Source organism: Gilliamella apicola (assembly GCF_003202655.1).
GTDB lineage: Bacteria > Pseudomonadota > Gammaproteobacteria > Enterobacterales > Orbaceae > Gilliamella > Gilliamella apicola_R.
In genome coordinates this window covers 115343-173013 of the sequence record NZ_QGLR01000013.1, presented here as the reverse complement: position 1 = coordinate 173013, position 57671 = coordinate 115343, and the positions used below count along the sequence as shown (strand labels likewise).

The following is a 57671-nucleotide window of genomic DNA, read 5'->3' as shown; positions in this document are numbered from 1 at the left end:
GCCTTTCAATTTGCATGCTTGTAGTGTCATCAGACCAATACAGCCAGCACCTAAAATTACAACGGATTTACCTAATAAATCACCGGCCATTTTAGCTGCATGAATACCTACTGCCGCAGGTTCAACAAGTGCACCTTCTATTAGTGACATGTTTTCAGGAAGATGGAAGGTCATTGCTTCAGGATGGGTTAAATAGTTAGTAAGTGCGCCGCGATAATTGGGCTGAGTAGCCATAAAGTCAACATTAGGACAGATATTGTAATGACCAGATAAACAAAACTCACAGGTATAACAAGGTACTCCAGGTTCTATACATACTCGTTGTCCGACCTTGAATTTTCTAACATTTTTACCGATTTTTTTTATAATTCCGGAACATTCATGACCCAAACCAATAACTTGATTTGGGTCTTTAGGTGGAATATAGGGGCCGTGTTCGAATCCATGAACATCTGAACCGCAGATACCAACATATTTTACTTCAATTAAAACTTCATCATCTTTAGGGGTAGGCATTTGCGTCTCTTTGATAACCATTTTTCCCGGTTTTTCCAATATTGCGACAGTATTTTTCATAAGATATCTCCAGATGTATAAATAGTTTTTTGTAGTGCTTAATGTCTATAACAGACAATAAATTAATGCTAAAAAGATTAAAACACAGATTTTATCTTTATAATAAAGACATAAATTTGGTATTTCAAACTTTTTTTCTGTGAATTGCTAGCTATATCACAAAATTCTATTAACCAATTCCATCTCGATTACTCTTGGTTTAACCAAAAAAGCCGTCATTTCTTTTTAAAAAATAAAAAAGTAAAATTAACGCATTCGTTTTTCTGTTTTAATATTGGTATATAATATGTTGTTATTTTTATTTCTTAATTTGTCTATTGCAAAGCATAGGTTTATGTGAAATCAACTTGGCAATAGCTTTTAAGACAAATTTTAGGCGACATTCCGTTGTCCTCGGGTACATTTATAAACGCTAATAGGAAACGTAAAATGAAGGTCTTACTGCTTTACACCACTCACGAAAAGCAAACCCTTAAAATTATGCAGCGAATAAAAACGCATCTTGTGGGTAAATGTGATTGTGATTTGCTTGAGCTCTTACCCGGAAGTAAGATTGATCTTGACAGCTATCAAGCGGTATTAATAGGTTGTTCAATTCGATATGGTTTTTACAGTAAAACCATGAAAAAATTTATTGATGCTAATTTTGCGCAATTAAATACGCTTAAATCGGGATTCTTCGGTGTGAATGTAGTGGCGAGGAAACCGCATAAAAATACACCTGAAACCAATTTATACACCAAAAAGTTTCTCGCTAAAATTGCCTGGCAACCAACTATCAAAGCGGTATTCGCTGGTGCGCTTTATTATCCTAAGTATAACTGGTTTGATCGTAATATGATTCGATTTATTATGTGGTTAGGTAAGGGCGATACTGATGTTACTAAAGAGGTGATTGAGTATACAAATTGGGCTAAAGTAGATGAATTCGCCGAGCAATTTGTTTCACTTATTGATCCACAGTCTTAGCATTTTGCAAAAATAAGGCACTATTTTCGTTAAATATCAAGTCTTAAACTTCTTTTGCAGAAACTTTGTGATATAGATCAACTTTTTTACTAAAAAGGTGTACAATATTGCGCCTAAAGAATCTGTCTCCTAATTGGGATTTTAATTGTGATTGAAAATTTAAGAAATATAGCCATTATTGCTCACGTTGACCATGGTAAAACAACCTTGGTTGATAAACTTTTAAAACAGTCTGGTACGCTTGATAATTTGCGTGGCGATGACAACGAGAGAATAATGGATTCTAATGCGCTTGAAAAAGAGCGTGGTATTACTATTTTAGCTAAAAATACCGCTATTGATTGGAATGGTTATCGAATTAATATCGTAGATACCCCAGGCCATGCCGATTTTGGTGGTGAAGTTGAACGTGTAATGTCGATGGTTGACTCAGTATTATTGCTTGTTGATGCAATGGATGGACCAATGCCACAAACACGTTTCGTGACGCAAAAAGCGTTTGCTTATGGTTTAAAACCAATTGTGGTTATCAACAAAGTTGACCGTCCGGGGGCTCGTCCTGATTGGGTTGTCGATCAAGTATTCGACCTATTCGTTAATCTTGGCGCAACTGATGAACAACTTGATTTCCCAATTGTTTATGCATCAGCTTTAATGGGGATTGCAGGTCTTGATCATGAAGACATGGCGCAAGATATGACACCACTATTTGAAGCAATTGTTGAACATGTAGAACCACCAAAAGTGGATTTAGATGGTCCATTCCAAATGCAAATTTCGCAACTTGATTATAACAATTATGTTGGTGTTATTGGGATTGGGCGTATCAAACGTGGTCGCGTTAAACCAAATCAACAAGTCACTATTGTTGATAGCGAAGGTAACAAACGCACCGGTAAAGTTGGGCAAGTATTAGGTCACTTAGGCTTACAACGTTATGAAGCGGAAGTTGCCGAAGCTGGCGATATTATTGCTATCACTGGTTTAGGTGAACTTGGTATCTCAGATACGATTTGTGATAACAGCTGTGTTGAAGCATTACCAGCATTAAGTGTCGATGAACCAACGGTAACCATGTTCTTTAATGTTAATAGCTCACCATTTGCCGGTAAAGAAGGTAAATATGTCACTTCTCGGCAAATCCTTGAACGCTTAAATAAAGAACTGGTGCATAACGTGGCATTACGCGTTGAAGAAACCCCAGATCCAGATGCATTTAAAGTTTCAGGTCGTGGTGAGTTGCACTTATCGGTGCTTATCGAAAATATGCGTCGTGAAGGTTATGAGCTTGGTGTATCTCGTCCTAAAGTTATCTATAGAGAAGTCGATGGTAAAAAACAAGAACCTTTCGAACAAGTGACTTTAGATATCGAAGAACAGCACCAAGGTTCAGTGATGGAAGCCTTAGGTTTACGTAAAGGTGATTTAACCAATATGTTACCTGATGGTAAAGGTCGGGTGCGTTTAGATTATGTGATCCCAAGCCGTGGTCTTATCGGTTTTAGAACTGAATTTATGACTATGACATCTGGTACAGGTTTACTTTACTCAACATTTAGCCATTACGATGATGTTCGCCCAGGTGAAATCGGTCAACGTATTAATGGCGTAATGATTTCAAACGGTACGGGTAAAGCGTTAGCTTATGCACTTTATAGCTTACAAGATCGTGGTAAATTATTCCTAGGTCATGGTGCTGAAGTATATGAAGGACAAATTATTGGTATCCATACTCGCTCAAATGATTTAACCGTAAACTGCTTAACTGGTAAGAAATTAACTAACATGCGAGCATCCGGTACGGATGAAGCAACTACCTTATCACCACCAGTAAAAATGTCATTAGAACAAGCATTAGAGTTTATTGATGATGATGAGTTAGTTGAAGTTACGCCATTATCTGTTCGTCTACGTAAACGTCATTTAACGGAAAACGACCGTAAACGTGCATTTAGAAGTAATAAAGAGTAATACTTTAATACTTTTAATGGTCTAAAATTAAGAAAATAGAACCTCGCTAATTATGAAGTGACCCCATAAAGTTGGACACTTTTATTAAGCGGCTTGTAAGGCCTGATTTCGATATTCAACCGGAATCAGGCCTTTTAATTTGGCTTTAACTCGGGCGATGGCGTCGGCAATCGATTGTTTGCGATCATTGATCGGGTAGTGATGAAGCAACTAGATAATCACCACCAGTGACAATGTCGTTAGCACAAGCATTAGCGTTTATTGATGATGATGAGTTAGTTGAAGTTACGCCATTATCTGTTCGTCTATGTCGTCTATGTAAACGTCATTTAACCGAAAACGACCGTAAACGTGCATTTAGAAGTAATAAAGAGTAATACTTTAATACTTTTAATGGTCTAAAATTAAGAAAATAGAACCTCGCTAATTAGCGAGGTTTTTTCTGGCTTTAACTCGGGCGATGGCGTCGGCAATCGATTGTTTGCGATCTTTCTGTGTAGTCGCACTACTTGTCGACATCGACCTAGGAAATAAAATAGTAGGTGGAACTAACTGATTACGGCTTAAGCGTTGTTGTTTCTTCTCGGTTAACAGCAACTCTTCTTGCTCACTTAGGGCAACGCCAAGGGTAGTTAAGGTAATACAGTCAGTTGGACAGGTATTAATACAATTACTACAAGAGGTGCAGAACTGCGGTAATATCGTATGTAGCACCTGTTTGCTACCAACAATAGCATCAGTAGGGCAAACGCGAATACATTTGCCACAACCAATACAATTTTCTTCATCAATAAAGGCTTTATATTGCATAATCAATTTTGAATTAACTTAAACCAACAATATTACCATCTTTGTCAATATCAATATGACGATAAGCTGGATTGGTACCGAGCCCAGGCATTGTCATTACATTGCCTGCATAAACACGAATAAAACTAGCGCCTGCCGAAATTGCTAAATGGCTGATGTCGACATCAAAGTCTGTCGGTACATTTTTTAAATTTGCATCGGCACTTATCGACATCGGTGTTTTCGCAATACAAAGTGGTAGATGATCGAGCTTTAACGCCTCAATTTCCTTGATGTTTTTAAGGGCAGTTTCCGATAAATTAGCTTTATTGGCTCCATATTTTTTTACCATAGTTTGAATCTTATCCATTAATGACATACTGTCGGGATAAGGTAACTTGATTTCACTTGGCATATCACACGCTTTAATCACATGTTTAGCCAGTTTTTCTGCGCCTTTACCGCCTTGAGTAAATACTTCACTCACTTCACAGGCAAATGCACCATGTTCAATCGCGTATTTTTGTAAAAATGCTAATTCTTCTTCACTATCATGTGGGAATCGATTGATTGCAACAATCACTTGTAAACCATAACTTTTAGCATTATTGATATGCCACGCTAAATTAGCTGCACCAATTTCTAGTAATTCCACATTAGACTCTGAGATCTCTTTCGGTATGGCTTGTCCAGGTTTAATATTATATTTACCGCTATTGGATTTTAAGCTACGTACAGTTGCGACTAAAACCACACAGGATGCTTTAACGCCAGCTTGTCGATATTTAATGTTAAAGAATTTTTCCATTCCCATGTCTGAGCCGAATCCGGCTTCGGTTATTACATAGTCAGCTAATTGCAAAGCAATGCGGTCAGCGATAACCGATGAGTTACCATGGGCAATATTAGCAAATGGTCCGGCATGAATTAACACAGGAGTGTTCTCAACGGTTTGCATCAAGTTTGGATTGATGGCATTTTTAAGCAACACCGTCATGGCTCCAGCCACTTCAAGTTGTTCGGCGGTGATAGGTTCACCGTGGGTATTATAGGCTAAAATAATACGACCAATACGTGTCCGCATATCATGTAAATCGGATGCCAATGCCAATATTGCCATCAGTTCAGAGGCAGCGGTGATCTCAAATCCGTCACGGCGTTCAATACCATTGACGCCACCGCCAACACCGACAGTAATATTACGCAGAGCGCGATCATTGTGATCGATAACGCGTTTCCAAACAATACGATTAACATCGATGTTTAAACGTGGTAAACCAGTTTGTGTTGTAAATTCATCACCAAGGCGCTCTTCATGATAAAGACGAGAATCTAATGCCGCAGACGCTAAATCGTGGGCGGCGGTGATCGCATGAATATCACCAGTAAGATGAAGATTTAATGTTTCCATCGGCAAAACTTCGGCTTGCCCGCCACCGGCAGCACCACCTTTAACCCCAAAAACAGGTCCTAAACTAGGTTGACGAATACAGGCGATAGCAGATTTACCTAAATAGTTAAGGCCTTCACTCAGGCCAATGGTATTAACTGTTTTACCTTCACCTAACGGAGTTGGCGTAATAGCGGTAACTAAAACTAATTTACCATCCGCTCTATTTTGCTTGTCGTTAAGAATTGATAAGTCGATTTTGGCGACATGTTTGCCGTAAGGGAGTACGTATTGTTCAGGAATATTACATTTTTCAGCGATTTCAGTTATTGGGCGTAAGGGCATTTTCATTCTCGTATTGCAATAAATTAGGCTGTCAGTATAAAGAATTTAAAATGCCGAATAAAGCAACAATTTAATCTTTATTGATTTTCGGCACAATCGTTAATTATCTTGTTATAATAGCAAAAATTTTCAACTTAAGGATATTAGTTAAATGAACTGGTTTTCACAGTATTCTCTCTTCTTGGCTGAAACAGCAACTGTTGTTATTGCTATTTTAGTGGTATTAATTTTTATTTTAAGTCAACGGCGAAAATCATCAACGATTGCTGGACGTTTATCTGTAAAAGATATTAGTCAAGAGTATGAACAAGTCAAAGATGACATGCTAATGTCAAGCATGGATGAAGTTGAAGCCAAACAGTTTAATAAAGAACTTAAAAAACAAAAAAAACTCGAAAAAAAACAAGCTAAACAAGCTGCTAAAAAGAAAGACAGCTCTGATGAAAATGCTAAATCATCAGATGCTAAACCTAAGTTATTTGTTCTATCATTTAACGGTAGTATGGATGCCCACGAAGTCGAAGAACTACGTCAAGAAATCACGGCGGTGCTCGCTATCATCAAACCAGAAGATCAAGTGGTAGTAAAACTTGAAAGCCCAGGTGGGGTAGTGCATGGTTATGGACTTGCAGCTTCACAATTATTACGTTTTAGAACACGCAATATTCCATTTACAGCAGTGGTTGACAAAGTTGCTGCCAGCGGTGGCTATATGATGGCCTGTACCGCTAGCAAAATTGTTGCAGCGCCGTTTGCAATTGTCGGTTCAATTGGTGTAGTTGCGCAAATCCCTAACTTTAACCGATTACTAAAAAAACACGATGTTGATATTGAATTACAAACAGCGGGAGAATATAAACGAACCCTAACTATGTTTGGTGAAAACACTGACCAAGGTCGTCAAAAATTCAAACAAGAACTCGAAGAGACGCATCTATTATTTAAAGACTTTGTAAAAGAGTATCGACCTAATATTGATATTGAACAGGTTGCTACAGGAGAACATTGGTTTGCAACACAAGCTAAAGAAAAGGGTTTAGTTGACGAAATTAGTACCAGTGATGATTTTATCTTATCGCATTTAGACACGCATAAAATCATTGCAGTTAACTATCAACGAAAACAAAAGCTATCAGAAAAACTCTCGAAAAATGTTGTAAAAGGCATGGAAAGATTATTCTTTAGACAAGGAAACGGACTATAACAGTCCGTTTTTTTAATCAAGATAACATCAAACTGTTCGCAAGCGAAAAGTATTAATATACCCTCGGTAACATTGTAAAAAATTAAAAAAGCACTTTAAAACGATAATATCTGTTACCTTCAACCTAAATCAATTGTTAACAAGTATTTTTAATACTTAAAATTTGCTTGTCAGCATTGTTAGATGATTGCTTTTAAATGTTATTTTATGGGAATTTTACAAAAGTTAACAATTTAAACGCTAAAATATATTGCGTCGATCTTTTGAGCTATTATAATTTTACCCGCTGAAGGAAAATCAGTTAGAAAGCAACAAAATAAAAAATAAATCCAAATAAAACATAAATTTAATTGACGGGAATGTCAAAATGCATTATAATTTTCAACACGCAACACGCAACACGCAACCTGCCCAACCAATAATCTAAAGCCGTCTAATTTTTGCCATCGATATTTACTATTTCACCTTAGTCTATTTTTTCAACAAATTTTAAGCGCTTCGCTAAAATCATTCCTTAGCTCTTGGTTATTCCGGCAGATCTTTTTAGTGGTATGGCTTATTTCACTGTTATTGACTACCTGTCGTAGTCAAGCGTTAACCGCTAAAACGTCAAATATTATTCATGGTAATGCCCCCTATTTAAGCTTTGATGGCGGTCTGACTTCAGTAACTAGCTCGGAAGGTTTTCTTTGGATAACTTTGTCCAATGGGATTAAATTTACTCCAGCAAATAATAATTCTTCAATCAAACCCATTGAGCTGCCAAATAGTGGTCAAAGTTTTGCTGATATCGGTATGTTAGTGCCAACCGACAGTAATTCTATAGCATTAAATTCGCTTATCGGTTCACCTAATAATTTTTGGGGTGATGATGATGGCGATGGTCAGGGTGTTGATGGGATAACGGCTACCGGTAGTTTAAATCTATCTATTGTTGATAAAAATGGCAATGCGGTGGCACGTAATGAAGTATTAAAGATATGTGATGCGCCTTATAAAGTAACTTTAATGAGTACAGACGGTACATTACGCACCCGTTATGGTGTTCCTGATAGTAGTAGTTTTAGTGCTAGTAGTGCAACTTACTATGTTAATCCTAATGAACATCCAAAGGTCTGCTTTGCTAAACCTAACCTAATATACGGTTCAAATACTGAAATTAATGGTATAGATTTTCGCGGTCCAGTTTCAATTTGGAATTCTAATAAAGGGTTTATTCCCCAGTCTATTAATCCATCCTCTTATCATCTAAATTTCCCAACTACAGGCGCCAATAATTTATATTTTGATTTAGATATAGGTGGTGCGCAATCTTTGATATGGCCAGAGCAGATTGAACATGGGGGAATTACCGCTACGCTTGAACCGAATTCTACAGGTACTAGTGTGAGAGTAACCCTAACTGGTCCGGTTGCAACGCCTTCACAATGGGGTTTTACTGGATCCAATAACATCGTTAAACCTGAATTACCTCAACTCTTTGAGTTAGTCGGTAAAGATGGGAATGGTAACGCTGTTGTCAAATATGGATTTACATTAAAACAATGGTTTGTCAATCGTGGTAGCAAAAAAGATACAGCTATAAATCAGGCATTGTGGTGTCGTGATATTGGATATCGCATGCCTGAGGTAAAAGATTTAACTAATGCTGCTTGTACGGGGGCATGGAGTGGGCCTCGTTGTCAAGGAGCGGTTGGAGCTACACCATCATCAGTTGGTAATTATTACCAGCGTCGCATCGGTGCTGGTTTTTTTACTGAATGGGGTCACATGATATTTTATCCTAACGCAGGTATTGGAAATGACTATTTTTATTGGACTAGTGATTCAGTTGGTAGTGAGCAATTCATTGTGTATCCGTATGGTGGGGACTTTTATAAGTATGATGCATCTAGCGATTTTTATGTTTTTTGTTCCTTACCTTAGGCTTAGTTTTCATTTTCATTTCTTGGTTATGAGGTTAAATAAAAAATGCAAGTAATTGGCTAGAGCAAAATAGCTATTCAATACTTTAATTTTGTTAATTTTTCTATATGAAATTTTGGGGTGAAATGCAGTGCAGAGTTCTTTTTTTTGAAGAAATTTTTTGAAAAAAACTATTTTAATGGCTAAAAAATTAACAAATAAGTTTTTTAAACAGTCGTCCAAACAAATAAATTTACAAAAATTAACAATTTAAATGCTATAAACCATTGCTTAGTTTTTTCTAATTATTATAATTTTTATTGTTCTAAAGGACGATTAGGTTATAAAAAACCTATCAGAACAAAAACCCAATAAATCGTGTGGTTAATCGACAAGGATGTCGAATTGTATTATAGTAAATCAATTAACTATCAATAACTGTTCAAGCGATGATTTAAATTCCTCTAATTTTAGTAATTAAAGTTTCTGCTTTCACCTTGCAGAATTTTCTTATCAAATTTAGTTCATGGTCGGGCATCATTATTGAATCTTTAATTATGGTATATACCCATGTGCATAATACTAAAAGTTTACTTTAGATAACTTTATTAGGTGGAACAACATTACCCAAAAAAACAATAATTCATCATTTATACCGATAGTTTGCCAAACATGCGTGAGATTTTTGCTAATAAACGATTAATGTTAATTAATAGTTTGATTTTAATAACAAAATTGGCTAAATCCAACCGAAAATCAAATTTTAGCAGGAAATTTGCAAGGGGATAATCGATCACTTTTATTTTTAATATCAGTAAGTTAAATATACCTAAAGAGCACTTTTACAAAAGTTAACAATTTAAACGCAAAAATATATTGCGTCGATCTTTTGAGCTATTATAATTTTACCCGCTGAAGGAAAATCAGTTAGAAAGCAATGAAATAAAAAATAAATTCATATAAAACATAAATTTAATTGACAGGAATGTCGAAATGCATTATAATTTTCAACACGCAACACGCAACACGCAACCTGCCCAACCAATAATCTAAAATCGTCAAATTTTTGCCATCGATATTTACTATTTCACCTTAGTCTATTTTTTCAACAAATTTTAAGCACTTTGCTAAAATCATTCCATAGCTCTTGGTTATTCCGGCAGATCTTTCTAATGATATGGCTTATTTCACTGTTATTGGCTTGTTGTTCTAGTCAAGCGTTAACCGCTAAAACATCGAATATCATTCATGGTAATGCACCCTATTTAACCTTTGATGGAGGTCTTACTTCAGAAACTAGCTCGGAAGGTTTTCTTTGGATAACTTTGTCTGATGGAACTAAATTTACCCCGTCAATGAATGATTCATCAAGCAGTCCAATAGAGTTACCAAATAGTGGTGAAAGTTTTGCCGATATCGGTATGTTAGTGCCAACCGACAGCAATTCAATAGCATTAAATTCGCTTATCAGCGCACCTAATCATTATTGGGGTGATGATGATGGCGATGGTCAGGGTAGTGATGGTATTATAGTTACAGGTAATTTAAATCTAACGATTACCGATAAATATAACCAACCAGTATCTCGAACTGCAGTTCTTGATATTTGTAAGGCTCCTTATAAAATCACATTAACCAGTTCGGATGGCACATTAACTACTGGTTATGGTGTTCCCAAAAGTAGTTATTTCAATGCGAGTAATGTAACTTACCATGTAAATCCTAAACTGATTCCAAAGGTGTGCTTTGCCAAACCTAGCATAGAGCATAGTTCAAATGATGAAACAATAATTGTCGCCGGTAATTATGTTACACCCGACTTCCGTGGGCCTTCTACGATATGGGCTGATAAGAAAGGTTTTATTACTCAGTCAACTAATCTATCATCTTATGGTTTGAATTTTCCTACAACAGGAGCTAATAATTTATATTTTGATTTAATTATAGTCGGTAGTGGTCCGTTGAATTGGGCTCCTGTTACTCGTAGTGGTATTACCGCTACTATGATGCCGGATTCTACAGGAACAAAGGTTAAAGTTACATTAACCGGTCCTTTCGCAGAACCTAGACAATGGTATTCTAATAATCCAAGCAACATCAAAACAATATCTAGACCTATATTACCTCAGACATTCGAGTTGGTTGGTAGAGATAATAGCGGTAAAGATATCGTCAAGTATGGATTTAAGTTAAAGCAGTGGTTTGTTAGCCGTGGTAATGGTGTGGCTACTCCTGGAGATCACGAATTGTGGTGTGAAAATATTGGTTACCGTATGCCTGGAGTAAAAGATTTAACTAACGCAAAACGTGACGAAATCGCGGGTGCGACACCTTGGTCAACGGGTATCAATTATCAACGTCAGATTGGCGCAGGATTATTCACTGAATGGGGTTCTATGAGCAATTACAATGATGCTGAATTTAAATACGTTTATTATTATTGGGTAAAAGAAGTTCACCCTGACAACGATAGCTATCAGTTTGATGTAGATCAAAAATCTGGCTTCATTGGTTGGTATCCTAAAAGTACAACAAGAACTTCAGCTGTTTGTGTAACTCCTTAGTTAGTAATATTTTTTAATATTTAAACCTCAATCTAGGAAAATTAAGTGTTAACAGCGAAGTGAATATCATCAGATTTAAAGAATTTAACGATGATATCAATCGCCATTGTTGCTCTAACTATAGAATAAGTCTTTATCAAATCTCGTTGATATAGACATTCTTAAACATCCTTTGAAATAAGTATTTTCAATATTTTTTTATAAATACAATTAATAAATTTATACCGCTATGAGATTTTATTAAATTAAAAATCAAATAGTTAATAAGTGAATTAGGAATATCGACATTTTTTAATACAACAATACTACTCTGTAGTGATTTATTAAATGCTACTTACATCAAATTACCTGATGAGGCTGGTAGCTATATGGATATAATAAATTGCATTCCTTGTAATAAATTTGATTTAGTTTGTCTGAAATTTTGCTAAAGTTATCTGTTTTTATAAAATCGCGTAAAACAATTATAAATATTATTAATCAATTATTACGCCTCTTCTGTTTAAGTTTTGATAAAAATAATCTGGTTTAAGTTTTTCTGATTTTGCGTCAAAATAATAGTCAGCCATTTTATCATCAGGACTAAATATATACATAAAGTACCTGTCGTTAGACTCACCTTCTTGATAGCCAACAGCAATAAAATGATCTTCATCTAGCCAAAAAATGGCTTCTAAAAATTGTGTCAGACCTAACCGAAGCAAGATTCTTTTAGTTTTATTTTTACGATCGATTAAATAAATTTCTTGGCAATCCGAGTTGCCATAAAAAATATATTTATCAGATTGCGTTTCAGGATAAATATCTAAAAAGCTGATATATTTTTGTTTACTTGGTGAATAGTCATATATTTGCGGTATGTAAACATCATCACTAGCAGACTCAAACCCTTTGGTATAAATGCCTCGATAATTTTTATCAAATGGCCAAGAGTTTTCATTCCCAGTATAAAAATTTGCTATATCTAAGTGATAATAATCGAGCCAATCTTTAATTAAAGGTTTAATCTTCTCAATTGTGGCATTAGATATTTTACTTTTATTGCTATACGGATCTGATGATTGATTTTTTTGTTCGAGATTAACCGATTTTGGATTATTGGCAGCGATAGCTGTTGATAAATAGCTATTTAACCAAATGAAAGTAATAAAAATAAGAATATACTTCATGTAATGAACCAATTGATTAGCTGAATTTACAATTACTAATTATTTAACCAAAATGTTAATTAGTTAATTTCCGAAAATCATAAATTTAAGATTGTAGTGTAATTAAAATAATATGTATATTGTTAATAATTGGAGGGATGTAGATTTTAAGTTAAACAACTCTATGTTATCCTAAACTCAACATTCGATCACAGGACGCTCCATATGATAAAAGATCCATTTTACGATCGTGAGGCACAAAAATATGACTCGCCGATCGCCAGCCGTGAACTGATTTTGGATTATCTTACCCAAGAAGCAAAACCAGCCAGCTTAGAGAAAATAGCTAATGCCGTATCAATCAAATCTGATGAGCAGAAAGAGGCTTTACATCGCAGATTGCGGGCAATGGAACGTGATGGTCAGGTAGTGTATACCCGGCGTAAATGCTATGCCTTGCCAGAAAAATTCGATATGGTTAAGGGTAGTGTGATTGCACATCGTGATGGCTATGGTTTTCTGCGAGTTGAAGGTAAGCCGGAAGACTATTTCTTGTCACATGAGCAGATGAAAAAGGTTTTACAAGGTGATGTTATATTGGCTCAGCCAATCCACAGTCAATACCGAGGTAAGACCGAAGCGCGCGTGGTGCGGATTTTAGAACCCCGCACTAATCAAATTGTTGGTCGTTATTTTATTGAGCAAGGCGTTGGCTTTGTGGTGCCGGATGACAGTCGTTTGAACTTTGATATTTTGATCGCTGGTAAGCCAAATCGAACTGTCAGAATGGGCTCAGTGGTAGTGGTTGAATTACAGCAACGACCTGAACGACGTCAAAAAGCGGTTGGCGTGATTAAGGAAGTACTTGGCGAAATTATGGGAACCAATTTAGCTATCGATATTTCATTACGTAATCATGAAATCCCTTATGAATTTCCTAAAATGGTTGAAAAAGAGGCCAGCAAATTTAGTGAACAAGTGCCAGAAAGCGCCAAAAAAGGCCGTAAAGATCTACGCGAGTTGCCGTTAGTAACCATTGATGGTGAAGATGCGCGTGACTTTGATGATGCGGTCTATTGCCAAAAGAATCGCGGTGGTGGTTACCGTTTATGGGTGGCGATAGCTGATGTGAGTTATTATGTGCGATCGGCTAAAGCGTTAGATAAAGAGGCTTGTTTGCGAGGGACTTCGGTCTATTTCCCATCGCGGGTGATCCCGATGTTGCCGGAAGTGTTATCCAATGGTCTTTGCTCACTCAATCCGCAAGTGGATCGCTTGTGTTTGGTGTGTGAAATGACCGTGTCGAATAAAGGACGTCTAACTGGTTATCAATTCTATGAAGCGGTGATGAATTCACATGCCCGATTAACTTATACCAAAGTAGCCAAAATTTTAGAGGGCGATAAAGAGCTGCGTGAACATTATCGTGAGTTGGTTCCTCATCTTGAAAATCTTTATGGGCTTTACAAAGTATTAGATAATGCCCGAGTAGCTCGTGGTGCCATCGGTTTTGAATCGGAAGAGCCAAAATTCATCTTTAATGCGGATAAACGTATTGAGAGCATCGAGTTAGTTCAACGAAACGATGCGCATAAGATTATTGAAGAGTGTATGATTTTAGCCAATGTTGCAGCAGCAAAATTGGTAATTAATGCTGAGATTCCTTCGCTATTTCGTGTACATGATAGACCGGATGAAGATCGCATGAACAATTTACGCAGTATTTTAAGTGAACTCGGTTTATCTCTCGGTGGCGGTAATAATCCCAAACCAAAAGATATTGCTAAGTTAATGGTTGAAGTTGAAGCCCGACCTGACCATGAGATGTTGCAGACGGTGATTTTACGATCGATGAAGCAAGCGATTTACGATCCTGAAAATCGTGGGCACTTTGGGTTAGCGCTTGAGGAGTATGCACATTTTACCTCGCCAATTCGTCGTTATCCGGATTTGTTATTACATCGCGCGATCAAATGGGTGTTGGCTGATCAGCAGCACAAAACCAGTAAAACCGGTGGGCACCGTTATTCCACTAGTGAGATGCTCTATTTTGGTGAGCACTGTTCGATGACTGAGCGCCGTGCGGATGAAGCCGTTCGTGATGTGGTTGACTGGTTAAAATGTGATTATATGCAAGATCATGTTGGCGAGGTGTTTAATGGAACTATTTCGAGTGTGGTTAACTTCGGCTTTTTTGTTCGATTAGATGATCTGTTTATTGATGGTCTGGTACATGTTTCGTCGCTAGAAAATGATTATTATATTTATGACGCATCGCGTAATCGTTTAATTGGTGAAAATACTCGCTTTACATATCGTTTAGGTGATAAAGTTCAAGTAAAGGTCGAAAATGTTAATCCTGAAGAACGTAAAATTGATTTTTCATTGGTAGACAGTGATAATAAGCCACAACGTCAAGGTAAGACAGCAAAAGATAAAGCGAAAAAAGTCGATATTGAAGCTGATTTACCAGTAAAACGCAAAAGTAAGAGTCGAGCTGAAAGCCAAAAGAAAAAAGCGAGCGAGGCGGTAGAGGCAAAAACAAAAAAACGCACTAAACCTAAAGCGGCTAAAGCTACGGCTAAAAAGACATCTAAATCAGCGTCGACCGCCAGCAATAAGAGAAAAAAGAGTAAAAAATAGATGAGTGAAACAGTTTACGGTATCCATGCGATTGAAGCTTTGTTAACGCGTGCGCCTGAAAGAATTATTGAAGTTTTTATCGCTAAAGGCCGAGAAGATAAGCGCCTAAATGCCCTTGTTCATGAGTTAGAACAGTTAGGTTTAGCGGTGAAAGTGACCAATAGACAGTACTTAGATGAAAAAACCAGAAATGGCGTGCATCAAGGTATTTTGGCAATGGTTAAACCAAACCGTGGTTATCAGGAAAATGATATCCCATTATTAATGGAACAACAGCCAAATCCGGTTATTTTAATTTTAGATGGCGTGACCGATCCGCATAATTTAGGTGCGTGTATTCGCACAGCTGACGCTGCTGGCGTGAGTTTTATTATTGTACCTAAAGATCGCTCAGCACCACTTAATTCAACTGCTCAGAAAGTCGCATGTGGTGCGGCTGAGAGTGTACCCGTTGTTAGAGTGACAAATCTTGCTCGGACTATGCGGATGTTACAAGATGAATATCAAGTTTGGATTGTGGGCACCGCTGGCGAAGCGACAAGTACACTTTATCAAACCGATTTTTATAAAAATTCAAAAGCCTTGCCACTGGCGTTAGTAATGGGCGCAGAAGGTGAGGGTATGCGTCGATTAACCAAAGAGCATTGCGATAAGTTGGTAAGTATACCAATGGCGGGGATTGTTTCTTCGCTTAATGTGTCGGTTGCCACAGGCGTTTGTTTATTTGAAATAGTTAGACAAAAAAATAGATAGTAAGAGTTATAACATGTTAGGATTATTGAAAAAACTTTCATCAGGCAAGAAAAAACAGAGTGAGCCAACGCTTTCAGAGCGAGATTTGAATGGACGTAATCATGTCGGTTATCCGACTATGCAATTATCTCGTGAAATTGATAAGTTAGTTAAAGCAAAATACGCGCCAATTAAACGGATCGTTAAATTCTACATAGCTATGCTATTTTTTAAATGGGGCCCAAGTGTTATCAATACTACGTTATCCGATGAACAGTTGGCTAACTTGTCAGGTCGCAACGTTCAAATGGTCTATTTGTTGTTGTTCCGAGACATGTTAAGACATATTTCAAGCTTAGCTAAATTAAAGCATTTTGCCGAAGATTGGCCAGAACAATTTGCTCAAGAGATATTAGAAAACTGCAACATGCTTAGCGACAGTGATGATGTCGATATTGCCAAAAAAGAGGCGTTATTCGCTAATACCCAGCTATTTGATATTGATAATACGATCGATCCTGATCACTTAGAAAACACCGTCATTCCTGATTGGACGATACCTTTGGCAGAGTTGATTATGTTAAAGCCGGCGACAATCTATCATTGTCACCGTCCTTTGATGGCGGTGATTTTGAAAAAGAAAAAATGATTTAGCCTATCATTTATTCAATTTTATTTAGTGGCAAATGCATAATTTTTTGATTCATTTGCCATAGATTTGCCTTCCGTATGGCATAGTTAGTATGCCGTTATTGATATATTCTCCTGCCTTTAAATCACCTTATTGTTAAAAAAAAACACCGCCATCTAAACTTTAACTACTTAATCCATAATTAATTTTTGCAATGATTATTTGCAAAAATACCAACTAGGTATGTCACTATCACTCACTTATACTAAATTTATGAAGTAAATAGGTGAATGGTTTTATGCGAACAAGAACAATTGCAGTATTTAGAAAATTCATATCTATTGATTATCCATTAACTATTGATACATTGTCGGAAGAGTTTCAGATAAGTACTCGCACAATGCGAAATGAGATACGAGAAATAAATGATTTTTTACATAAAAGAGCGTTGCCACTTATCTCCTCAATCCGTAATAAAGGTTTTATTATCAAGGGTACTAATGAACAAAAGCAATTAGTTAAGATTGCCTTACAACAATTACCCGTTTCCCCCATTTTAAGCAAAGAAGAACGTCAATTTGATCTATTGTTAGCTATTGCTTTTTCAGTTACACCAACCATTTTAAGCCAAAAAGAGAATAGTTATTATGTTTCTAAAAGTGTGTTAGACGAAGATATTCGTAAACTTAAATTGCGTTTAAAAAAATATGATATTGAGTTGGTGAGTCAACCTAAATTAGGAATGCAATTAGTTGGATTAGAACGTTCAATTCGTTTGATGATGTATGAGGTGATAAATCAATATGCCAGTAATCTCAATTATGAGCAGCCATTAAAAGAGTTAAATTTAATTCAACAGTTGTTATTTAGTTACATTCCGCAAATGTTGATTAATAAATTATTTGAGCTTGCTGAACAAACAATGAGCCAAGTCCATGATGAAATTTATAAACAGCAAATTGTTATTTTTACTGCAATTTGGGTTATTCGTAATCAACAACATCACCATCTCACTAAGATTCGATCTGATTTTATTCATAATGATTCCGGCAGTATTAATCAATTTATTCGGTTGGTTTGTCAGCACGCAGCTTTACAAGTTAGTCGTCAAGAACAGCAATATATCATTTATATGTTAGAGACCTTTAATACTAAGGATATCAATAATTCTATCGATTGGTTAAATGCGCAATTATTGGCGATTAAATTGGTCAATTATGTTGAAGAAAAGACACAAATTCCGTTTTCTATTAAACAAGAACAGTTATACGAAAATTTATGTAAGCATTTAGCCGGGTTAATCGCACGGGTAAGTAATAATATCCATATCATTAATCCATTATTAGATAATATTAAACAGAACTATGGTGTTATCTATTCGGCTATTGCACAATTTATCCTAAATCTTGAGACCACTTTAAGCAATAAAGTATCTGAAGACGAAGTTGCTTTTTTAACCATTCATTTTTCTGCTTTCGCCAGTGAGATCAACCAAGAGCGAAGTTACTATTTTAAAGCGGTGGTCATTTGTGATCATGGTATTGCGACCTCTAATCTTTTAGCCCAATCACTCAAAGAATTTTTCAATATCGAGATTTTGGCTATTTTGGCTCGTAATGATCAGCATTTATTGCAGCAACTTGATTTCGATTTGATTTTTTCGACTTTTCCATTACCACATTATGAACATCCTGTTTTGGTGTTAGAACCCATATTAAAAGAAAAAAATCACCCTATCATTACAGATTTTTTAGCTAAAAACCGTGATCACCAACGTATGGTTAATCACTGCACTGATGCCACTGATCTTTTTTATGCTTTAGTTAATTTAATTGAAGAGAGTGGCGGAGTGGTGTCTGCACCGATTTATAACCAATTGGAGAAGTGTTTAGCTATTAATAATCTTAAAATCAATAAAAGGAAAATCCAACCTATGTTGAAAGATATTCTTACCGATGATGACATTATATTGCAACAAACTTGCTCTAATTGGCAGCAAGCTATCACTTTTGTTGCTCAACCGCTTTTGCAGAAAAACTATATTTCAAAAAATTATGTCGATGCCATGATTAGCTCGCTTGAACAATATGGTCCGTATATCGTTATCGGCAAAAATTTGGCTTTAGCGCATGCTCGGCCTGAAGATGGTGTTAATCAATTAGGACTTAGTGTGATGACCATGCGTGATCCTGTCGATTTCGGTAATCAGGATATGGGGCCAGTTAAGATTATATTTTGTCTGGCGGCTATCGATTCTTTTTCTCACCTCAATATTATGCGCAGTTTGATCGAACTGATTAATGATGAAAGTAAGCTTGATCGCTTATTAATGTGTAATTGTGTCTCGCAATTTAAAGCGATTTTATTTAATGAACCAACCCCAGCTTTAACGTAATAAGCCATAGGAGGATCCTCGATGAGTCAGTTATCTATTTTATTTGTTTGTGGTGCCGGTCTTGGTAGTAGTTTTGCTGCCCAGATGGCAACTGAAGATGTACTAAAAGCTAAAGGTATTGATGCCAAATTAGATCATACGGATATTTCTTCTGCCGCGTCGATGAATGTCGATATTATTATTACCGCAGAAAATTTTCGTTCGCAATTTGCCAAATTTAATATTAGTGACCACACCTCGATTGTATACCTAAAAAATATCGTTTCGAAGTCGGAAATTGATGAAAAATTAAGTCCGGTCTTGCAAGAGAAAGGATTGCTTTAATTAGCAAAAAGGAGAGCATTATGAACGTAATTAACTTCATTATTGATAATATTCTAACTCAAGCATCTATCACAATTAGTTTAATTGCTATGCTTGGTCTTATTCTGCAAAAAAAATCGGTAGGGCAAACCATATCAGGAACGCTTAAAACCCTACTTGGTTTTCAGGTGCTCAATGCCGGTTCAAGTATTATTGTTGGTAGTTTGAGTTATTTTGGTCAAATTTTTACTGCTGGCTTTGAGATGCAAGGCATTATTCCTTCCATTGAGGCAATCAATGGTCAAGCTATGAATCAATTAGGTTTGGGTAGAGATATTGCCTTAACCTTTTTAATGATATTTATTTTTAATATTTTAATTGCCCGTTTTACCCGTTTTAAATATATCTTTTTAACTGGTCAGGCTATTCTTTGGATGGCAACCATGACAACCGTATTCGGTAGTTTTGCAGGTCTTTCAGGTGTGAGCTTGATTTTAGTCGGTGGTGTTATTGGTGCACTTTTTGCCGTCTTTATGCCAGCAATCGCCCAACCTATTATTCGTAAAGTTACCGGTTCGAATGATATCGCACTTGGACATTTTTGTACTATTGGTTATCTGTTCGAGGCGGGTGTTGCTTATGTTGTTGGTGAAAAAGGAGAAAATAAACGCTCAATCGAAGATATGAAATTACCAAAATCGTTTGAGTTTTTACAAGATACCTATTTATCAGTTATGGTGGTGATGCTGCCTTTATATATTATCACGGTGCTTTTTGCGGGTGAAGAATATGCTTCGACACTATCTGGCGGTCAAAACTATATCATTTATGCATTTACTCAAGCAATCATATTTGTGGTTGGTATTTATGTGTTGTTAGCCGGGGTTAGGTTATTACTGGGTGAAATCGTGCCAGCTTTTAGAGGGATCGCCATGAAGATTGTTCCTAATGCAATACCTGCGCTTGATTGTCCAGTGTTTTTCCCCTATAGCCCTAATGCCGTTATTCTTGGTTTTATTACTACCACTATTGGTACGGTAATTGCGATGTTAACTTTACCTTTCTTTGGCCTAGCGATGATTCTTCCAGGCATGCTAACTAACTTTTTTGCTGGTGGTACCGCGGGGATCTTTGGTAATGCAGTAGGTGGACGTCGTGGTGCTTTAATTGGTGGAATAGCCCATGGGATATTTATCACTTTATTACCCGCGCTGTTAGTCACTATTTTTAATCAAATGGGATTTGTTAATGCCACGGCGACTGATGTGGATACCGTTACGGTGGCCTTGCTTTATGCTTGGATTTTAAGTCCGTTATTGAAGAATTTTTAATTAAGAGGTGACCATGTTTAACTTTTTTAAAAAAAATAAACCACCTGTTCAAGTAGAACCATCAGCTCCAAGAGAGCTTGCAGCTGATGAGATTACGCAAATTGAATATCAGATTAATGAGCGCAAACAACAACTTACCCATACCGATGATGTTCAATTGTTGGCCAGTTGTAATGAACAGATAGGAATACTGTATAACCAGTTAGGGCGCGCTGATTTGGCTATAGAGTATTTAGAAACCAGCATGCAACAAAAGAGATCAATTGGTGAAGGATATAAAATCCTAATGAGTTTGTATAATTATAAACGTGCAGAGGCAGCAAAATCAGGATCTATTGCTGATATCGATTTTTGGATGAATAAAATGGATGAAATGCGCAATATTGCCAAACTAGCTACAATTCAACGAAATTAAAGGAAAAAGTTATGTACACTACACTCAAGGCAGTAACCGAATTAGCGACTAAACTTAATTTTACTGTTGGCGCATTTAACACGCATAATTTAGAAATGCTACCCGACATGCTTCGAGCTGCGAAAGAGGTTGGCGCACCGATTATTATCCAGACAAGTGTTGATACCGCTCGTTATATTGGTTTTAAAGTTTTGGTCAATACCATAAAAGCCATCGCTGATGAAGAAATTGTCGATGCGGTTTTGCACCTTGATCATGCTAAAAATTTTGATGATATCAAACAGGCGATTGATAGTGGATTTACCTCGGTTATGTTTGACGGCTCATCCTTACCGTTTAAAGAGAATATACTAAAAACTCGAGCTGTGGTTGAATATGCCCATGCTCGAGGTGTGTCGGTAGAAGGCGAGCTTGGTACTATTGGTGGCACAGAGGAGGGCATTCACGTTGAAGTTAACGATAAAGTTTACACTCGGCCTAGTGATGCTTTGGCCTTTGTACAGGCCACGGGGATTGATGCTTTAGCGGTAGCAATCGGGACTAATCATGGTCAGTTTAAATCGAAAACTGAAGTCAACATTCCGTTACTTAAAGAGATTCATGCAATGGTTGATATTCCATTGGTTATTCACGGTGGTACCGGTGTAAAGGAGGAAGATTACCCTGAGCTGATTAACAACGGCATTCGTAAATTCAATGTTGGTACAGAGTTATTAGTTAATTGGACACAAGTAGCTAAAGATCAGTTTGCTCAAACTGAAGTTAATAAGTCGCTAAGACATAATGTGATTCCTGCTAATCAAGCAGTTAAAGATATTGTCAAACATAAAATGAGTTTGTTTCTCAATGTAAATCAACGTATTAACTAAGGTAATCTTACATGCCAAAATATCTGATCTTACTTGCTGGAGGTCCTTGTACCGGAAAAACATATTTGATCCATCTATTGCAGCAACAATTTAACAACAGTTTGCTGTTGACGCCCGATGAAGCAAAGGAGTTGTATGCCGACTCGGTGGGGTTTAATTCGCTTGCTGAGAAAAATGCCTTAGAACAAAAAGTTTGGCATTTTTATTACGGGGTGTTGCAGTGGTATATGGATGCCGGCAAGAAGATCATTATTTCGGAATATCCATTTAGCGATAAGCAAAAAAATCAATTAAACGATTTTGCCAATCGCTACCATTATCAGGTAATAACCATTCGCTTGGTGGCTAATTTTGATATTCTTTGGCAACGCCGATATAAGCGTGATCGCTCTTTAGAACGTCATTTATCGCATATTATGACCCACTATCATTATGGTGACGAATTAGCTGATCGTAATCTTGCCGATGATTTGATAACCAAAGAAAAGTTTTATCAAATTTGCCATGATAGACAATATGATAAATTTGCATTAGGGACATTGTTTGAAATGAATGTAGATGATTTTAGCAAAGTAAATTATGCTGATTTATTGAATAAATTGAAAAAGATTATCACCTAATGCAATATAGAGGACGAATTACCTTTAGCCTTTAAGCATAAATAATTTCAGGTAGCTTAATGTCCCAAGGTTGATTATCGAGTTTTGCCACTTTTTGGCAGGCAAAAGCCAATCCAATCGGTAAGATTTGCTGCTTTTGGTAATTGGCTAATGCTCGGTCATAATAGCCGCCACCCATCCCCATGCGATAACCGCGTTCGTCAAAAGCCACCAGTGGGGTAAAGACAATATCAAGTTGCTCTATCGTTATGCTACTTGTTTCATCGATTGCCGGTTGTAAAATGCCGAATTTATTTTTTATCAATGGAGTCTTCGGCGAGTAATTTAAAAAGAGTAGTTGATGATCAGCAACAGGTACCGGTAAATAGACCGATTTGTTTTGTTGCCATAGATATTCAATAATCGGTTTGGTATCGACTTCACCATCAAATGATAAAAATATCGCAATATGTTGCGCTTGGCTTACGGCTGGATGGTTTTTGATTTTTTGATAGATAATGGTTTGCGCGTTATTGCGTTGTGCCAGTGATAATTCACGTCTTTTTTGACGGATTGATTGCCGAATATTCATGGTTTTTCTTTTGAAAGAAAGTGAGATGAAAGACTCCAAGATGTCGTTAGGGTCGTAACCCTTGAACCCGAAGTTCAAGGTGAACAGCATGTTTTAATTTTTAGGTTTCCTAAATCAATTAGGCATACACACCAATTAAAAAGCATACCATTCTAAATTAAAGATTATCGGCTCAGGGGACTAACCCATATCGCGAACATCTCAGAGATGTTTACTATAATACAAAATTTTAAAAATCATACAATAGCATTTGTTGATTATTTACATTAAATCAGACGAACTGTTGATATTTAAAGCAGAATCTAGTAACTGTTGTAGCATCTTTAATCGATTGGCAAATTCGTCGCTCTTTTCTTTTTCTTTAGTTAGTTCGTAAGACAAATTTAGTGCAGCAGTCATGATGAGTTGATCGCTACCAATTTGAGGTGATTTTTCACGTAATTTTATTAAGCGCGCATCTAAATCTTTTGCCGCATTTGTAAGTGCGTCAACTTCCTCGACTGGGCAATTAAACTTTAACGTTCGCCCAAAAATCTGAACAGTGACAGCTTGATTTTCCATATTTAACCTATAATTTTCTAAATTTGTTAATTTTGTCAATAATATGTTTAGCGTTTAACCCGAGTTCGTCGCGCATCTCTTGTTGCGAGCCTTGTGGGATAAAAACATCAGGCAATCCGATATTTAAAATATCACATTTTATTTTTTTCGATAACAAAAATTCATTGACGGCGCTTCCAGCTCCACCTTTGATACTATTTTCTTCGATGGTGACAAGTATATTATGGCTTTGGCTAATGTGCAAAAGGACTTTTTCGTCAAGCGGTTTAACAAAACGCATATCTATCACTGTAGCATTGATTTGTTCGGCCGCGTGTAAAACTTCTGGCAGTAATGTGCCAAAATTGAGTAAAGCGATGCTTTCACCGGTACGGCAAAGTTTGGCTTGTCCTAGCGGTATGGCTGTTAATGGCGCTAAGTGTGCACCAATGCCTTCCCCGCGTGGATAGCGTACTGCTGTTGGTCCATTGTGCAAATAACCGGTATAGAGCATTTGTCGGCATTCGTTTTCGTCACTTGGTGTCATGATGACCAAGTTTGGGATACAGCGTAAGAAGCTTAAATCGAATGCGCCTTGGTGGGTTTCGCCGTCTGCCCCGACAATACCTGCACGGTCGATAGCGATTAGAACAGGTAAGTTTTGGATGGCAATATCATGGATGACTTGATCATACGCCCGTTGCAAGAAAGTCGAATAGATAGCAACTACTGGCTTTAATCCACTAATGGCAAAACCAGCCGCTAACGTCACGGCATGTTGTTCGGCTATAGCGACATCAAAGAATTGTTTAGGGAAACATTTAGCAAATTCGGTCATGCCAGAACCTTCGCTCATTGCTGGAGTGATTGCCATTAAGCGGCTGTCGTGCTCAGCTATTTCACACAGCCAATCACCAAATATTTTGGAATAGGTTGGGGCAATTTTATTGGCCTTAGGTAATACCCCTTCATTCGGATTAAATTTTGGTACACCATGCCATAAGGTAGGGTTTTGTTCGGCAGGCGCATAACCTTTACCTTTTTGGGTGATAACATGTAGTAATTGTGGCCCCTTCAGTTGTCTAACTTTTTGTAGGGTGGCAACTAATGTTCCAACATCATGTCCATCAACTGGACCAATATAGTTAAAGCCTAATTCTTCAAATAAAATAGCGGGGGTAACCAGACCCTTAAGATGCTCTTCGGTTTTTTTGAATAACTCTTTTAACGGTGGAATATTCGAAAGTACTTTTTTACCGCTTTCTCGAAGTGAGGTGTAGGCCTTACTTGATAATATTTGTGCTAAATGTTGATTAAGAGCACCGGTGTTTTCCGAAATGGACATATCGTTGTCATTAACGATAACTAGCATGTCAGGTTTGATGTGCCCAGCATGGTTCATTGCCTCAAAGGCCATGCCAGCAGTTAATGCACCATCACCAATAATGGCGGCAACTTTTTGGCCTGATTGTTTTTTTTGTTCAGCAATAGCTATACCCAGTGCGGCACTGATTGAGGTTGAGGAGTGCCCAGTAGTTAAGACATCATATTCGCTTTCATTGCGGTGCGGAAAAGGGTGTAATCCCCCTTTTTGGCGAATAGTTAACATCTGATCGCGTCGACCAGTTAAAATTTTATGTGGGTAAGCTTGGTGACCTACGTCCCAGATAATTTTGTCAAATGGCGTTTGATAGACGTAATGTAACGCCACGGTTAATTCAACCACACCAAGACCTGATGCTAAATGACCGCTAGATTGACTGACACTGTCTAATAAAAATTGTCGTAATTCCTGACTAATTGCTGACAATTGTGACAGCGGATAGCGCCGAAGATCCGCTGGTGAATTGATTTGCTTTAATAGAGGAAATTTGTCTAAATTCATTTTTACCATCTAGTTATTAAGTTAACTATTCCGATTAATTATAAAACCAGCAAGGTCTTTTAATGGTTGGTTATTATAAGGTATTTGCGTTAGGCTATCGATAGCTTGTTGATATAACTTCTGGGTCATTTCGATTGCGTTTTGTAATCCAACCAATGCTGGATAAGTACTTTTTTCTAGCGCCATATCGGAGCCTTGTGGTTTACCCATCAATTCTTGTTCACCAATGACATCTAAGATGTCATCTTGTATCTGAAATGCTAGTCCAATCGCTTGGGCATAGTTGTCTAAGTTTTGGTAATAAGGTTTAGCTTCCTCTCCACTGGCATAAGCACCGAGCCGAACTGCCGCTTGAATTAAGGCACCAGTTTTATGGTTGTGGATATTTTGTAAATGCTCTAACGTGACTTTTTGCTGTTCTGCTTGTAAGTCAAGTGACTGTCCCAAACACATACCGGCAATGCCACTGGCTCTTGCCAGTTCACTAATCATTTTAATTTTACTTTGGTTGTCAATATGCTGGTTTTCGGATAATAAGCTAAACGCTAATGATTGTAAGGCATCACCAGCGAGGATAGCCTCTGCTTGGCCAAATTGTATGTGGCAAGTTGGTTTTCCTCGTCTTAGATTATCATTATCCATTGCCGGTAAATCATCATGAATTAACGAATAAGTATGCATTGATTCAATAGCCGCGGCTACTGAATCAAGTTTCATTAAAGGACAATTGAACATTTGCCCAGTTAAATAGACCAGTATAGGGCGTATTCGTTTGCCGCCAGCAAGCAGACTGTAGCTCATTGCTTGTTGCAAATTAGATGGCGAAAACTGCGATATATACGTTGCTAAGTAGTTATCAATGCGTTCTTGTAATGGTTTTAAGCTATTCATTGTTATCAATGGCAAATTCAGATAATTGGGCATCACTATTTTCAGACAATAAAATTTGGATACGTTGTTCGGCTTCATTAAGCTGTTTTTGACCAGAACGAGCTAATTTGATGCCTTTTTCGAACTCATTTAATGCTTCATCTAATGGTAAATCGCCATTTTCAAGTTGAGTGACAATCGCTTCAAGTTGTTTGATAGTTTCTTCAAAACTGGTTTCTTTATCTTGTTTTTTTGTCATATCGTACTCCTTCTTGTGTTAAATGAGTATACACGTATTTTTTATGCTGGTGAATTAAGCTGTTTAAACTATGTTTGAACTATGTTTAAACTAAATGATTAATTTAACTAACACCTGTTATCTGCAAATTAATGGTTAATTTATTGAATTTCGGTAGAAGAATGGTTCTCTTCTGTTTCACTTTCAAGTTCATCAACGGATAGCTGAGCGATATCGGGATTAATCGGTTTTTTTACTTCAATTCCTAATTCTCTAAAGCGTTCTATTTGACCAATAACGTTACCTCGTCCCTTAGCGAGTTTGTTCATTGAGTTTTGATAAGTCTGTTGAGCTTTATCCAAACAGTTACCCAGATTTTCCATATCTTCGATAAAACCGCGCACTTTGTCATATAATTTACTGGCTCTATCGGCTATAAGTTCTGCATTCCGATTTTGGTATTCAAAACGCCATAAATTATGAATGGTTCGTAAGGCAACCAATAGTGTGGTTGGGCTAACAATCATTATATTGTTTTTTAATGCATCATTAATCAATGATGGATCTTGATCGATGGCGGATAAAAACGCCGGTTCGACAGGAATAAACATTAAAACATAATCTAATGATTGAATACCATTTAGCTTATGGTAATCTTTTTGGCTAAGTTGCCTTAAGTGATTACGCACGGCAATTAAATGGTCTGAAATGGCTCTGCTTTTGGTCTCTTCATCATCACTATTAAAATAACGTTCATAAGCCACTAAGGTAACTTTGGAGTCAATGACCACATCCCCACCTTGTGGTAAATGTACAATTACATCTGGTTGCAATCGGCGATTATCCTCATTAGTCAGATTAACTTGAGTGTGATATTCATAACCTTGACGTAATCCGGAATTATCTAAAATTTGACTAAGAATAAACTCTCCCCAATTGCCTTGGGTTTTGTTATTGCCTTTTAAGGCATTGGTTAAGTTGTTGGCCTCTTTTGTCATTAGCTCGTTGAGCTGTTGTAAGTTTCGAATTTCATGGGTTAGGGTATGTCGCTCTTTGGCTTCTTGTCCAAAACTGTCTTGAACTTGCTTTTTAAAACCTTCTAATTGTTGTTTAAGTGGCGAGAGTAAAAATTCTAAACTTTGTTTATTTTGTTGTTCAATTCTTTTGCCACTGTGTTCAAAAATTCGATTAGCTAAATTTTCAAACTGTGTGGTTAATCGCTGCTCACTTTGTTCTAAAACTGTCTGTTTTTCGTGAGCGGCATTAATGATCTCCTCTAAGCGAGTTTTTAATTCACTAATTTTGATATTTTGGGCGACATTTTGCTGTTGGTATTGATTTAACTCTTGTTTTAATTGCGAGATTTCGATTAATAAATTTTGATTTTCTTGCTTTTTTTGATTAATTTGTACATCAAACAAGGCCTGTATATTACTCGTTTTAAATTGCGCTTTTAGCATAGCAATAAATAAAATGCCGGCGATTATGGCGATCATTATCGCTAGCCATTCACTTAAGCCTAAACTTCCTAGCATTATTAAGCCCTTTCAAAAGTGAATGAAATCACATCATCTAAATTCATGGCATCAAGTGCCAACATAATTAAACGGTCAAGACCAACGGCAACGCCAGCACAATCTGGTAAACCGGCTTCCATTGCCGCGATTAATTCAATATCAATGTTTTGTGGTGGTAAATTTTGATTTGCCCGATCGATATTATTTTGTTCGAAACGCATTTTTTGTTCTTGTGGATTGGTTAGTTCTTTAAAGCCATTAGCTAGTTCAACGCCTTTATAGTAAAATTCAAAACGGCTTGCCACACGGTGATCTTCAGGACTGATCGCCGCTAAAGCCGCTTGTGAGGCAGGGAAGTTATAAACCGCAATCGGTTTCTCTTGACCAATATGTGGTTCGACACCAAAACTAAATAGACACTGTAATAAGGTGTCGCGATCATAATCGTCGCTATTGAGTTCGATATTCAGTTGTTTCATCGCCTCAACTAAGGTGGCATGATCAGCTTCTAATGGATCGATATTAAGATGACGTTGAAATGCTTTTTGGTAAGAGATGCGTTCCGCCGGTTCACAATCAAGAACAGTTTGCAATAAATCATCGACTTCGTTGATCATTTGCATCATATCAAATTGAATACGATACCATTCAAGCATAGTAAATTCGGGATTATGATATCGACTTACTTCTTCATGATTACGAAAACATTTACAGATCTGATAAATAGGCCCACTACCAGCTGCTAATAAACGCTTCATATGATATTCCGGACTGGTGATTAGTGACATTTTTTGCCCTTGTTGCTCATCGGTTTCACCAGGTTTTAAAAACAAGGTATGAAATGAACTAAGATGAACATCTGTTACTGCATATTGGCTTAAAGTTGGCGTCTCGACTTCTAATATACAGCGATCTGCGAAAAACTGTCTTACTTTAGATACAATTTTAGCGCGCTTAAGTAAATTATTAATTGATGCAGTAGGTTGCCAAGTCATAACAATATCCATGGAATTCGATTAATTACTAAAGGAAGAAATAGGGCATCTAGCCCTATCTCTTATTGCTGGCATTCATTTTGCCATAATGTGAACAGTTTGTCGTATTTTTCTTGCTGACGCCAGATATGGCGATGAAGGGCAGCAAGAATAAATGGATCTTCTAAAATCGCTAATTGTTGTTCTTTATTGATTTTTTCTAGATCAACTTGTTGATAATGGTTAATAAGCTGTTCGCGCAACTGTTGATTTTTTGAGTTGCTTAGATGACGAGAAGTCGATAATGCACAGGCTAATGCATTATAAATAGGATCGACAAGTGCCATAATAAAACCATGTTCAACAAAAGCGGCTTCAGTTCGGACTAAATAATCACCGGTTAGTTTTACCGCTCGTGACGGATGGGTTTCCTCAGGTGTTAAAAATAGCCCCGCTTTTTTGGCTTGCATACCAATACTTGATAAGCCAGAAACACGAATCACTAATGGCGAAATGATTAATGGGATTAATATTGCTATATACCAATAGGTAAATTGGGGATTTAACCAAATAATCACACATAACCAGATAATTCCTAATATTGATAATGGCCAACAGAAGTAGAATGATTCACCCCAAGTTAAGGCATCATCATTTCTTGCCGGGGACTTCCATTGAATTTTGCTACCAAGCCAAGCTTTAATCACAAATTTACTGTGGAAGATCATGCGGATTGGGGCAAGAATCATCGACCATACCATTTCGATCAGAATCGATAAGGTTAATTTAAATATCCCCCCGACGTCTTTAGCACCAGTTCGAGCGATTATAATACCGTAACTAAACAGTTTGGGGGCAAAGAGTAATACCATTGTGGTAGAAAGTAGCTGAATAGCTAATTGTTCGTCCCACCTTGGCCAGGTTGGATAAAATTGATTAGGTTGGAAGAAGTATTGCGGTTCGGAAATATTAAACACTAATAATAACAGTGTGGAGAAAAACAAGAAGATTAACCACAATAATGATGAAATATAGGCCATTCCGCTGGTAAAAAACATCACTCTATGGGTTAAAGTAATACCACTTTTGAAAATCAATCGAAGATTAATCAAATTACCCATACACCAGCGATTATCACGTTTGAGATCTTCTATCATATTACCCGGTAGCTCTTCATAACTGCCATGCATATCGTAGGCAATCCATACCCCGTAACCAGCACGGCGCATTAAGGTTGCTTCGACCAGATCGTGCGATAAGATGTGCAGAGGCCCTTTACGCTTTTGCAGTGGTGATAAAATACAGTGTTCGATAAAGGGTTTTAGACGAATCATAGCATTGTGGCCCCAATATTGGGCTTCACTTAATTGCCAGAAGTGGGTGCCTGAGCAAAAAATATCGCTATATACTTGATTAGCAAATTGTTGAATACGACCGTATAAAGTTGTCATTCTGACCGATTTCGGTGGTGACTGTAAGATCCCCGCTGTTGGATTCATCTCCATCATGGCAATCATTTTTAAGATACAATCACCGGTCATAATACTATCAGCATCAAGAATCATCATATATTCATATTGATGTCCCCAACGACGGCAAAAGTCATCGATATTACCGCTTTTACGTTTTACGCGGCGTTTACGATGACGATAAAAGATATTACAACCGTTGTCAGCTTTCTTGGCGTTAAATTCAGCCCAAGCTTTTAATTCATTGACATAAAGATCGGGGTCGTTAGTATCACTAAGAATAAAAAAATCGCAGTATTGAGCATTGCCTGTTTCAACCAGTGATTCATAAGTTGCTTCAAGACCAGCAAACACTCGAGAAACATCCTCATTACAAATAGGCATGACTAATGCGGTACGGTGTTTAGTATCGATATGCTTAACCGGATCGTTAGGGATGGCAATTGTAAAACGATCTTTTTTAATCACTGCTAAAATCAGACCCATGACACTGGTCCAGAAACCGATAGAAATCCAACTGAAGAGGATAGCAAATAAGGCAATAATAAAACCTTGTATAATATAAGGAATAATACTGTAAATGGCGAGTTCGGGGTTGATATCCCAATTTGCCATAAAATTAATTTTTTCCCAGCTTTGATAAGGTAATAATGTTGCTAAGTAACTTGTGCCATAATAAGTTTGTACGGCAATAAGTACAAACATAATTAAACGACGAATAGTTGCGATGATATTCAGACTGGGTTTAAATTTTGCCTTATAACGTTCATTCCAGTTTTGTGGTTGGATAGAAACACGTTCAACTTTTGGATAAGTTGGTTGTTGTCGTCTTTCATCGTCAAAATCCTCTGTTTTGCCAACTTGATTGAGTCGATATTTTAGAAATTCAATATCATCCGTTGGCAAGTCATTGTTTCCCGATTGCTGACGCCAACTTTCGGCGTCAGATAGATTTTCAAAATAATCTTTTTTCATATTATATGTTGGTATTGTCATTATTGAGCAGGAAATTGCCCGCTCCAAGTTTCGGACAAGATCTCACCGGTTAATGATGCTAATTGAATACGAATGTCGGTCGTTTTTTTATTATCTTCAACATTGAAGCGCACAATCACTCGCCAACCTTGAGTTACAGAATTGTATTGTAGATCACTACTAACAATTGAACCGTTGGTAATACTAGATATAACTTTAACCGGTTTTTTATCCGATAAATTTGGGCCGACAAAATCAATTACATAAGCATTAGAGCCATCAAGTTTGCGAATCAAGTTTGCTTGTTTGATGTCACCTAACGATAAACGAGTACTTTCTGCTAAAGCAACATTTTTTGGATAGCGTTGTTTTTCGTTTAATGAATAGTGTAATCGATATTTGAAATCAAGCTTATCACCAGCTTTATATTGTTTCTCTGGAACCCAGAACGCAACAATATTGTCATTAGTTTCGTCAGCAGTTGGGATCTCAACGAGTTCAACCCGGCCTTTGTGCCAATTATTTAATATTTCCACCCAAACGCTAGGGCGTTGTTCGTAGTGATCATCAAGATCTTGATAATCATCAAAACCTTTGTCACGCTGAATTAAGCCAAAAGCTTTAGGGTTATCTAAGCTATAGGATGAGAAAGATAAGCGCTTAGGATTATTTAATGGCCGCCAAATCCACTCGTTATTAGCTACAATCGAGAGTCCATTCGAATCATGCATTGCCGGACGATAGTTTAAAATCGGCGATGGTTGATTAGGACCAAATAAGAACATACTAGTTAATGGTGCAACGCCGACTTTTTTGACTGAATCACGAAAGAATACTTTCCCTTCAACAGTAACCGTGGTATCAATACTAGGAACCAAAGTAATTTTATAAGCCCCTGTTACACTCTTAGAATCAAGTAAGGCATAAATCACTAAATGTTTTTGATTTGGCTCAGGTCGTTCAATCCAATACTCTTTAAAACGCGGAAACTCTTCACCTGACATCTCACCAGTGTCAATCGCAAGCCCACGAGCTGAAAGACCATAGCGTTGATCTTTACCAACTGCACGGAAGTAACTGCCACCTAATGCCGTAAATATTTCGTCATCGGTTTTCATTGGGTTATTAATTGGATAATGTACTTTAAATCCAGCAAAGCCAAGTTTTTTAGTATCTAAATTTTCTAAATGAATTTGGCTTAAATCAAAGTAATCTGGATTATATTTAATTTCATTAACTTGATTATTAACAATCTCATTAATTTTAACTGGCACGTCAAAATACATGCCTTCATGATAAAATTCGAGTTTGAAACGACTTTTACGATCGTTCCAATACGCTTTATCATGTTTGAAGTAAATTTTTTGATAATCGGCAAATTGCAGTGACGATAATTCACTAGGCAGATTTTTAGATGGTTGGACGTAAGCTTTTTTTGATAGTTTTTCTGCTTTAGTCACGACATCGTTGAAAGTAAAAGCCCATGAAGAAAAACTTAAGCAAGATAGAGATGCGATGCAAATAATCTTGCAAGTTAATGTTTTACTAAATCGACTAACAGGGGTTAAATTGTACATAAAAGACTCACTTGAGTAGGATATTATCTAAAAATTTTAAAGTAATTGATAATATTGTCTTTAGGGTTGCTTAAGCATTTTTCGATATAATCAGCCTTCATTTCTTGAAGAATCGTTGGATTTTCATCAATTAAAAAATGAGAATAATTATCTTTTAGAACCTTGGTTTTTAAGTCAGTCAAATCTTGTGCTGACATTTTAAATAATGGTTGATAACGTTTGGTTATATTATCGTTATCATCAGTATAGGTTGCGGCAACAAAATCCGCTGACCACTGACAGTAACTGTTAATATTCCCATCAGTTGGCGTAATTTTTTCCAACTCTTGATTATGTTCGGCTTTGTACTCATCAATTACTTTTTTGAGTTGAACGTCATATTTTAACTTATAGAATTCGTTAAGATAAAATTTTAACACGCAGGAAGATTGGTTACTATTATCTTTACAGTCCAAAATCCCGTGTTTGATTAAATAGCTATCAAAGTGTTTGTCACCAACTAGCTGGAGTAATTGCTTTTTTGCATCTACAACAAAAGGATTATTTTGTTCCGTTTGCTGTTTTAAATTTGTTAACTGATCCATATCAGTTTTGCTATTAGTTGAAGACATATTGTTTTTTACACAGCCTGCAACAAGAATAGAAACAATGGCACATGTAAAGAAATTAGCTATTTTCATATATCAAATTCCATGAACTTATTCTTGAGTTGTAATTTCAGGATGAGCAACTTATCACTTTTTAAGTGACGTAACTTTGTGAAATTATATACTCTTATTCTTTTAAAAAATACTAGATGATTATATTCATTTTGTAAAAAAGCACTAAAGATTCCTTTTATTTGTTGTCATTAATGCCGACATATTTTGCGAGTGTCGACAGTAAATTGTGAATCATTGGTTAGAGCTGGTTTAAATTTTCCTTTAGCTTTTAAAAAGGCAATAAGCTGTTCGGCATTCATATCAGATTGAGAACAGGTATGAAATCGAGCATCAGTACCAAATTTTTTATGGATAGCATCGAGTAAAGATGATTCGGTATAATCTTTTCCATCCATCATTTCTAACACTTCGTGACCATGAATAGACATCATTTTTCCTTTTCCAATAGTAGGTTAATCTGATTTTAATTTTTAGCGGTGCAAGATAACAGAAATCATCAATAAAAAAAAGAGGTTAAATGTTAAAAAAAACATTAAGAGATGATACTTTACCCCTGATAAGAATCAGAGGTAAAAACGGTAGTTTTGAAATCGTTAAATTGATTCAATAATTAGCTGTTTGTTTCACTCAATTTAACAATTACCGATTGATTTTCAGTTTTAACTTGATAGATTGCGACAGTGATTGCATCTGCGAGTTTATAGGCGATCTCATCATTTATTTTAATTAGCCCATCTTCAGGATAGGCGTTTACTTGATCACGAACCTTGTGAATCATTGACAGTGGTAAAAAAGCAAATGCGCCAATATCAGTTAAGCGAACCCGCGCACCGCCACGATTGATATCAACAATTTCCGCTGCAAATGTCTGATCTTGCTTATCTGATAAGTATTGACTGTAAAGATTTTCAGCAATATCGCGTTCAGCTAAGCGTAATTTTTTACGTCTATCTGACATGCTTTTTAATTGCTCGTTAGTTGGCGCCGTTATTGTTTGCCCTTTTAGTGACGCTTTGAGTAAACGATGGTTTATCATATCACCATATTTGCGAATTGGTGATGTCCAGGTTGCATAAGCTGTAAATCCTAAGCCAAAGTGTGGTTCTGGCGTTAATGAAAAATCCGCTGGAGTTTGGAATTTTCTTAACCTTGTCGATAGGAAGTCATTATCATCAATTAATCGACGTAATTTGACATATCCTGCAAATGTCATTAGTGATTCTTTGTCGAAATCAGTGATGCCATTATCGGCTAAGATTTTTAAGATCTGTTCAATGTATTTGCTATCAAAACCTGAATGGGTATTAAACACCCCCGAGCCTACTTTTTCTTGCAAATACATAGTTAGAGCTAAATTGGCAATAATCATCACTTCTTCAACAATATTATTACCAATACCACGTAATTCTTTAATGATATTTTTTACTTGGCGATTATCATCTAGTACGAATCGATAATCATTATTGGCTTTAAATACTAACGCATTTTGTTGTCGCCAATTTATACGTGCTTTTGCCAATTCTGATAGTAATCTAAGTTGTTTTTTTATCGTGGCGTCATCGATATTTAAATCACTTCGACCTTCTAAGAAATCAGAAACATTGTTGTAAGCAAGTTTAGCTTTCGATTCAATCCACGCCGGAGTGAAACTAATATCATCATTAGTAAATTGACCATTTTTATCAATGTTAATTTTGCAAACCATGGCTGGTCGTTTTTCATTGGCTTTTAATGAACATAGATTGTCCGCCAACTGTGTTGATAACATAGGAATATTAAAATCTGGTAGATAAGTGGTAAAGTTTCGAATTTTAGCGATGTTATCGACTTCACTATCTTGAGGAATATACGCTGTAGGGTCGGCGATGGCGATCATTAGCTGATAGTTACCGATCTCATCTTGGGAAATGGCAATGGCATCATCCATATCTTCGGTATTTTCATTATCAACCGTGAAAAATGGTACATCGGTTAACTCTTGACGATTTTCCTGTTCAGACTCTGATATTGTGAAAGCATCCTCTTGAGGCGCTTTATCTTCTAAATCGTAACGCGCCAAAGTTTTGAGCCATAATTGATAAATTGAATCAGAACTGGCGATAAATTTGGTTACTTCAGCAGAAAAATGATTTTTATCTTTTTCTAATGGATGTGATTGCAATGTAGCAACAACCCAATCACCTTCTTTTAATTTTTGTGCAACTTGCGGATTAACTTTACAGCGTATGGCAAAATTTGTTGGCATATTTTCTGGATAAATGACCATGGCGCGATCTAAAAAGCCGATTTTTCCAATAAATTTTTGTAAACTACTTTCAATTAATATTTCAGGTTCAAAGAACTCTTTATCATTATTCGTGATGATGGTTCCGGATACTTTATCACCATTGCATAACAGCTTCATTTTTGCAACCGGAATAAAATAATTGGTTTTATTATCTACATCAAGGAAACCAAAACCTTTTTCATGTGCTCGAACGATACCTTCAACACGCGGTTTTTGTTCGTATAATTCTTTTTTAAGTTGGGCTAATAGTGGGTTATTTTGAAACATAGGTCTTAATATTAATTGAAAAATTTAGATTAAATTCTATCATAGTTATGCTTGTTGGGGTTATTGAATTGTTGATCAATGACTTTCTATTAATCTAAATTACCATAAAAATAAGTGACATTATGAAATTACATTACAAAATACAAGGCGATAACCAAGCAATTTTGTTATTACATGGGCTATTTGGCAGCTTAGATAATTTGAATATGTTAGCTAAAGATCTGTCGATTAATTATCAGACTATTCAGATTGATTTGCGCAATCATGGGCAATCACCATGGTCAAATATAATGAACTATCAAGCTATGGCTGAGGATGTAGCCGAGTTATGCCATGATCTACAATTAGCAAATATCATCTTGATTGGTCATTCGATGGGGGGGAAAGTTGCTTTGCAACTAAGCCAATTAATTCCACAACAAATTGCTAAAATCTGTGCCATTGATATTGCACCGATTACCTATAGTCAAATTGCTAATATGCCTGTTATTAACGCGTTAACCCAATGTATTAATCAAGGATTAATCGATAAAGAACAGATTGCTGAAGTTATGCAACAATATGATTTAACTCCAGCAATAATTTCTTTTTTGCTTAAATCCTTTAAACACCAACGTTGGTTATTTAATGCTAATGTCATTATCCAACAATATGACAATATTTGCGATTGGCACCCCATTTCAGCTTGTGATATACCTACTTTATTTATTCGTGGGGGAAACTCTAACTATATTACTGATAAGGATTATCCTGCCATTTTTAGTCAATTTCCTAATGCACAAATTGAAACAGTAGCCGGCGCTAACCATAATGTTCATGCCGAAAAGACGCAAGAAGTCTTGCATCTTTTACATTCTTGGTTAATTGATTAAACTTTAATTGTATTTTTGCAGGTTAATCGATTTTTGATTGTGATCTTTATTTATTGTTTAAAAGGAGTTTATATTCATCATCCAACAATATAGCGTAATCACCGTCACTTAAAATTTTAACTTTCGAAAAATCAGCAATCGCGGTTTGCGCGCCATACTGGATTAGCTCTGTATCGCCTATTGCAACACAATAGGCGCCAGCCTTAATCGCCGAGGTTATGCCACTGATTGAATCTTCAAATACCAACGTTTCAGATGGTGATAGCATAAGGCGTTTTGCGCCAAGTAGATAAGGATCAGGAAATGGCTTGCCACGAGCAACATCATTGCGTTCGACAATCACAGAAATACAATTTTGAATGTTAAGCAATTCCATTATTCTATCTATTTTTCCCGCTAGCCACTGGTTACAATACCCACTCTAATATTAATAGCTGATAATGCTAATATTAATTGTGAAACACCGGGTATTGGATCATAATCGGCGTTATTCTCAGCATGCATAATATAGGCTTGCACACGTTGCTGATTTTCCAGTGACAGATGTCCAATAGGGGGGTTGATGGTGTGAGGACCGGGTTGTCCATGAATATGTTCACTAATATCATTATCCGTGACAGTGACTCCATATGCCAGCTTCAATCCATGCTTTTTCAATAACGCTATTTGAATCAATCAACACGCCATCCATATCAAATAAAACCGCTGAAATTTTTGTAATTGCCTTACTCATAAAATTTTATCCTAAGTTGTTAATCATAGCCGAGAGTTCAGCTATTTGCTTTGATAAATCGTTTGTTAAATAAAATGGAAAATTAATTTATAAAATTGGTTGTTTTTTAATTTTATATATAAATATTTTTTATATATAAACAGTGGTTGTTATTGAAAAGAATATAAACAGTAAGGTGAGTTATGTATAATGAAAAAAATGCACTATTTGATAACGTTCAGGAATGAATATGGAGATCGAAAAGAGGTTACTGCAAGCATTTGTTACGCTTGCAGAGGCAGGAAATTACCGTGTTGCTTCCGAACGCTTATTTTTAACGCAGCCAGCGCTAACCAAACAAATTCAAGCCATTGAAAGAGTTTTCGAACGAAAACTGTTTATTCGTGGTCGGAGTGTGCAAAATTAACTGGAGTAGGTAAAACGCTCTATCCTGAGGCGAAAAAGCTATTACAACAGCATCAGAAATTTTTATCATTCGCCAATAATATTAAAAAGACAACTACTGAAAGCCTATCAATTGGTTTTGGTATCTCTTGTTTTCAACATGTTCCCAAGTGGCTGCGAACTTTTTCAGATCAATATCCTGAGTGTCATATTGTGACCAAACAACTTTCTTCTAGTGAGCAAATTAATCAGTTAATGCAAGGTGAATTAGATATCGGTTTTGTACGTATGCCTGTGCCTGAATCATTACATTCAATTAGTTTATTTAAAGAGTATATCGTGCTGGCTGTACCAAATGAGGTGAAAGTGTGTTCGGGTAATATTAACGAGATACTGGCAACGCATCCATTATTGCAGATCAATCCAAGTTTGGCTCCTTGTTTAGCTGAATAAACAACATTATTGCTTGAGGAGATGAATGCTACGCTAAAACTGAGTGGTTCAACTAATGATCTTCCTACACTTTTAGCTTTAATTGCCGCCAAAAATGGAATTGCTTTTGTGCCAGCTAGTGTTTGTCATTTTTTACCTAAGGGGGTAAAACTTATTTCATTAGAATTAACGCAAACGGGATGGGATATTGCAGTAGTGTAGAATAAAAAAATAGACAATAAACAGCGCGATTTATTTTTAGACATGAATATTAATCACATAAAAAACGTTGTTGTTTAATCGTTTTGTGATGAATAGGGGTGACGCTAACAAAAACCATCTGACAAGACCTACCATAAGGTTGGCTATAAACTTGATATTGCCAATTATTCGGTATGATTTGCGGTACAGTATGAGGATAACTATCAAGTAAAGCAAAGGCAATTTGCTCCGCTTTAAACTGTTTTTGGAAATAGTGGTGTTGACTAATAATTGCGGTTAAATAACCACTAAAGCCTAGCATAATGATGGCAAACAGCAAGCAAGACAACATAACTTCAATTAAACTAAAACCAGCGATATTTTTGCGCTTTATCATTCTATTATTCACAATCAATCATCTTCTTTTCAGGACAATAATCTAACCAATGTCCCTTTTCAACAATAAGTTGGTTATCTTCAAAATGGGTTAACATATAAAGATAATAGTCATCAGCTTGGGCGCGTACTAAGGTATAGTTATCTACTTTTAATCGTGATTTTTTTATACATGCTGTTAAATGATATTGCGCATCAGATAAGCATTGCCACTCTTCGGTCGGAAGTTGCCAGATCTGCTGGGTTGCCCAATTTAAACTTGAGCTTGCTTGATTAAACTGACGATAGTGTTGAATTTCAATCAAATAACTCTTTTTTAACGAATCAACCGTCGTCTGAAAACCTGTTAATAATAGTAGCCCGACAATAGTTAAGATAATTACCATCAACAGTGTGCTAAAGCCAGCGTTTGATGTTCCGGTCTGATTACAATGGATTTTCATTTTTGATAATGGTTACCGTTTGATATTTAATTTTATTGTTATTTTTCAATTCAGCATTAATAGCTACCTCAAAATGATTGCTCTGTTGTTTGACTGAAAATTGGGTTATTTTAATGTCGTTAGGATCGAAGATTTTTTCCCAATTGCTTCCTTCACAACTGGCTGCACCTACCTTATACTCCAAATTATTTTTATAAAAACGATAGACGAAGATATCCGAGTTAGTCGGATTGAGACGATCATAAACCCAATCATTACGAATTTCGCTGTCATAGCGGAAAATGTAACAATTAGCGAGAGTATTAATTTCAATGGCTAGCTTCTTCATTTTTTCTGGTTGATTGGCGATAAATCCCGCACGTTTTAAATCTTTAGCGAAACTAGCCACTCCTTGGTGAATATTTTTTTGGAGATGAATATTAAGATTTTGTTGAAGCAAAACGAATTGTAACTTACTGTAAAATGTCGAGATGCCAATGAAAATGAGGCTAGAAATGCTAATACTTAACAACATTTCAAATAGCGAAAATCCATTTTGTTTCAACATGGTGGTAGTCCAGGCAAATAACTATTCTTCTTACAAAATCGAATTCGTCCACGATATGAAATGATAATTTGCGTGGTACCAACGGCGTTATATAATTCGATTGTACCTGTTTGTGCCATATTTTTCCTGCCCCAAAAGGAAATAGCTTTTTTATCAGTTAAATCACTTAATTCAACGGAATTGTTGGGCTTCATAAAATAGGCGGTACCTTCTTGGCAAGTGGCTGGTTTTTCGCCTTTACTGATACTCAAACACCAAGGTGTTAAAAAATAATAGACGTGAACGTTTTCGTTGGCATGGTAAGCTTTGGTTTGAACTTCTTCCAAAAAATAGGCTAATTGTTTAGTGGTGGTGAAGAGTTCATTACGCAGTTGTAAATCTTTCCAATGCTGTATACCGATTGAAGCTAAAATAGCAGCAATACAGATCACCAATAAAAGTTCTAGCAAAGAAAATCCACCGTTTTGCATTATTTTTTGTTATAAAATTTAACAAGAATTAAACTCTATCTTCAGATAATACAGGCGTATTAAATTTTGCTCAGCTTTTGTGAAAGTTATTCCAAATAATTTATCATTTTTGATAAATTGCAATAATGCGATAAACCACTTAAAAATAACCGCATATTATATTATACTGTTTGCCCAATTAAATTTGCTAACGGACTTAAAGTTAAAGGAAACGAGAAATGCAACAATTACAAACTATTATTGAGGCAGCATTTGAACGTCGTGCTGAAATTACACCTTCAAATGTTGATACAGTAACACGTGATGCAATTAATCAATGTATCGCTTTATTAGACAGCGGTAAAATGCGTGTCGCAGAAAAGATTAATGGCGATTGGGTGACTCATCAATGGTTAAAAAAAGCTGTGTTACTCTCTTTCCGTATTAATGAAAACCAACTTATAGATGGCGGTGCAACCAATTATTATGACAAAGTGCCATTAAAATTTGCTGATTATGATCAAGCCCGCTTCCAACAAGAAGGCTTCCGCGTCGTTCCATCTGCGATTGCACGTAAAGGTGCTTACGTTGCACGTAATACAGTGTTAATGCCATCTTACGTGAATATTGGTGCTTATGTTGATGAAGGTACCATGGTTGATACATGGGTAACTGTTGGCTCATGTGCGCAAATCGGTAAAAATGTTCATTTATCTGGCGGTGTTGGTATCGGTGGTGTATTAGAACCACTACAAGCGAACCCAACAATTATCGAAGATAACTGTTTTATTGGCGCACGTAGTGAAATCGTTGAGGGTGTGATTGTCGAAGAAGGCAGTGTCATCTCAATGGGCGTATTTATTGGTCAAAGTACCAAAATTTATGATCGGGCAACCGGCGAAGTTCATTACGGTCGTGTACCAGCTGGTTCGGTTGTGGTGTCAGGTAACTTACCAACTAAAGATGGTAAATACAGTCTCTATTGTGCAGTAATTGTTAAAAAAGTAGATGCTAAAACTTTAGGTAAAGTTGGCATTAACGAATTACTTCGTACTATCGATTAATCTTAATTATAAAGCCGCCGTAAATATTGTGGCGGCCACTAAAAGAGTTGTTTAGAATAATTAATACTTATAACGATTAGAAGAGGAAAATTTATGCCTTCTTTTGATATTGTGTCAGAAATTCAAATGCCAGAAGTAAAAAACGGTGTCGATAATGCGACTCGTGAATTGGCAACTCGTTGGGATTTTAAAAATGTCGAAGCATCTTTTGAACTCAATGAAAAAAATGAAACCATCAAGGCAACTAGCCAATCTGATTTCCAAGTCCAACAGCTATTAGATATTTTACGCGATAAGCTGGCTAAACGTGGTATTGATGGCGGTGCGCTAGAGATTCCAGAAGAGATGGAACATAGCGGAAAATTTTATAGCATTACTGTCAAACTAAAACAAGGTATCGATAAAGAGTTAGCTAAAAAGATAGTTAAACTAATTAAAGATAGTAAACTTAAAGTGCAAGCGCAAGTACAAGGCGAGCAGGTTCGTGTCACTGGTAAGTCACGTGATGATTTACAAGCGACAATGGCATTAGTTAAAAATGGTGAATTAGGACAACCTTTCCAATTTACTAATTTCCGTGACTAATCTATTTTGCTATTCATTATTATTGCTGACATGGTTTTAAAAATATTGTCTTGAAGACATAGTATTAAAGACATAGTATTAAAGACATTCTGTTAAAAACATTCTGTTAAAAACATTGTATTAATAACATTGTGTTAAAAACAAAGTGTTGAAAACAAAATTTGAAAAACTTTGCTCGGCAATTTTTATCTCTCTTCTCAATCAATCACCAAATAACTTTAGAAACGTACTTTTTTCAGATCTTTTTTTAAGAATAAATGCTTTAGACTTTATATTTCGGCTGGTTATTTTTAAAGAACAGGATTTTTTTAATTAAATACGTTATGCTATCGAGTTATCTATCCTCTTAACTATAAAATTACTCATTATGATGAAAAAATTAATTTTATTTTTCGTTTTTTCTATTTTTTCATATCCTTTATTAGCACAAAATCCCAATAATGAAGAAAAAAAAGTGTTTATTGATGACTTGATGTCAAAAATGACCATTAAAGAAAAAGTGGGGCAACTGAGGCTAATTAGCGTGGGTGGTGCTTTAACGCTAGACAAAGTTCTCGATCAAATTGAAGCGGGGGAAATCGGTGGGATTTTTAATACTGTAGTTGAGCCGGATCTCTCGCGGATGCAAGAAAGAGCATTAAAATCGCCCAACAAAATTCCCGTTTATTTTGGCTTTGATATTGTTCACGGTCATCGAACAGTCTTCCCGATTAATTTAGGCATTGCTGCCACTTGGGATCGTAATGCTATTGCTAAAACTGCTGAAGTATCAGCTGATGAAGCAACATCTGATGGACTTAATGTGACTTGGGCACCAATGGTTGATATTACCCGCGATCCGCGGTGGGGGCGAGTATCGGAAGGTTTTGGCGAAGATCCTTATTTAGCGTCGGAAGCCGGGCGGATTTTTGTCGAAAAAATGCAAAAACAGTCACTAGAGGATAAAAAATCATTAGTGACAACCGTTAAACATTTTGCGCTTTATGGCGCGGTTGAAGCCGGTCGTGAATATAACAGTACAGATATGAGTGAACGAAAAATGTTCCAAGAGTATCTAGTACCTTACAAAGCCGCGGTGGATGCTGGTAGCCGAGCAGTTATGGTTGCGCTTGTTAGTGTTAATGGTATTCCAGCTACGGCTAATCATTGGTTATTAACCGAAGTATTGCGTAACCAGTGGCACTTTGATGGCGTAGTGGTGAGTGATCACGGCGCTATTCGTGAATTGATTAATCATGGTGTGGCAAAAGATGCTAAAGATGCCGTTCGTCTTGCAATCCAAGCGGGTATTGATATCAGTATGAACGATGAGTATTTTTTACAGTTTTTACCAGAATTAGTTAATGAAGGTGCCATTGCAGAGGAGCAGGTGAACCAAGCTTGTCGCCATGTGTTAGAGCTCAAATATGATATGGGATTATTTAAAAATCCGCATCGAAATTTAGATCCTAATTTTGCTATTGAAGCCATGTTTGCCAATGATCGCCTACATCGGGTTGAGGCTAGAGATGTTGCTCGTCGTAGTATCGTATTGTTAAAAAATGATAATAACATTCTGCCTTTAGATAAAAATAAAAAAATTGCCGTGATAGGACCATTAGCTGATTCAAAACGTGACATCTTGGGCAGTTGGTCGGGTGCTGGTCGTGCTAATTTAGCGGTAACACCGTTGGAAGGGATTAAAAATGCGGTTGCTAATCCCAAATTAGTTAGCTCTGCATGGGGTGCTAATATCTCGGATGATCCTAACCTATATAAATTTTTAAATTTATATGGCGAGATGAACAAATTTGATCAAAGACCACCAGAGGAGATGATTGCCGAAGCCGTTGCTCAAGCTAAACAGTCGGATGCTGTTGTCCTATTTGTTGGTGAAGCTCAAGGCATGGCACATGAATCATCAAGCCGTACCGATCTGAATTTACCTGCTAGCCAAAAACGGTTAATTAAGGCATTAAAAGCGACCGGTAAACCACTAATTATTGCACTAATGAATGGCCGTCCTCTTACCGTAAAAGAGGAATATCAACAAGCTGATGCCATGCTAGAAACTTGGTTCCTAGGTACTGAGGGGGGCAATGCCGTTGCCGATGTTTTATTTGGAGATTACAACCCATCAGGTAAATTACCGATGTCTTTCCCTGATAATGTTGGTCAAATCCCAGTTTACTATAGCCATTTAAAAACCGGTCGACCACATGGTACCGTTAATATGGGTAAATACACTACATCTTATTTTGATAGCCCTAATGAGCCATTATTTCCATTTGGTTATGGCCTTAGTTATACTGATTTTGCTATAGATTTTTCATTATCCAAAAATGAAATGTCAGCAAATGGCGAAATCGAAGTTATTGCCAATGTCGAAAATATTGGCGAAAAACCGGGTTCACAAGTTGTTCAGTTATACTTGCAAGATGTTACCGCATCAGTAAGTCGTCCGGTAAAAGAGTTAATTGGATTTGAATCAATATCACTTAAACCACACGAAAAAGGCCAAGTGAAATTTGTTATTCAATATGACCAATTAAAATTCTGGAATGATAAAATGCAATATGTTGCCGAGCCCGGGAAATTTAATGTGTTTGTCGGCTCAGATTCCACAACTAAGAGTAAGCAATCATTTATTTTACTGGATAATTAAAGTTAGCAGCCTCCGTCGATTTGGCTCGGCGGTTTGGTGTCGTGGTTATTGTTATGTTTGAATTTGATCTGGTTTTACAGCTTTTACAACAGATGTGCGTGTATTTGGTTATTGCTTATCTATTAAGCAAAACTCCGATTGTCATTCCCTTAATGCAAGTTACCATCCATTTACCTCATAAATTAGTCTGTTACCTTATTTTTTCATTATTCTGCATTATGGGTAGCTATTTTGGTTTACATATTGAAGACACTATTGCCAATACTCGTGCTATTGGAGCCATTTTAGGTGGGTTGCTAGGTGGTCCAGTAGTAGGACTTTTAGTTGGCTTAACTGGTGGTATTCATCGTTATACCTTAGGCGGTATTACCGCTGAAAGTTGTATGATATCAACTATTTTGACTGGTTTAATTAGTGGATTATTCCATTATACCTTAATGAAAAAAGGTAGAATTGACTTAGTCTATAATCCATTCTTAGTGGGAGTATTAGGTGTTCTGGTCGAATCGTTAGAAATGATTCAAGTCTTATTAATATCCAGACCTTTTGATGTGGTTTTACATGCAGTAGGTAGTATTGCTGCACCGATGATTGTGGCTAATAGTATTGGTGCAGCCATGTTTATGCGAATTTTATTAGATAGAAGGGCGATTTTTGAACGCTATACCTCAGCTTTTTCCGCCAAAGCGCTTAAAATTGCCGTGAGTACCGAAGGTCTATTGCGCGAAGGCTTTAATCAGACAAATAGTACTAAAGTTGCAGAAATTATTTATCAAGAATTAGATATCGGTGCTGTATCAATAACCGATCGGGAAAAAATTCTTGCTTTTATTGGGGTTGGTGACGATCATCACTTACCAGGTACGAAAATTACTTCAAATATTACTTTAGAAGCGATTGAACAAAACGATGTTAAATATCTTGACGGTATACATCAACCTTATCAATGTTCAATCAATAAAAACTGTCGTTTAGGGGCAACTTTAGTTATTCCGCTGCGCGGTGAGAATAATAATGTAGTTGGCACTATTAAACTCTATGAAGCTAAAAATACGCTATTTAGTTCAATCAATAGAACATTAGGTGAAGGCATTGCTAGCTTACTATCCGCTCAAATACTTGCGGGTCAAAATGAGTACTACAAACAGTTATTATCGAAAACTGAAATAAAACTATTACATGCCCAAGTTAACCCCCACTTCTTATTCAATGCTTTAAATACTTTATTGGCTATCATTAGGCGTGATAAAGAACAAGCATCACAATTAGTGCAAAACTTATCAACCTTTTTTCGTAAAAACTTAAAACGTACCGACGAAATAGTAACGCTGAAAGATGAAATGGAGCATGTCAATGCCTACCTACAGATCGAAAAAATGCGTTTTATGGAGCAGTTAAGTATAAATTTTGATATTCCTCAGCAACTCGAAGATACGCAATTACCCGCATTTTCATTACAACCAATTGTTGAAAATGCCATTAAACATGGAACATCACAATTAATTAGTCAAGGCGAGGTAACCATTAGAGCCCATGCAGATGATCAAATTTTAATTTTAGAGGTTATTGATAATGCGGGTAATTATCGAGAAAATAAAAAAGATAATAAAGGACTTGGTCTTAATTTAGTAGATAAGCGAATTAAGATTCGCTATGGCGAAAACTATGGTATAAAGATAACCTGTAAACCTGATGAATACACTAAAGTAATGTTATCTTTACCTTTAATTAAGGATGTTGTGGTTTAATGTTAAATGTGATTATTGTTGATGATGAATTACTCGCTCGCGAAAATTTACGTTGTTTGCTAGATAAGGATAACCAAATTAATATTGTCGCAGAGTGTAATAATGCCATGGATGCTATTCGTGAAATTCATCGATTAGCACCAGATGTTGTGTTTCTAGATATCCAAATGCCGAAAATAAATGGTTTTGAAATGTTATCAATGCTAGATCCGCAAACTATGCCACATATTGTATTTTTAACTGCCTATAGTGAATTTGCCGTTAAAGCATTTGAAGAACAAGCTTTTGATTATCTATTAAAACCGATTGAACAAGATAGATTAAATAAAACATTATGTCGTTTACATAAAAAATGTCCTGCTGCTGATATAAACCAATTAGCAGGTGTCGATCAACAGTTGAAATATATACCTTGTATTGGTCATAATCGAATTTATTTGCTCTCCAATGACGATGTTTTTTATATTTCATCTAAAGTTAGTGGTATTTATGTTTTTAATCAAGATAACAGTGAATATTTCACAGAACTGACGTTAAAGACATTAGAAGATAAAACCTCCCTTATTCGTTGTCATCGACAATATTTAGTCAATTTAAAAAAGTTAAAAGAGATTCGTTTTAATGAAGCAGGTAGTGTTGATATTATTTTAAATAATGATGTAGCTGTTCCTGTAAGTCGTCGCTATTTAAAATCGCTTAAAGAGATATTAGGGCTATAACTATTTTATTGAATACTTTTTCATCGATACCGTTCACCCGCCATTTTTAACCGCTCATATAGTAGTTTGAACCTATAACCAAATTTCACATATCATTAAATTAACTAAAAAATTACTATACCCTTGAGCATAAAGTTAGCTTTATCTCATGATTAAAGACAACCAAATTCAAAAACAATTTGCAGTTAAGATCTATCAATTTTTTCTATCTTTGTAACTCAATAACCAAGTTAAAAAGATAGGAAAGTAGAAAGATGATATTAATGTTAAAGCGATAAAGAGAATTATTATGAATAATAGAATACTTAAGCATATACCTTGGGTCATTTTGGCCATCGTTGGTGCATGCTGTTTAGCAGTCATAGCACTACGCCGAGGTGAACACATTAGTGCATTGTGGATTATTGCCGCTGCGGTGTCTGTCTATCTAGTTGCTTATCGATATTATAGTTTGTATATCGCCAATAAAGTAATGCAGTTAGATCCAACACGAGCGACGCCAGCTGTGATTAACAATGATGGTTTAAATTTTGTGCCAACCAATAAATATGTATTATTTGGACACCATTTTGCCGCAATAGCGGGAGCAGGACCGCTTGTTGGTCCAGTACTTGCCGCCCAAGTAGGTTATTTGCCCGGCACACTTTGGTTATTAGCCGGTGTGGTATTAGCTGGAGCAGTACAAGATTTTATGGTGCTCTTTTTATCATCACGCCGCAATGGTTCATCTTTAGGTGAAATGATTAAAGAAGAAATGGGGCCAATTCCGGGAACAATTGCGTTGTTTGGTTGTTTCTTAATCATGTTGATTATTTTAGCTGTATTAGCTTTGATTGTTGTTAAAGCATTAGCTGAAAGCCCATGGGGTGTATTTACAGTCTGTTCGACCGTGCCAATCGCCTTATTTATGGGTATTTATATGCGATACTTAAGACCAGGCCGTGTTTTAGAAGTTTCAATAATTGGGATTGTATTACTAGTTTTATCTATCTGGTTTGGTGGTGTTATTGCTCATGACCCATATTGGGGACCAGCATTAACTTTCAAAGCAACCACTATTACTTTCACTTTAGTTGGTTATGCGTTAGTTTCTGCGATGTTGCCAGTATGGTTAATTCTCGCCCCACGCGATTATCTAGCCACTTTCCTAAAAATTGGGGTAATCGTTGGTTTAGCTATCGGTATTGTTATTTTAAATCCTGACCTAAAAATGCCAGATGTAACAAAATATGTTGATGGCACAGGTCCTGTTTGGAAAGGGGCTTTATTCCCATTCTTATTTATTACTATTGCTTGTGGCGCGGTTTCTGGTTTCCATGCCTTGATTTCATCAGGTACCACGCCAAAATTACTTGCTAATGAAACCGATGCGCGTTTTATCGGTTATGGTGCCATGTTAATGGAATCTTTCGTGGCTATAATGGCGTTAGTTGCGGCATCTATTATTGAGCCAGGTTTATATTTTGCCATGAATACACCACCGGCGGCGTTAGGAATTACCATGCCTGATTTACATAAATTAGGTACTGACGATGCCGCAATGATTATGACCCAACTACAAGATGTGACAGCTCATGCGGCTGCAACAGTGAGTTCGTGGGGATTTGTCATTTCACCAGAGCAAATTTTACAAACCGCCAAAGATATTGGCGAACCATCAGTATTAAATCGTGCCGGTGGCGCACCAACCTTAGCTGTTGGTATTGCACATGTGTTCCATCAAATTCTTCCTGGGGCAAATATGGGCTTTTGGTATCACTTTGGTATCTTATTTGAAGCTCTATTTATTTTAACTGCACTTGATGCCGGAACCCGTTCTGGACGTTTCATGTTGCAAGATTTATTAGGCAACTTTGTACCATTCTTGAAAAAAACCGATTCACTTGTTGCCGGCTTTATTGGTACTTTAGGATGTGTTGGTTTATGGGGATATCTACTTTATCAAGGTGTGGTAGACCCATTAGGTGGTGTTAAGAGCTTATGGCCATTATTTGGTATTTCCAACCAAATGTTAGCAGCTGTAGCGTTAGTATTAGCAACTGTGGTATTAATTAAGATGAAACGAGCTCAATATATTTGGGTAACCGTTATACCGGCAGTCTGGTTATTGATTTGTACTACTTGGGCATTAGCACTTAAACTTTTCAGCAATGATCCAAATCTAGAAGGGTTCTTCTATTTGGCTAATGAGTATAATCGTCGAATTGCCGAAGGTAGCGAACTAACTGCAAAACAGATAGATAATATGCACCACATTGTTATTAATAATTACACTAACGCTGGTTTAAGTATCTTGTTCTTAGTGGTTGTGTATAGCATTATCTTCTTTGGTATTAAAACAGCACTTAAAGTGCGTAATAATAAACAAAGAACCGATAAAGAAACCGCTTATGTACCTATTCCTGAAGGCGGCGTTAAAACAACCATGTCACATTAATCATAATAAGCAGAATGTTAAATGAAAATAACATTCTGCAATTTATAACAAAAACTTCCTAATTCCTTATATTTTGCCCAACAAAAGTAATTATAGTTGGGTCTTTTTTATCCCTGATTAACTATCTAGTATTTTAATAAAAGTTTTTAATTGAAAAATAATAATTTAGAATAATAAACTGTTTTTATCAAAATGATTTAGATTAATTAGGATGTTAATTTTTCATAATAGTGAAAGGATATAAGGATGTTAATTAGTAAAAACCGTGCTTTATTAAGTGGTTTATTGTTATTAGGTTGTGTTTTTCAGAGTGATGCAAAAGAAATTGCTGTCTCTATTTTAGCCACATCAGATGTGCATGGTCGAATGTTACCATGGGATTATGGAACAGATAAAGCAGACTCTTCTGGGTCTTACGCGCAGATATCTTCATTTTTAAAGGAGTATCGTTCTCAGCATGCTAATGTCATTATGGTTGATGCTGGCGATATTATTCAAGATAATCAAATTGAACGATTTTATAATGTGAAAGATCATCCCGCGATTGCCGCATTAAATGCTATGCATTATGACATTATGGTACTTGGTAATCATGAATTTAATTTCGGTATGCCGATTGTCGATAAAGTAATTTCTCAATTTAAAGGTCAATCTTTAGCGGCTAATATTTATTATAAAGATTCCGGTAAACCTTATTTACCCGCCACCACCATTATTGAAAAAGAAGGTGTTAAGATTGGCTTTATTGGGGCAACTACACCTTTTGTTCCAGAATATGAGAATAAAACAGGCTACGTAAATCAAATGGAATTTACTATGCCAATACCGGAAATAAAAAAGCAAATTGCCAATCTCAAACAACAATCAGTTGATGCCATTGTTTTAGTTACCCACATGGGGTTAGATAATGAAAACAATAAACCTGGTACTGGCGTTGCCGATGTGGCTGAGCAGTTACCTGAACTCGATGTAATTATTGCCGGGCATAATCATCAAAATATTAGTGAAAAAGTTATTAATAATGTTGTTATTACTGAGCCTCATCGCTATGGTACGGTAGTATCGGTGGTTGATCTTAAATTTGATATGGATGGCAATAAAAAAACATTAGTAGCGAAAAAATCGCAAACATTGCCAGTAAAAGCTTATCCAGCTGATCCTGAAATCGAAAAAATTTATTCGCCTTATCATCAACAATTAAGAGAAATTTCAAATCAAGTTATTGGTGAAACAGATCAAGATCTGGTACCGCAGGAGATAATACATGGTATACCTGCGGTTTATTTGCAAGAAAGTGGTTTAACTAATTTACTTAATTCTGTACAAATTTATTATAGCGGTGCGGATGTGACTGCTGTTTTAGTCGATAATAAAAAAGCGATATTAAATAAAGGACCAATTGCTCGCAAAGATATTGCTAACAATTATCAATATACAGCCGGTGAAACCTCTATTTTTGAGGTAACCGGCAAGGATCTTAAAGATTATATGGAATGGTCAGCGGCATATTTTGCGCAAGTACAACCAACTGATAAAAATTATCAATATGATCCTGTTCGTAGTGCATCTAAATATATGACTTATGATATGTTTGGTGGTGTTAAATATATTATTGATTTAAGTGAGCCAGTAGGAAATCGAATCAAAAATCTAACCCTATTAAATGGTAAAGTTATTACTGATAATATGAAACTCAAACTAGGTATGAATGCTTATCGTTATGAAATGTTGGTGAAAAAAGGCGGTCCATTAGAAGGGCGCAGAGTCGAACCAATTTGGAATTCTCGTACCGCTTTAGGTGATGAAGAAGGTACCATTCGTAATATGACCATTAAATATATTACTGATGTGAAGAAAGGCAAGATTACCGATGAATCAAATCACAATTGGCAAGTGATTGGTATTAATCCTAATCCTAATCCATCGAATTAGTGTATGCATTGTTATAGATTGATTTTACAATAGTTTTTTAATAATCGAATAATGACTGTTATAAGCATTTTGAATTTTCTATTAATGCTTAATTAAGCAAAAGGATTTTATACTGATAAGAATCAAACATAATTTGTTATAAAAAGAGTCTAGTAATCGATTTATATAATGGATTAAATTTTATAATGCAAAAAAATACGAGTCATTGACTCGTATTTAATTATGGATTCATTTATTTATTGAGAGGGGTTACTGTTAGTATTATGCCATCGACTGCCACAACTTCAACGGGTTGACCTACTTCTAGATCTTGATTACATTTTGCTGACCATGTTCCGTCTTTGATTTTTACGCGTCCAGAACCATTAATAATGGCATCGGTAACGAAGGTTTTAGTTCCGATTAATTCTTGTTGAGGTTGATTAATGGCTATCTTACTTGCTCTATCTTGACCTCTTTTTTTCAACCATAACCACCAAAGATAAGCGGATATTAGCGTAAAAATAGAGAACAAAATCCATAAAATTGGCCAAGATAAAGGTATCACCCAAGCAATCAAACCAACAACGATGGCTGCAATTCCACTCCAAAGCCCATATCCAGCAGTTCCTAATAATTCAATAATCAGTAAAATACCGCCTAAAGCAATAAAAACCCAGTGAGGATAGTCATAAATAACCGTTAAAAAATCAGTCATTGGTTGTTACCTATTATTCATTAAAATATATTTGCAATATCTTGCTAACTAATCAAAGAGTAGTTAGCAAGATCTACTTCACATAAACAAATTACTTAGAATTTTTAATTAATTCAGCAATACCGCCAATGCTACCCATAAGACTAGAAGCATCAAGAGGCATCATCACAACTTTACTGTTTTCTGATGCGCCGATCTGTTGTAATGCTTCAGTATATTTTTGCGCAACAAAGTAGTTGATCGCATTAATATTACCGGCGGCAATCGCTTCAGAAACCATTTGGGTTGCTTTCGCTTCCGCTTCGGCAGCACGTTCACGCGCTTCCGCTTGTAAAAATGCAGCTTGTTTTTCACCTTCTGCTTTTAAAATTTCTGATTGTTTTTCACCTTCAGAACGTAAAATAGCAGCTTGACGGATACCTTCAGCTTCAAGAATTTCCGCACGTTTGTTACGTTCGGCTTTCATTTGCGCATTCATGGCAGCGATAAGTTCTGCTGGTGGGCGAACGTCACGAATTTCGATACGGGTAATTTTAATTCCCCATGGGCTAGTTGCATCATCAACAATACCAAGCAGTTTAGAGTTGATATGATCACGTTGTGATAACATCTCATCAAGCTCCATACTACCAAGTACGGTACGAATGTTTGTCATCATTAGGTTAATGACGGCACGTTCAAGTTGATTAACTTGATAAGCGGCTCTTGCTGCTTCTTGTACTTGAATAAAGCAAACCGCATCAATTTGCACATTGGCATTATCCTTAGAGATGACCTCTTGCGATGGAATATCAAGTACTTGTTCCATCATATTAATTTTACGACCCACGCCATCCATAAAAGGAACAATAATATTTAAACCAGGTTCAAGGGTGTGGGTGTATTTACCAAAACGTTCGATAGTGTATTGAAAACCTTGAGGAACAATAGTAATGGTTTTATAAACGGTGACTAAGGCGAGTAAAACCACTACTCCGATAAGAATATAAAATATAGGCATAAATCAAAATCTCTAATTTTTATTGTGAATTTAAATGTAAAGATTATTTTAATCGGTATGAGGTAATTTGACAAACTATTAATTGATATAACTATATGAAATTAAAATAGCTTCTTGTATTCACTCTACTTATGGACATAAACATATTTATAACAAAGTTATTTAAAATAACATCTATTAACAAAATATTTTCGTATTTTATTTAACTGTTGATAAAATCAAATAACTCAAAAAATAACCAAATATTATTAACAGTGCAAGACCTTAACTACTATTAATATTGAAGATAAAAATAATGAAAAAAGGGATTGAAATGGAACAACAAAAAACAGAAGCCGAAATCGAACAACGAATTGAGCAACTCAAAAAAATCACTCGGCATGATGGTCAAGATGGTGATGAAGAATATGCACTGGCTCAGTATGAATTGTTTGTGATTTATTATTTCGATAAACAAGATTGGCAGCAAGCAATAAAATATCTTTCAAATATTGAAAAGCAAGATGATCCACTGATATACTCTGATGCACAATTTTGCTTAGGCTATAACTATCAATATGATAAAAACAATATAGAAAAGGCGGAACAATTTTATTTAAATGTTGATAAGCAAGATAATCCAAAGGTATATGCTCAAGCACAATTGAGTTTAGGTATTATCTACCAAACAGCAAAAAATAACATTGAGATGGCTGAACACTGTTATTTAAATGTTGAAAAGCAATATAATCCAAATGCATATGCTCAAGCACAATTTAATTTAGGTATTATCTACCATACAGTAAAACATAACATTGAGAAGGCTGAACATTTTTATTTAAATATTGAAAAGCAAGATAATCCAGAGAAATATGCTCAAGCACAATATAATTTAGGAGTTATTTACCGGAATGAAAAAAATGATATTGAAAAGGCGGAACAATATTATTTAAATGTTGAAAAGCAATATAATCGAGAGGGATATGCTCAAGCACAATTTAATTTAGGTGTTATTTATCGAAAAGAGAAAAACGATATTGAGAAGGCTGAAAACTATTATTTAAATGTTAACAAGCAAGATAATCCACAGGTATATGCTAAGGCACAATTTAATTTAGGTTATATTTACGAAAAAGAAAAGCAAAATATCAAGCAAGCTGAAAAATTTTATTTAAATGTTGAAAAGCAAGATAATCCATATATTTATGCTTATGCTCAAGCTAAATTAGGTGATAATGCTTATTATGGGATAACAAAAAATAAATTAAAATCAGCGGAAGAGTATTATCAAAATGTGGTTTATTATGATGATATGTTTGAAATTTATATTATTGCTCAAATCATGTTATCTGTGATTAGCAATAAAAATTTATCAATATTTGAAGAAAAACAGCGAAATGACTTGGTAAACAAAATTTGTAATATTAGAGAATTAACGATTGAGATACAAAAGGAATTACTTGTAAAATTTAATTTAAATGAATCTAAAAATAATGATGGACTAGTATTTGAGCGGCAGGTGGCTCATTATACCAAACCAGAAGTTTTATTTAATCTGTTAAAAAATAAACCAAGTGACTTTCGTTTAAATGTGGTCGATTTTATGAATGATCCAACTGAAAACCAAGTGTTAACTGATTGGTTAGGAGTTAAGACTGAAAAAGACAATGAGATCAAAACTTTTTTAGCTAGTTTTTCATTTAATCATAATTCATTAAATCAATTTAGGCTTTATGGTAATGAAAATAATATTGTCGGATCAAGTGTCAGTGTGGTTTTTAATCAGGAATTTTTTAGTAAAAATATTGAGGGAATTATTAACTCTGAGAGTATTAATTCTTCATCAAAATATAAAAATTTTAGTTCGCAACAAAATGTTTTAGCTAAAAAAACAGTTGCAACTATGGGAATAAATGTTTCAAATAAAAGTTTAAATCATAAGAATGATAAAACCGAAAATGACTTAAACGAGAATTCAGTCCCCAAAAACTCTGAAACTATGGCGGAAAAAAATATTACATCTTCTGTTGGTCTTTTGCCATTATTCCGCTGTCTCTATTTCGATCCAAAAAATGGCTACATTAGTATTGCTAAACGTAACAAGTACTCCTTTTATTTAGAGCATCAAAGTAATAAAAACATTGATAAGAAATGGAATGGCTATTTGAAATCATTGGATGAAAAAGAAAAAATAAAAACTATTAGGCAAAAATTAGAAGAAATTGAACTGAAAGTTTGTGATTTAAGAAAATTTAAAAAAATAAAATCATTAGATCAATTGATTGCTTTAGCATTGATGCCTATCTCATGTTTAGTTAAACATGCGGCTTTTGAGGATGAAGATGAGTGCCGGATGATTTATATTACCAATATTGCCGATGATCTAATACAAGCACCGACCAATTATGCTTATGCCAATAGTCTATTTGTTAATTATGGCAAAATAGAAGATTATTTAGAAAAAATCTACTTAGGTCCTCAATGTCAACCTCATCATAAATTGTGGATCACCAACCATGTAAGAACCTCTAAATCTAATACTAGAAACAAGCCGATTAAAGTAGTTCAATCGGAAATGCCATTACGTTAACCATAAAAAGCGCGCTTTAATCAACGCGCTTTTTTATTTTGTAAAAATTGTTTTTACTTATCGAACATAAAATATTCACTTGACATCGCATCATTGAACTAGTTTAATAGTACAAAATCTATTTTATACCAATAACATTATGAAAATACAATTTTTACATCTGATTACTTGCCCATTCATTCACTTTGGTTGGTGGCGCATCACTTTTCGCGGGTGATGTGATGATGTCCTATTTTCACAAGACCCGCTCAGTGCGGGTTTTTTAGTTTAAAAAAAGATAAAAAATAATTTTATAAAAGAGAGTCAACAATGAATAAGCCTACATTAACACAGATAATCAAGACTATTGGTTATTATCAGGATCCGACTCGGGCATTTTATCAACTTTGTGATAACAAAACGGCAACATTGTTGCTTGAATCTGCCGAAATTGATAATAAACAGGGCATAAAAAGTGTGATGATCGTTGATAGTGCTTTGACGATTTCGGCACTGAATAACGAAGTGATTTTTCAAGCGTTAACCAGTAACGGTCAAAAATTACTTCCTTTATTGCAACAAGCTTTTCCCGATAACGTTAGCAAAATCCAATTAGATGAAAATAATCTTAAATTAGTTTTTCCACCGATTGACAGTTTGCAAGATGAGGATTCTCGCTTAAAGTCTTTATCGATATTTGATGCTTTAAGAACTTTATTAAATATCGTCAATATTCCTCAAGATGCCAGTACTGATGCTGTTTTTGTTGGTGGATTATTTGCCTATGATTTGGTGACGGGTTTTGAACATTTACCGATTTTACCAACCGAACAACGTTGTCAAGATTTTCGCTTTTATCTGGCCGAAACGTTACTGGAAATTAATCACAAAGATCGTGTCTCATTATTAAAAGCAACCGCGTTTACTTCTTGTCCTAATGAAATTAGCCGTTTAAATCAGCGATTGGTCGAATTACACAATAAACTCAATCAGCCTTTGCAACCAATTAAAACGCAATCATTGGCTGAAATACAGGTCGCTTGCAATAAAAGTGATGAAGATTTCAATACCATGGTGAAGAAAATGCAAGATGCGATTCAACAAGGGGAAATCTTTCAAGCGGTTCCATCAAGACGTTTTTCATTACCTTGTCCAGAGCCATTATCTGCTTATCAAGTCTTAAAAAATAATAACCCTAGTCCTTATAT

At 35.9% G+C, this 57671-nt stretch carries 53 protein-coding genes, 1 other RNA gene and 1 pseudogene (2 of these 55 running past the window's edge); 28 read left to right on the top strand and 27 right to left on the bottom strand.

The features are described 5' to 3' along the window. On the bottom strand, positions 1-576 hold the 5' portion of the coding sequence (locus DKK70_RS12105) for an NAD(P)-dependent alcohol dehydrogenase (protein WP_110434242.1). The gene continues 468 nt to the left of window position 1, outside the view; only the first 576 of its 1044 coding nucleotides appear in the window; it begins with the start codon at positions 574-576; its stop codon lies beyond the left edge, outside the window. 429 nt (positions 577-1005) lie between these two features. On the opposite strand from DKK70_RS12105, the gene hemG reads away from it, so the two are divergent. Both hemG and typA read left to right on the top strand, forming a co-directional pair. Next, entirely contained in the window at positions 1006-1545 is a 540-nt protein-coding gene (gene hemG, locus DKK70_RS12100) for a menaquinone-dependent protoporphyrinogen IX dehydrogenase (protein ID WP_110434241.1), read from the top strand. A gap of 147 nt (positions 1546-1692) precedes the next feature. Continuing rightward, positions 1693-3516: a ribosome-dependent GTPase TypA gene (typA, locus tag DKK70_RS12095; protein ID WP_110423962.1), complete on the top strand. Its 1824-nt coding sequence runs from the start codon at positions 1693-1695 to the stop codon at positions 3514-3516. 84 nt (positions 3517-3600) lie between these two features. On the opposite strand, the gene DKK70_RS17280 is transcribed toward typA, so the two are convergent. Continuing rightward, entirely contained in the window at positions 3601-3726 is a 126-nt protein-coding gene (locus DKK70_RS17280) for a hypothetical protein (RefSeq protein WP_258363946.1), read from the bottom strand. Here DKK70_RS17280 and DKK70_RS12090 point away from each other — a divergent pair. Further along, positions 3708-3893 (top strand): annotated as a pseudogene (locus tag DKK70_RS12090) (hypothetical protein); the annotation flags it as partial. The gene DKK70_RS17280 and the pseudogene DKK70_RS12090 overlap by 19 nt on opposite strands. 46 nt (positions 3894-3939) lie before the next feature. On the opposite strand, the gene DKK70_RS12085 reads toward DKK70_RS12090, so the two are convergent. Together DKK70_RS12085 and DKK70_RS12080 are read right to left on the bottom strand one after the other, a co-directional pair. Then, positions 3940-4326, bottom strand: a complete 387-nt coding sequence (locus DKK70_RS12085; protein WP_034885086.1) for an RnfABCDGE type electron transport complex subunit B — start codon at positions 4324-4326, stop codon at positions 3940-3942. 13 nt (positions 4327-4339) lie between these two features. Then, on the bottom strand, positions 4340-6046 hold the full coding sequence (locus tag DKK70_RS12080; protein ID WP_110434240.1) for a formate--tetrahydrofolate ligase: 1707 nt from the start codon (positions 6044-6046) through the stop codon (positions 4340-4342). Between the two features lie 145 nt (positions 6047-6191). Between DKK70_RS12080 and sohB the strand changes: the two genes are divergently transcribed. The 3 genes from sohB (at position 6192) to DKK70_RS12065 (ending at position 11713) form a co-directional block, all read left to right on the top strand. Continuing rightward, a complete protein-coding gene (gene sohB, locus DKK70_RS12075; protein ID WP_110434239.1) occupies positions 6192-7244 on the top strand; it encodes a protease SohB in 1053 nt (350 codons plus the stop codon). 546 nt (positions 7245-7790) lie between these two features. Continuing rightward, positions 7791-9170 carry a hypothetical protein gene (locus tag DKK70_RS12070; RefSeq protein WP_110434238.1) on the top strand — a complete coding sequence of 460 codons (1380 nt, stop codon included), beginning with the start codon at positions 7791-7793 and terminating at the stop codon, positions 9168-9170. Positions 9171-10321: 1151 nt separating this feature from the next. Beyond that, complete coding sequence (locus DKK70_RS12065; RefSeq protein WP_110434237.1) at positions 10322-11713, top strand: hypothetical protein; 1392 nt, start codon at positions 10322-10324, stop codon at positions 11711-11713. Positions 11714-12189: 476 nt separating this feature from the next. Here DKK70_RS12065 and DKK70_RS12060 read toward each other — a convergent pair whose 3' ends face one another. Beyond that, positions 12190-12882, bottom strand: coding sequence for a hypothetical protein (locus DKK70_RS12060; RefSeq protein WP_110434236.1), 693 nt, complete (start codon positions 12880-12882; stop codon positions 12190-12192). A 204-nt stretch (positions 12883-13086) separates the two neighbouring features. Between DKK70_RS12060 and rnr the strand changes: the two genes are divergently transcribed. The 9 genes from rnr to DKK70_RS12015 all read left to right on the top strand — a co-directional run bounded on the left by rnr (position 13087) and on the right by DKK70_RS12015 (position 22800). Then, complete coding sequence (gene rnr, locus DKK70_RS12055) at positions 13087-15504, top strand: ribonuclease R (RefSeq protein ID WP_110434235.1); 2418 nt, start codon at positions 13087-13089, stop codon at positions 15502-15504. Then, entirely contained in the window at positions 15505-16257 is a 753-nt protein-coding gene (gene rlmB, locus DKK70_RS12050; protein ID WP_110434234.1) for a 23S rRNA (guanosine(2251)-2'-O)-methyltransferase RlmB, read from the top strand. A gap of 13 nt (positions 16258-16270) precedes the next feature. After that, positions 16271-16885: a hypothetical protein gene (locus DKK70_RS12045; RefSeq protein ID WP_110434233.1), complete on the top strand. Its 615-nt coding sequence runs from the start codon at positions 16271-16273 to the stop codon at positions 16883-16885. Between the two features lie 280 nt (positions 16886-17165). Then, on the top strand, positions 17166-19262 hold the full coding sequence (locus DKK70_RS12040) for a BglG family transcription antiterminator (protein WP_110434232.1): 2097 nt from the start codon (positions 17166-17168) through the stop codon (positions 19260-19262). Between the two features lie 21 nt (positions 19263-19283). Then, a complete protein-coding gene (locus tag DKK70_RS12035; protein ID WP_034882681.1) occupies positions 19284-19586 on the top strand; it encodes a PTS sugar transporter subunit IIB in 303 nt (100 codons plus the stop codon). Between the two features lie 20 nt (positions 19587-19606). Beyond that, positions 19607-20896 (top strand): PTS sugar transporter subunit IIC, encoded by a 1290-nt coding sequence (locus DKK70_RS12030; protein WP_110434231.1) that lies wholly within the window; start codon positions 19607-19609, stop codon positions 20894-20896. A gap of 13 nt (positions 20897-20909) precedes the next feature. Further along, a complete protein-coding gene (locus DKK70_RS12025) occupies positions 20910-21311 on the top strand; it encodes a tetratricopeptide repeat protein (RefSeq protein ID WP_110434230.1) in 402 nt (133 codons plus the stop codon). An 11-nt stretch (positions 21312-21322) separates the two neighbouring features. Next, positions 21323-22180, top strand: a complete 858-nt coding sequence (locus DKK70_RS12020; RefSeq protein ID WP_065578474.1) for a class II fructose-bisphosphate aldolase — start codon at positions 21323-21325, stop codon at positions 22178-22180. Positions 22181-22191: 11 nt separating this feature from the next. After that, on the top strand, positions 22192-22800 hold the full coding sequence (locus tag DKK70_RS12015) for a zeta toxin family protein (RefSeq protein ID WP_110434229.1): 609 nt from the start codon (positions 22192-22194) through the stop codon (positions 22798-22800). Between the two features lie 31 nt (positions 22801-22831). Here DKK70_RS12015 and DKK70_RS12010 read toward each other — a convergent pair whose 3' ends face one another. From DKK70_RS12010 to DKK70_RS11950, 13 genes are all read right to left on the bottom strand, one after another. Then, positions 22832-23371, bottom strand: coding sequence for a 5-formyltetrahydrofolate cyclo-ligase (locus DKK70_RS12010; protein WP_110434228.1), 540 nt, complete (start codon positions 23369-23371; stop codon positions 22832-22834). Between the two features lie 28 nt (positions 23372-23399). Next, a non-coding RNA gene (gene ssrS / locus DKK70_RS12005) (6S RNA) lies at positions 23400-23582 on the bottom strand. Between the two features lie 50 nt (positions 23583-23632). Continuing rightward, complete coding sequence (gene zapA, locus DKK70_RS12000) at positions 23633-23932, bottom strand: cell division protein ZapA (protein ID WP_110434227.1); 300 nt, start codon at positions 23930-23932, stop codon at positions 23633-23635. Between the two features lie 7 nt (positions 23933-23939). Beyond that, positions 23940-25805, bottom strand: a complete 1866-nt coding sequence (dxs, locus tag DKK70_RS11995) for a 1-deoxy-D-xylulose-5-phosphate synthase (RefSeq protein ID WP_375334988.1) — start codon at positions 25803-25805, stop codon at positions 23940-23942. A 12-nt stretch (positions 25806-25817) separates the two neighbouring features. After that, positions 25818-26687 (bottom strand): (2E,6E)-farnesyl diphosphate synthase, encoded by an 870-nt coding sequence (gene ispA / locus DKK70_RS11990; protein WP_110434225.1) that lies wholly within the window; start codon positions 26685-26687, stop codon positions 25818-25820. Next, positions 26680-26925 carry an exodeoxyribonuclease VII small subunit gene (xseB, locus tag DKK70_RS11985; protein WP_034882697.1) on the bottom strand — a complete coding sequence of 82 codons (246 nt, stop codon included), beginning with the start codon at positions 26923-26925 and terminating at the stop codon, positions 26680-26682. Before xseB ends, ispA begins: the two co-directional genes overlap by 8 nt. Positions 26926-27065: 140 nt before the next feature. After that, positions 27066-28364 (bottom strand): DNA recombination protein RmuC, encoded by a 1299-nt coding sequence (gene rmuC, locus DKK70_RS11980; protein ID WP_375334991.1) that lies wholly within the window; start codon positions 28362-28364, stop codon positions 27066-27068. Between the two features lie 77 nt (positions 28365-28441). Further along, positions 28442-29428, bottom strand: coding sequence for an elongation factor P--(R)-beta-lysine ligase (gene epmA, locus DKK70_RS11975; protein ID WP_110434223.1), 987 nt, complete (start codon positions 29426-29428; stop codon positions 28442-28444). A 50-nt stretch (positions 29429-29478) separates the two neighbouring features. After that, positions 29479-31839 carry a glucans biosynthesis glucosyltransferase MdoH gene (gene mdoH, locus DKK70_RS11970; protein ID WP_181416000.1) on the bottom strand — a complete coding sequence of 787 codons (2361 nt, stop codon included), beginning with the start codon at positions 31837-31839 and terminating at the stop codon, positions 29479-29481. Between the two features lie 20 nt (positions 31840-31859). Continuing rightward, complete coding sequence (locus DKK70_RS11965) at positions 31860-33416, bottom strand: glucan biosynthesis protein G (protein ID WP_110434221.1); 1557 nt, start codon at positions 33414-33416, stop codon at positions 31860-31862. 23 nt (positions 33417-33439) lie between these two features. After that, the gene (locus DKK70_RS11960) at positions 33440-34096 is read right to left on the bottom strand and encodes a hypothetical protein (protein WP_110434220.1); all 657 of its coding nucleotides are present in this window, start codon (positions 34094-34096) and stop codon (positions 33440-33442) included. Positions 34097-34266: 170 nt separating this feature from the next. Continuing rightward, entirely contained in the window at positions 34267-34509 is a 243-nt protein-coding gene (locus tag DKK70_RS11955; RefSeq protein ID WP_110434219.1) for a YecH family metal-binding protein, read from the bottom strand. Between the two features lie 179 nt (positions 34510-34688). Next, complete coding sequence (locus DKK70_RS11950; RefSeq protein WP_110434218.1) at positions 34689-36632, bottom strand: exoribonuclease II; 1944 nt, start codon at positions 36630-36632, stop codon at positions 34689-34691. A 122-nt stretch (positions 36633-36754) separates the two neighbouring features. On the opposite strand from DKK70_RS11950, the gene DKK70_RS11945 reads away from it, so the two are divergent. Further along, positions 36755-37504: an alpha/beta fold hydrolase gene (locus DKK70_RS11945; RefSeq protein WP_110434217.1), complete on the top strand. Its 750-nt coding sequence runs from the start codon at positions 36755-36757 to the stop codon at positions 37502-37504. Positions 37505-37550: 46 nt separating this feature from the next. Here DKK70_RS11945 and DKK70_RS17070 read toward each other — a convergent pair whose 3' ends face one another. The 3 genes from DKK70_RS17070 to DKK70_RS17275 are packed head-to-tail and all read right to left on the bottom strand — an operon-like array spanning position 37551 to position 38237. Next, positions 37551-37883, bottom strand: coding sequence for an HAD family hydrolase (locus DKK70_RS17070; RefSeq protein ID WP_258363949.1), 333 nt, complete (start codon positions 37881-37883; stop codon positions 37551-37553). A 17-nt stretch (positions 37884-37900) separates the two neighbouring features. Beyond that, a complete protein-coding gene (locus DKK70_RS17065; RefSeq protein ID WP_219999771.1) occupies positions 37901-38146 on the bottom strand; it encodes a hypothetical protein in 246 nt (81 codons plus the stop codon). Then, positions 38112-38237: an HAD family hydrolase gene (locus DKK70_RS17275; protein ID WP_258363945.1), complete on the bottom strand. Its 126-nt coding sequence runs from the start codon at positions 38235-38237 to the stop codon at positions 38112-38114. The genes DKK70_RS17065 and DKK70_RS17275 overlap by 35 nt, the downstream gene beginning before the upstream one ends. Before the next feature lie 229 nt (positions 38238-38466). Between DKK70_RS17275 and DKK70_RS11935 the strand changes: the two genes are divergently transcribed. The 3 genes from DKK70_RS11935 (at position 38467) to DKK70_RS11925 (ending at position 39275) form a co-directional block, all read left to right on the top strand. Next, positions 38467-38643 carry a helix-turn-helix domain-containing protein gene (locus DKK70_RS11935; protein ID WP_181415999.1) on the top strand — a complete coding sequence of 59 codons (177 nt, stop codon included), beginning with the start codon at positions 38467-38469 and terminating at the stop codon, positions 38641-38643. Between the two features lie 80 nt (positions 38644-38723). Then, a complete protein-coding gene (locus DKK70_RS11930; protein WP_110434215.1) occupies positions 38724-39074 on the top strand; it encodes a LysR substrate-binding domain-containing protein in 351 nt (116 codons plus the stop codon). 21 nt (positions 39075-39095) lie between these two features. Further along, entirely contained in the window at positions 39096-39275 is a 180-nt protein-coding gene (locus tag DKK70_RS11925; protein ID WP_110434214.1) for a hypothetical protein, read from the top strand. 49 nt (positions 39276-39324) lie between these two features. On the opposite strand, the gene DKK70_RS11920 is transcribed toward DKK70_RS11925, so the two are convergent. Genes DKK70_RS11920 through DKK70_RS11905 form a run of 4 tightly spaced genes read right to left on the bottom strand, consistent with a single transcriptional unit; the run spans position 39325 to position 41110 of the window. Then, positions 39325-39651: a type IV pilus modification PilV family protein gene (locus tag DKK70_RS11920; protein ID WP_146210879.1), complete on the bottom strand. Its 327-nt coding sequence runs from the start codon at positions 39649-39651 to the stop codon at positions 39325-39327. 4 nt (positions 39652-39655) lie between these two features. Beyond that, positions 39656-40093, bottom strand: coding sequence for a DUF2509 family protein (locus tag DKK70_RS11915; protein ID WP_110434212.1), 438 nt, complete (start codon positions 40091-40093; stop codon positions 39656-39658). Beyond that, entirely contained in the window at positions 40077-40640 is a 564-nt protein-coding gene (locus DKK70_RS11910; protein WP_110434211.1) for a prepilin peptidase-dependent protein, read from the bottom strand. The genes DKK70_RS11915 and DKK70_RS11910 overlap by 17 nt, the downstream gene beginning before the upstream one ends. After that, on the bottom strand, positions 40634-41110 hold the full coding sequence (locus DKK70_RS11905) for a prepilin-type N-terminal cleavage/methylation domain-containing protein (protein WP_110434210.1): 477 nt from the start codon (positions 41108-41110) through the stop codon (positions 40634-40636). The genes DKK70_RS11910 and DKK70_RS11905 overlap by 7 nt, the downstream gene beginning before the upstream one ends. A 218-nt stretch (positions 41111-41328) precedes the next feature. Between DKK70_RS11905 and dapD the strand changes: the two genes are divergently transcribed. The 7 genes from dapD (at position 41329) to DKK70_RS11870 (ending at position 52218) form a co-directional block, all read left to right on the top strand. Then, positions 41329-42153 carry a 2,3,4,5-tetrahydropyridine-2,6-dicarboxylate N-succinyltransferase gene (dapD, locus tag DKK70_RS11900; RefSeq protein ID WP_110434209.1) on the top strand — a complete coding sequence of 275 codons (825 nt, stop codon included), beginning with the start codon at positions 41329-41331 and terminating at the stop codon, positions 42151-42153. A 93-nt stretch (positions 42154-42246) separates the two neighbouring features. Next, a complete protein-coding gene (locus tag DKK70_RS11895) occupies positions 42247-42738 on the top strand; it encodes a YajQ family cyclic di-GMP-binding protein (protein ID WP_034882710.1) in 492 nt (163 codons plus the stop codon). 367 nt (positions 42739-43105) lie between these two features. Continuing rightward, on the top strand, positions 43106-45382 hold the full coding sequence (gene bglX, locus DKK70_RS11890) for a beta-glucosidase BglX (protein ID WP_110434208.1): 2277 nt from the start codon (positions 43106-43108) through the stop codon (positions 45380-45382). Positions 45383-45435: 53 nt separating this feature from the next. After that, positions 45436-47130, top strand: coding sequence for a sensor histidine kinase (locus DKK70_RS11885; RefSeq protein WP_110434207.1), 1695 nt, complete (start codon positions 45436-45438; stop codon positions 47128-47130). Further along, complete coding sequence (btsR, locus tag DKK70_RS11880; protein WP_034882713.1) at positions 47130-47849, top strand: two-component system response regulator BtsR; 720 nt, start codon at positions 47130-47132, stop codon at positions 47847-47849. Before DKK70_RS11885 ends, btsR begins: the two co-directional genes overlap by 1 nt. 289 nt (positions 47850-48138) lie before the next feature. Then, positions 48139-50286 (top strand): carbon starvation CstA family protein, encoded by a 2148-nt coding sequence (locus tag DKK70_RS11875; protein ID WP_375334987.1) that lies wholly within the window; start codon positions 48139-48141, stop codon positions 50284-50286. A gap of 246 nt (positions 50287-50532) precedes the next feature. Continuing rightward, a complete protein-coding gene (locus tag DKK70_RS11870; protein WP_110434205.1) occupies positions 50533-52218 on the top strand; it encodes a bifunctional metallophosphatase/5'-nucleotidase in 1686 nt (561 codons plus the stop codon). A 232-nt stretch (positions 52219-52450) separates the two neighbouring features. Here DKK70_RS11870 and DKK70_RS11865 read toward each other — a convergent pair whose 3' ends face one another. Together DKK70_RS11865 and DKK70_RS11860 are read right to left on the bottom strand one after the other, a co-directional pair. Continuing rightward, positions 52451-52915, bottom strand: a complete 465-nt coding sequence (locus DKK70_RS11865) for an NfeD family protein (RefSeq protein ID WP_110434204.1) — start codon at positions 52913-52915, stop codon at positions 52451-52453. A gap of 91 nt (positions 52916-53006) precedes the next feature. Next, positions 53007-53915 (bottom strand): SPFH domain-containing protein, encoded by a 909-nt coding sequence (locus tag DKK70_RS11860; RefSeq protein ID WP_034882720.1) that lies wholly within the window; start codon positions 53913-53915, stop codon positions 53007-53009. A gap of 295 nt (positions 53916-54210) precedes the next feature. Here DKK70_RS11860 and DKK70_RS11855 point away from each other — a divergent pair, with 295 nt between their 5' ends. Together DKK70_RS11855 and DKK70_RS11850 are read left to right on the top strand one after the other, a co-directional pair. Then, entirely contained in the window at positions 54211-56484 is a 2274-nt protein-coding gene (locus tag DKK70_RS11855; RefSeq protein ID WP_110434203.1) for a tetratricopeptide repeat protein, read from the top strand. Positions 56485-56793: 309 nt separating this feature from the next. Then, positions 56794-57671 carry the 5' portion of an anthranilate synthase component 1 gene (locus DKK70_RS11850; protein ID WP_110434202.1) on the top strand. 685 nt of this gene lie beyond the right edge of the window, so 878 of the gene's 1563 nt are visible here — the first part of the coding sequence; the start codon lies at positions 56794-56796; its stop codon lies beyond the right edge, outside the window.

Bases quoted from the DNA above. Each gene is read 5' to 3' on its own strand.
- DKK70_RS12065 (WP_110434237.1), top strand. From the start codon at position 10,322: ATGATATGGCTTATTTCACTGTTATTGGCTTGTTGTTCTAGTCAAGCG.
- dapD (WP_110434209.1), top strand. From the start codon at position 41,329: ATGCAACAATTACAAACTATTATTGAGGCAGCATTTGAACGTCGTGCT.
- DKK70_RS12010 (WP_110434228.1), bottom strand. From the start codon at position 23,371: ATGAATATTCGGCAATCAATCCGTCAAAAAAGACGTGAATTATCACTG.
- DKK70_RS12015 (WP_110434229.1), top strand. From the start codon at position 22,192: ATGCCAAAATATCTGATCTTACTTGCTGGAGGTCCTTGTACCGGAAAA.
- ispA (WP_110434225.1), bottom strand. From the start codon at position 26,687: ATGAATAGCTTAAAACCATTACAAGAACGCATTGATAACTACTTAGCA.
- rmuC (WP_375334991.1), bottom strand. From the start codon at position 28,364: ATGCTAAAAGCGCAATTTAAAACGAGTAATATACAGGCCTTGTTTGAT.
- rlmB (WP_110434234.1), top strand. From the start codon at position 15,505: ATGAGTGAAACAGTTTACGGTATCCATGCGATTGAAGCTTTGTTAACG.
- DKK70_RS11865 (WP_110434204.1), bottom strand. From the start codon at position 52,915: ATGACTGATTTTTTAACGGTTATTTATGACTATCCTCACTGGGTTTTT.
- DKK70_RS11935 (WP_181415999.1), top strand. From the start codon at position 38,467: ATGGAGATCGAAAAGAGGTTACTGCAAGCATTTGTTACGCTTGCAGAG.
- DKK70_RS11965 (WP_110434221.1), bottom strand. From the start codon at position 33,416: ATGTACAATTTAACCCCTGTTAGTCGATTTAGTAAAACATTAACTTGC.
- DKK70_RS11920 (WP_146210879.1), bottom strand. From the start codon at position 39,651: ATGATAAAGCGCAAAAATATCGCTGGTTTTAGTTTAATTGAAGTTATG.
- bglX (WP_110434208.1), top strand. From the start codon at position 43,106: ATGATGAAAAAATTAATTTTATTTTTCGTTTTTTCTATTTTTTCATAT.
- DKK70_RS12040 (WP_110434232.1), top strand. From the start codon at position 17,166: ATGCGAACAAGAACAATTGCAGTATTTAGAAAATTCATATCTATTGAT.
- DKK70_RS12035 (WP_034882681.1), top strand. From the start codon at position 19,284: ATGAGTCAGTTATCTATTTTATTTGTTTGTGGTGCCGGTCTTGGTAGT.
- DKK70_RS11950 (WP_110434218.1), bottom strand. From the start codon at position 36,632: ATGTTTCAAAATAACCCACTATTAGCCCAACTTAAAAAAGAATTATAC.
- DKK70_RS11915 (WP_110434212.1), bottom strand. From the start codon at position 40,093: ATGAAAATCCATTGTAATCAGACCGGAACATCAAACGCTGGCTTTAGC.
- DKK70_RS11960 (WP_110434220.1), bottom strand. From the start codon at position 34,096: ATGAAAATAGCTAATTTCTTTACATGTGCCATTGTTTCTATTCTTGTT.
- DKK70_RS12060 (WP_110434236.1), bottom strand. From the start codon at position 12,882: ATGAAGTATATTCTTATTTTTATTACTTTCATTTGGTTAAATAGCTAT.
- zapA (WP_110434227.1), bottom strand. From the start codon at position 23,932: ATGGAAAATCAAGCTGTCACTGTTCAGATTTTTGGGCGAACGTTAAAG.
- xseB (WP_034882697.1), bottom strand. From the start codon at position 26,925: ATGACAAAAAAACAAGATAAAGAAACCAGTTTTGAAGAAACTATCAAA.
- DKK70_RS11885 (WP_110434207.1), top strand. From the start codon at position 45,436: ATGTTTGAATTTGATCTGGTTTTACAGCTTTTACAACAGATGTGCGTG.
- DKK70_RS11860 (WP_034882720.1), bottom strand. From the start codon at position 53,915: ATGCCTATATTTTATATTCTTATCGGAGTAGTGGTTTTACTCGCCTTA.
- DKK70_RS12045 (WP_110434233.1), top strand. From the start codon at position 16,271: ATGTTAGGATTATTGAAAAAACTTTCATCAGGCAAGAAAAAACAGAGT.
- mdoH (WP_181416000.1), bottom strand. From the start codon at position 31,839: ATGAAAAAAGATTATTTTGAAAATCTATCTGACGCCGAAAGTTGGCGT.
- dxs (WP_375334988.1), bottom strand. From the start codon at position 25,805: ATGGTAAAAATGAATTTAGACAAATTTCCTCTATTAAAGCAAATCAAT.
- hemG (WP_110434241.1), top strand. From the start codon at position 1,006: ATGAAGGTCTTACTGCTTTACACCACTCACGAAAAGCAAACCCTTAAA.
- DKK70_RS11855 (WP_110434203.1), top strand. From the start codon at position 54,211: ATGAAAAAAGGGATTGAAATGGAACAACAAAAAACAGAAGCCGAAATC.
- DKK70_RS12020 (WP_065578474.1), top strand. From the start codon at position 21,323: ATGTACACTACACTCAAGGCAGTAACCGAATTAGCGACTAAACTTAAT.
- DKK70_RS11905 (WP_110434210.1), bottom strand. From the start codon at position 41,110: ATGCAAAACGGTGGATTTTCTTTGCTAGAACTTTTATTGGTGATCTGT.
- sohB (WP_110434239.1), top strand. From the start codon at position 6,192: ATGAACTGGTTTTCACAGTATTCTCTCTTCTTGGCTGAAACAGCAACT.
- DKK70_RS11870 (WP_110434205.1), top strand. From the start codon at position 50,533: ATGTTAATTAGTAAAAACCGTGCTTTATTAAGTGGTTTATTGTTATTA.
- DKK70_RS12030 (WP_110434231.1), top strand. From the start codon at position 19,607: ATGAACGTAATTAACTTCATTATTGATAATATTCTAACTCAAGCATCT.
- btsR (WP_034882713.1), top strand. From the start codon at position 47,130: ATGTTAAATGTGATTATTGTTGATGATGAATTACTCGCTCGCGAAAAT.
- DKK70_RS11925 (WP_110434214.1), top strand. From the start codon at position 39,096: ATGAATGCTACGCTAAAACTGAGTGGTTCAACTAATGATCTTCCTACA.
- DKK70_RS11955 (WP_110434219.1), bottom strand. From the start codon at position 34,509: ATGATGTCTATTCATGGTCACGAAGTGTTAGAAATGATGGATGGAAAA.
- rnr (WP_110434235.1), top strand. From the start codon at position 13,087: ATGATAAAAGATCCATTTTACGATCGTGAGGCACAAAAATATGACTCG.
- DKK70_RS11875 (WP_375334987.1), top strand. From the start codon at position 48,139: ATGAATAATAGAATACTTAAGCATATACCTTGGGTCATTTTGGCCATC.
- DKK70_RS11910 (WP_110434211.1), bottom strand. From the start codon at position 40,640: ATGTTGAAACAAAATGGATTTTCGCTATTTGAAATGTTGTTAAGTATT.
- DKK70_RS11895 (WP_034882710.1), top strand. From the start codon at position 42,247: ATGCCTTCTTTTGATATTGTGTCAGAAATTCAAATGCCAGAAGTAAAA.
- DKK70_RS12085 (WP_034885086.1), bottom strand. From the start codon at position 4,326: ATGCAATATAAAGCCTTTATTGATGAAGAAAATTGTATTGGTTGTGGC.
- DKK70_RS11945 (WP_110434217.1), top strand. From the start codon at position 36,755: ATGAAATTACATTACAAAATACAAGGCGATAACCAAGCAATTTTGTTA.
- DKK70_RS12080 (WP_110434240.1), bottom strand. From the start codon at position 6,046: ATGAAAATGCCCTTACGCCCAATAACTGAAATCGCTGAAAAATGTAAT.
- DKK70_RS12025 (WP_110434230.1), top strand. From the start codon at position 20,910: ATGTTTAACTTTTTTAAAAAAAATAAACCACCTGTTCAAGTAGAACCA.
- DKK70_RS17275 (WP_258363945.1), bottom strand. From the start codon at position 38,237: ATGAGTAAGGCAATTACAAAAATTTCAGCGGTTTTATTTGATATGGAT.
- epmA (WP_110434223.1), bottom strand. From the start codon at position 29,428: ATGGATATTGTTATGACTTGGCAACCTACTGCATCAATTAATAATTTA.